Raw genomic sequence first — 54,090 nt, forward strand, 5'->3', positions numbered from 1 at the left:
GCTTCACGCTGGCGCAGGCCAAGGAGCGCGTCCCCGAGTTCCGTCAGGCCTCCGCCGTCTTCGGCGACTTCATGGCCTGGGCGCTGTCCAGCTGCGCCCAGTGGCCGGTGCCCGGCGCCTGGGACCACCCGAACGTCGCCGCCGCCGGTTCCGCCCCGATCCTGGTCATCGGCAACACCGGCGACCCGGCCACCCCGTACGAGGGCGCCCGCTCCATGGTCGACGCCCTCGGCCCGGGCGTCGGCGTGGAGCTGACGTACAAGGGGCAGGGCCACGGCGCCTACAGCAGCGGCAACACCTGTGTGAAGGGCGCCACCGACGCGTACCTCCTGGACGGCAAGGTGCCGGCCGCCGGGACCGTCTGCCAGTAGGCGCGGGCCCGCCGCCTACGATGGCGGTCCGGTACGGATCACGGGGGGTCGCTCATGTCGGGTGCGGGCATACGCAGGCAGGCCGGGGGCGCCGTCCTCGCCCTCGTGGGGATCCTCGCCGCCGGGTGCGCGAGCCCCGGCGGCCCGGACGGCGCGCCCACGCCGGCGCCCGCCTCCTCCTCCGCTCCCCCGGCCACCGGCGGCGCCAAGCCGTCCGGCGGGCTGCCGGCCTCGCTCACCGGGCAGCGCCTCGCCTGGAAGCGCTGCCCGGCCCCCGAGGGCGGCGAGAAGCCCGGTTCGGCCTGGCGGTGCGCGGACGTCCGGGTGCCCCTCGACTACGCGCGGCCGGACGGCGAGACGATCCCGGTCGCGCTGATCCGCAAGGAGGCCGGGGACAAGGGCGCGCGGCTCGGGTCGCTGCTGTTCAACTTCGGCGGGCCCGGCGCCTCCGGCGTCGACATCCTGCCCCGCGCGGCGAGCGAGTACGGCAGCCTCGGGCGCCGCTTCGACCTGGTCGGCTTCGACCCGCGCGGGGTCCAGCGCAGCGCCGGCGTGGTCTGCCGGGACGACGCCGAACAGGACGCCGCCGAGCGGACGGTCGACTCGACGCCCGACACGGCCGCCGAGGAGAAGCGCTTCCTCGACGACGCCACGGCCTTCGGCGCCGGCTGCGCCCGCCGCTCCGGCAAGCTGCTGCCGCACACCACGACCGCCGACACGGCCCGCGACCTCGATCTCGTCCGCCAGGTCCTCGGCGACGACAGGCTGCACTACTTCGGCATGTCCTACGGGACGCAGCTCGGCGCCGCGTACGCGCATCTCTTCCCGAAGAACGTGGGGCGGTTCGTCCTCGACGCCGTCGTCGACCCGACCGCCGACAGCGTCGGGCACGCCCGCAACCAGACGATCGGCTTCCAGCGGGCCCTCGACAACTACCTGCGGTCCACCGGGCAGGACCCGAAGGCCGGTTCGCAGCGGATCACGCGGCTGCTCGCGCGGCTCGACCGGGCGCCGCTCGCCGTCGGCGACCGGAAGCTGACCCAGTCGCTCGCCCTGACCGGCGTGGTGATGCCGCTCTACTCGCAGCAGAGCTGGCCGCTGCTCACCAGCGCGCTGTCCCGGGCGGAGGACGGCGACGGCAAGGAGCTGCTGCGGCTCGCCGACTGGTACGACGACCGGGACGAGTCCGGCCACTACTCCACCCAGTCCCACTCCCAGCGGGCGATCTCCTGCGCCGACTCGGCCGAGCGTCCGACGCTCGCCGAGGCCCGTGCGCTGCTGCCCGAGTTCCGCCGTCTCTCGCCTGTCTTCGGCGAGTTCCTGGCCTGGGACACGGCCGGCTGGTGCGCGAACTGGCCGGTGAAGGGCGCGGACACGACCCTGGACGTGCGCGCGCCCGGCGCCGCCCCGGTCCTGGTCGTCGGCACCACCGGCGACCCGGCCACCCCGTACGAGGGTGCGGAGCGGATGGCGAAGGCGCTGGGCAGCGGGGTCGGCGTGCTCGTCAGCAACCGCGGCGAGGGGCACGGGGCGTACGGCTCCTCCGCGTGCGTGACGCGGACGGTCGACGCGTACTTCCTGGACGGGAAGGTGCCCGCGTACGGCACGAAGTGCTCCTGAGGATCCCGACGGCGGCACATGGGGAAGGGCCCGGACCTCGTAAGAGGTACGGCGGCACATGGGGAAGGGCCCGGACCTCGTAAGAGGTCCGGGCCCTTCCCTACAGACGGATTCAGTCGGTCCTAGTAGACCGGCTTCTCGGGCTCGATCTGGTGGACCCAGCCGATCACGCCGCCGCCGACGTGCACGGCGTCCGCGAAGCCCGCGGCCTTGAGCACGGCGAGGACTTCCGCACTGCGGACACCCGTCTTGCAGTGCAGGACGATCCGCTTGTCCTGCGGGAGGTCCTGGAGGGCGGTGCCCATCAGGAACTCGTTCTTCGGGATCAGGCGCGCGCCCGGGATCGAGACGATCTCGTACTCGTTCGGCTCGCGGACGTCGATGATGTCGATGTTCTCGCCCTCGTCGATCCACTCCTTGAGCTGCTTGGGAGTGATCGTCGAGCCGAGCGCCGCCTCCTGGGCCTCCTCGGACACGACGCCGCAGAAGGCCTCGTAGTCGATGAGCTCGGTGACGGTCGGGTTCTCGCCGCAGACCGCGCAGTCGGGGTCCTTGCGGACCTTGACCTGGCGGTACTGCATCTCCAGGGCGTCGTAGATCATCAGGCGGCCGACCAGCGGGTCGCCCACGCCGGCGAGCACCTTGATGGCCTCGGTGACCTGGATGGAGCCGATGGACGCGCAGAGCACGCCCAGGACGCCGCCCTCGGCGCAGGAGGGGACCATGCCCGGCGGCGGGGGCTCCGGGTAGAGGCAGCGGTAGCAGGGGCCGTACTCGGACCAGAAGACCGAGGCCTGGCCGTCGAAGCGGTAGATCGAGCCCCACACGTACGGCTTGTCGAGCAGCACGCAGGCGTCGTTGACCAGGTACCGGGTCGCGAAGTTGTCGGTGCCGTCGACGACCAGGTCGTACTGGCTGAAGATGTCCATCACGTTGTCGGCCTCGAGCCGCTCTTCGTGGAGGATCACGTTCACGTACGGGTTGATGCCGAGGACCGAGTCCCTCGCGGACGCCGCCTTGGAACGGCCGATGTCCGCCTGGCTGTGGATGATCTGGCGCTGCAGGTTCGACTCGTCGACCTCGTCGAACTCCACGATGCCGAGCGTGCCGACACCGGCCGCGGCCAGGTACATGAGGGCGGGCGAGCCGAGGCCGCCCGCGCCCACACAGAGCACCTTCGCGTTCTTGAGCCGCTTCTGCCCGTCCATCCCGACGTCCGGGATGATCAGGTGGCGGGAGTACCTGCGGACCTCGTCAACGGTGAGCTCGGCAGCCGGCTCGACCAGGGGTGGCAGCGACACGGAGACCTCATCAATACTCTGGTCGGTATTTCACTACGGTGGTTCTGCGCACAACACTGCCACGCCCCTTCTCATTCCGAGACACCCCGTCCGATACGCGAGACAATTTCGTCCCAGTAGCCGGGCAGCGTGTGGAATTGGTCGGTTTGTCCCGGCCGGCCCCGGCGGTCGGTGAAGAAGACCGTCGCCGCGCCCTGCCAGCGGGCGATCCGCAGGGCCTCCTCCAGATGGGTCCGGGGCACCCCGTGGACCAGGTGGACGAACTTCCCCGCCGGATGGTCGGCCGTCCACTCCGCCACCTGCGACCAGCGGTAGTCCGCCCAGGCCCCGGAGAAGGTGACCAGCTGGTCGGCCGCCTCCGCGTAGCCGGGGTACGGGTGGGTGCCGTGGCCCAGGACGAGATGGGCGCGGCCCCGGTCCCCCCGCTCCCCGTCGAGCAGCGCCTCCAGCGTCGCCGAGATCCGCCGCACCGCCGGCAGGTCGGCCCGGTCGGCCGGGGCGCGGTCCAGGTAGAAGCCGTCGGCCTTGTACCAGTCGAGGAAGCGCTGGGCGTCCGAGACGACCTCGCCGAAGGGCCGGGAGCCGTGCCGCAGGTCGATGTGGCCGAGCACCCGGACGCCCGCGTTGCGCAGCTTCCCGGCGGCCTCCAGGCAGTGCGGGTCGGGCCGGGCGCCCGGCCCCTCCGCCACGTTCAGGACGGCCCAGTGGACGGGGGTGCCGGGGCGGGTGAGTTCGGCCCACTCGACGGGGGCGAGCAGCGGGTGGGCGTAGCCGGGGACGCCCACCCCCATCGCCAGCGCCGTGCCGGTGGCGGCTAGATGCGGCATGCCGCCTCCATCCAGATGTCCGCCAGCGACTCCTCCAGGTTGATCCGCGGCCGCCAGCCGAGCCGGTCGCGCGCGGTGCGCACGTCGGCCTGCTGCCAGGGCCCGCAGCCGTCGGGGTACGGGAAGGGGGCGGCGGCCAGCTGCTCGGCGATGGTCTCGGTGCGCGGGGCGCCGATGACCGGGCGCGGCGGCGGCCCGTCCAGCTCGTGGAGCGTGCCGGCGAACCCGGCGACGCGGGCGAGGACGGCGGCCGCGTCCCGGAGCCGGACCGCGCGGCCGGTGCCGATGTTGACGACGCCCTGGGCGGCGGAGAGCGAGGCGGCGTGGACGGCGCGGGCGACGTCCCGTACGTCCACGAAGTCACGCTGCACGCCCAGACCGCTGAGCTTGAGCTCGCCGTCGCCGGCCTGCATGGCGCGGCGCATGGCCTCGGCGAGCCGGCCGAGCGGGGAGCCGGCCGGGGTGCCGGGGCCGACCGGCGAGAACACCCGCAGGACGACGGCGTCCAGTCCTGAGCCGAGGACGAGTTCGGTCGCGGCCAGCTTGGACACGCCGTACGGGCCGCCGGGGCGGGGCACGGCGTCCTCGGCGGTCGACGAGCCGGGCTGGCTGGGCCCGTACTCGGAGGCGCAGCCGACCTGGACCAGGCGGGCGCCGCAGCCGCTGCGGCGCAGGGCCTCGCAGACGGTGGCGACGGCGACGGTGTTGTGCCGGGTCAGCTCGCGGGCGCCGCCGCGGGTGGCGCCCGCGCAGTTGACGACGACTCCGGGGTGGACGGCGTCGAGGAACCGGGTCAGGGCACCGGGGCTGCCGGTCGCGAGGTCGAACCGTACGTCGGCGTCGTCGCCGCGGCCGAGGGCGGTGAGGTGCACCGCCGGATCGGCGAGCAGCCGGTCGGCGACGAAGCGGCCGATGAATCCGTTGGCTCCGAGCAGCAGCACCCTCATCGTGCGGCCCCTTCGTGCCGACCGGCCGTGGCGTGGGGTTGGCGCGTCATGTCTGTTGGGTCTCCTTGGGATGGTCCAGGTACGGGGGGAGCGCCCGCGGCGTCGGCTCCGCGGGTGCGCCGGGGATCAGCGGGCGGTGGCGTGCGCCGAGGCCCGGGCGAGGGCGGTGGTGGCGTGGGCCAGGAGGGCGAGGGCCGCGACGCCGCACGCGAGGGCGGGTACGGCGGCGGGTCCCCAGGTGTCGACGGCGGCGCGGACCGGGGCGTCGAGGAAGGCGCAGCCCGGGAGCCGGGCGGCGAGGACGAGGGCGAGGGAGAGGGCCTCGGCGGCGCAGGCGGCGGCGAGGCCGTTGGCGGCGGTCTCGGGCGGCCCGTGCACGGTGAGCAGCCGGGCGAGCAGCAGCAGGGCGCCGAGGGCGAGCGCGCCGGGGCTGAAGCCGGTGAGGGCGAGGAGCCCGGCGAGCAGGACGAGGGGGAGGGCGACGGTGGAGAGCAGCAGCGGGCGGACGCCCGCCGCGAAGTCGGCCAGGCCCCGGCTGGCGGCGAGCCGCCGGCGGGCGCGGACGGCGAAGAGCCGGGCGCACCAGGCGGCGGGGGCGACGGCCAGGGCGAGGGCGAGCAGGGGGCCGGTGTCGAGGAGCCAGGCGCCGTCGGCCTCGGCGGAGGTGGTGCCGGGGGTGACGCCGGGGGTGACGAGGAACCAGGCGCCGTCGGGGCCGCCGGTCAGGAGCTGGTCGAGGAGGCCGTCGCCGGCCACCGCGTAGGCGAGCAGCCACAGGGTCCCGAGTCGGGCGGCGGGCGCGGTGCGCCCTTCGGCGTGCAGGGGGCCGCGGCGTACGGCGACGAGGAGGGCGGCGGCGAGGCCGAGGGCCCCGAGCGCGCCGACCGCGCCGCGCGGCGCCCCTTCGGTGAGGGCGAGGCCGGCGGTGGTGAGCGCGGCGACGGCGCCGGGGGCGCAGGCGGCGAGCGCCCAGGCCGCCGTTCCGCCGGGGGCGGGCGTCTCGGGGGCGGGGCGGGCGGGCGGGGAGTCGCCGCGGGGCACCCGGGCGTACAGCTCCTCGGCGAGCGAGAAGACGTCGCGGTGCCGGAAGCGGGCGGCGGTGCGGTCGGTGACGCCGTGGGCTTCGAGTCCGGCGGCGATCTCCAGGGGGTCGACGGCCCGTTCGCACAGCTCGCGGTGGCGGTGCATCAGGGCTTTGACGGGGTCGGCGGTGGCGCGCCGGGGGGCGCGGGGGCCGAGTGCGGGGGCGGGCTGCTGAATCGCTTCGGCAGCCCTGGCCGGGGCCGGCGGGGCGAGGGCCGGGGCGGCGAGCCGGAGCAGGGCCTCGGAGCGGGGGTCCCAGGGGCCGGGGCTGGTGGGTGCGGCGGGGCCGCGCATGGGGGTGCCTCCTTCAGACATCGGTGTCTCCCGTACCGGCCGCGGCGGTGACGGGCTGGTCGGCCCAGCTGCCCGGCACGTACGCCTCGGCCGGGTGCGCGAAGGGCACGGCCTGGGCGGTGCGGCGGCACACCGGCGCGTGAGAGAGGAGTTCGAGGTAGATGCCGCGGAACGCCGCCAGGTTCTGTTCGACCGTGAAGAGCTCCAGGGCGCGGGCGCGGGCTGCGGCGCCCAGGCGGTGGCGGCGCTCGGGGTCGCGCAGCAGCGCGAGGCAGGCGTCGGCGAGCGCCTTTGGGTTGCGCGGGGGGACGACGAGTCCGGTGCCGCCGATGACCTCGACGACCGCGCCGACGTCGGTGGAGACGGTGGCCCGGGCGCAGAACATCGCCTCGACGAGGCTCACGGGGAAGCCCTCGACGACGCTGGACAGGACGACGACGGCGCTGGAGGCGTAGGCCTCCTCCAGGGTCGGGGCCTCGGGGCCGCCCAGCTCCTCGAAGGAGACGGGGTTCTCGCCGATGGCGTGCCGGCCCGCGGCCTCGTCGGGGAAGAGCTGTTCGGCGAGGTTGCGGCAGTGCGCGAGGTACGCGGCGGCGCCGGGTTCGCGCACCGGCGCGGCGATGATCCGCAGCCGGGCGTCGGGCTGTCTGCGGCGGATGTCGGCGAAGGCGTGCAGCAGGGCGATGAGGTCCTTGGCGGGCTCGACGCGGCCGATCCAGGAGAGGGTCGCCGGGTCGCCGCTCTCCTCGTCCTCGCCGACCTCGGCGAAGCGGTCGGCGGCCATGCCCGGGTGGACGGTGCGCAGCTTGGCGCGGTCGGCGCCGCACCGCTCCTGCCAGCGGCGGGCGTGGGCGTTGCCGGGGGTGAGGAGGTCGGCCTGGCGGTAGACCTCGCCGGCGAGCCGGCCGTGGAAGGCGGCGAGCAGGGCGCGGACCGGGGTGGCGAGCGGGGCGTCGGCGGCGGCGAGGTAGTGGGCGCGCAGCTGGACGCCGTACTCGGTGACGAGCAGCGGGGTCCCGAAGAAGCGTTTGGCCAGGAGGCCGGGGAGCGCCGCCGCCCCCGCCGAGGCGGCGTGGCAGAGGTCGGCCCGGCCGAGACCCGGGCCCTCCTCGTCGTACCAGTCGAGGGAGAGCGGGCGCAGGGCGCGCTCCAGCCGGTCGAGGAAGGCGAGGTGGTCGGGGACGGTGGCGGCGGCGAGGCCGCGGCGCGCCCCGGGGGCCCGGCCCGCGGACTCCAGGACACGCACGGCGGTCTGGGACCGCAGCGCGGCGCGCAGTCCGCCGTGGGAGCGGGCGAGTTCGGCGAGGCCGTACAGGCCCGCGGCGAAACGCTCGGGGGCGTCCGCGAGGGCGACCGCGACGGCGTCCCCGGCCCGGGTCTCCCCGGCGGCGCGCCGGCCCCAGGGCTCCCCCGCGACGGGCCCGCTCCCGGGGCCCCCGGCCCGAGGTCTCCCGTCGGCGGTCCCGGCCCGGGTTCCCCCTGCCGCCACCGTCTGATCCTGATCCGCGCAGATCCCGGCCGCGAGGTCGCGGAAGGCGGTCTCGAAGCGGCGGCGTTCGCGGCGGCCGTGGGTGCGGGTGTCGTCCTCGGGGGCCCAGAGCGAGGCGGTGCGCACCTCGCGGACGTTGGGCGGGAGGGGCAGCCGGCCGGCGGCTTCGTGGCGGGCGTCGTGGCTGAGGGCGTAGACGTCGAACTCGTGCGGGGCGAGGCCGCGTACGAGCCGGTCGCACCAGAGCCCGGACTCACCCGTGGCGTACGGATACCCACCCTCCGTGAGCAGTCCGATCCGCATGTGCACACCCCCGATCTCCCGTGACGGCGGCCACCTTTCGGTCCGGTGACCCGCAGCGGGAAGAACGTAAGCGGATATGCCGGTGGCGCGATGGACGGTTGTCCGTCGCGCCACCGGAAGGGGTGAATGCACGTAACTTTCCCACCCCGGTAGCGTTCAGTGGCGCTACGGGATGCTTCGGTCACGCTCGGTCAGGCTGCGGCCAGCTCCTTGCCGAGGTTTCGGCGCTGTTCCCGGCGGTCCGCGGCGAGCACCGGGTCGAGGGAGGGGACCGCCGCCAGGAGCCGTCGGGTGTAGGGGTCCTGGGGGCTGCCGTACACCGCGTCGACGGTGCCCTGTTCGACGATCCGGCCGGCGCGCATGACGGCGACCCGGTCGCTGACCTGACGTACCACGGAGAGGTCGTGGGCGATGAAGACGAGCGCCAGGCCGAGTTCGGCCTGGAGGTCCGCGAGCAGCGCCGTGACCTGGGCCTGGGTGGTGACGTCGAGGGCCGAGACGGGCTCGTCGCAGACGATCAGGCGCGGTTCGGCGGCGAGTGCGCGGGCGATGCCGACGCGCTGGCGCTGGCCGCCGCTGAACTCGTGCGGGTAGGCGTCGTAGCGGTCGGGGTCGAGCCCCACCCGGTCGAGGAGTTCGCGCACCCGGGCCCGGATCCGCGTGTCGTCCAGGCCGCCCGCCACCCGCAGCGGATCGGCGACGGACTCGCCCACGGAGCGGCGCGGGTTGAGCGAGGAGACGGGGTCCTGGAACACCATCTGGAGTTCCCGCCGGTGCGGGCGCAGCTCCTTCTCGGACAGGCGGCCGATCTCCGTACCCCCGTAACGGAGTCCGCCGGACGTCGGGTCGAGGAGCCGCACCAGCATCCGGCCCAGGGTGGTCTTGCCGCTGCCGGACTCGCCGACGACGCCCAGGGTCTCCCCGGCCCGCACGGTCAGCGACACGCCGTCGACGGCGGTGAACCGGCCCTTGCCGCGCCCGAACTCCCGCCGCAGGTCGACGGCTTCGAGCAGCACCTCGCCCGGCGCCGCGCCGGCCGGGGCGGCGGGTGCGGGGACCGTGGCCGTCCGACGGGCCGGCCCGTCGAGGCGGGGCACGGCGGCGAGGAGTTCGCGGGTGTACGGCTGCGCGGGGGCGCCGAGCACCCGGGCCACGGGCCCGCGTTCGACCTCGCGTCCGCCGCGCATCACCAGGACCTCGTCGACGCTCTCGGCGGCCACGCCCACGTCGTGGGTGACGAGCAGCAGGCCGGTGCCGGTCTCGCGGCGCAGTTCGTGGAGCAGGTCGAGGATCTGGGCCTGGACGGTGACGTCGAGGGCGGTGGTGGGTTCGTCGGCGACGAGGAGGCGGGGCGCGCAGGCGAGGGCCATCGCGATGAGGGCGCGCTGGCGCATGCCGCCGCTGAACTCGTGCGGGCGGGAGCGGGCGCGGCGGGCGGCGTCGGGGATGCCGACCCGGTCGAGCACCTCCACCGCGCGGGCGCGGGCGGCCTTCCTGGAGCCCTGGTGGTGGATCCGGTAGACCTCGGCGATCTGGTCGCCGATCGCGTAGTACGGGTCGAGCGCGGAGAGCGGGTCCTGGAAGACCATGGCGGCCACGCCGCCGCGCAGCCGGCGCAGTTCGGCCGGTCCCGCGGCGCCGACGTCGATGCCGCCGACGGTGACGCTCCCGCCGACGCGGGCGCCGGTGCCGTGGTGCAGGCCGAGGAGGGCGCCGGCCACGGTGGACTTGCCGCTGCCGGACTCGCCGACGAGGGCGAGCGCCCGGCCGGCCTCCAGGGTGAACGACAGCTCGTCCACGGCGCGTACGCCGCCCTCGAACTCGACGGTAAGGCCGTCGACGGTGACCAGCGGGGCACCGGCGTCGGGGAGGTGCGGTGCGGGGACGCTCATGTCAGGGCCACCCTTCGGTCGGCGAGCGCGTAGAGGAGGTCGGCGACGACGTTCGCGACGACCACGGCGACTCCCATGAGGAGCACGACGCCCACGACCACCGGCAGGTCGATGTGCCGGACGGAGTCGATCAGGGTCTTGCCGAGCCCGGGGATGCCGAACAGCGACTCGGTGAGCACGGCGCCGCCGAACATCGTGCCGAGGTCGAGCGCGCTGAGCGCGATCACCGGCGGTACGGCTCCGCGCAGGGCGTGCCGGGTGACGACGGCCCGCTCCCCCACGCCGTACGCGCGGAAGGTGCGGATGTGGTCCTCGGCGAGGGTCTCCAGGGTCGAACTGCGGGTCATCCGGGCGTACTTCGCGGACTCGAAGAAGCCGAGGGTGAGCCAGGGCAGCAGCATGTTCCAGGCCCACTGCTCGGGGTCCTCGCCGAGCGGGACGTAGCTCGGGAAGGGCAGCCACTGGAGGTAGGCGCAGACCACCATGAGCATCAGCAGGCCCAGGATGAAGACGGGCGTGCCGGTGCCGGCGAGGGTGAGCACGGTCAGGGTCCGCTCGGTGAGTCCGCCGCGGCGCAGCGCGGAGAGCAGTCCGGTGCCGACGCCGATGACGAGCCAGATGACCATGGCGCCGAGCGCGAGGGAGGCGGTGGCGGGCAGCCGCTCCAGGAGGAGCTGGGTGACCTGCTGGTCGTTCTGGTACGAGAGGCCGAGGCAGGGCGCGTCGCAGTGGGTGAGCGCGGTGCCGGTGGAGTAGTCGCGGCCGGTCACGATCCCCTGGAGGAAGTGCAGGTACTGCACCAGGACGCTGTCGTTCAGGCCGAGTTGATCGCGGACCTGGGCGATCTGCTGCGGGTTGCAGCGTTCGCCGCAGGCGAGCCGGGCGGGATCGCCGGGCAGCAGGTAGAACAGCCCGTAGACGAGGGCCGACAGCACGAGCAGCACGAGGGCGGCGCCCGCGAGCCGCTTCAGGAGGTAGCGGGTCATGAGGTCTTCTTCTCCTTGCGGGCCCGCTTCTCGCGTGCGGTTCCCACGGCGAGGCGGCTGGCCTCGCGCGGGTCCAGGGCCGTCCGGACGGCGTCGCCGAGCACGGTGAAGGCGAGCACGGTCACGAAGAGCAGTCCGGCGGGCAGCAGGACGTACGCCGGGTCGGCGCGGAACCAGGTCTGCGCGGTGGACAGCATCTGCCCCCAGGACGGGGTGGGCGGGGTGACGCCCACGCCGAGGAAGGACAGCGAGGCCTCGACGACGATGTTGGTGGGGACGAGGATCGCCGCGTAGGTGATGACGGGCGCGGCCAGCGAGGGGATCAGTTCGCGCCGGGCGGTCCGCCCGCGCCCCGAGCCGGCCAGCCGGGAGGCGGCGACGAAGTCGAGGCTCTTGAGGGTGAGGGTCTGGGCGCGCACGATCCGGGAGGTGCCGGCCCAGCCGAGCAGGCCGATGACGAGGATCAGCAGCAGCGGGCGGGGGAAGTCGCGCGGTACGACCGCGGTGAGCGCGATGGCCAGGACGAGGAACGGCAGGGCGACGAACACGTCGGTGATCCGGCTCAGGACGGCGTCGACCCAGCGGCTGCCCAGTCCGGCGGCGAGGCCGATGAGCAGTCCGATGAGGATCTGCACGGCGGTGGCGCCGACGGCGACGAGCAGGGAGATCCGGGCGCCGTACAGGAGCCGGACGAACAGGTCGCGGCCGGTGCCGGGTTCGACGCCGAGCCAGTGGTCGGCGCTGATCCCGCCGAAGGAGCCGTACGGGACGCCGCCGCGGGCGGAGTCCACGAGTTCGTCGTGGTACGTGTGCGGGTCCTGGCCGGCGAGGGCCGCGAGCAGCGGGGCCGCGAGGGCCAGCAGGACGAGCAGGGCGAGCACGGAGGCGGCGGCGACGGCGGAGGGCCGGGTGCGGAGCCTCCGCCACAGCTGCCGGGCGGCGCCCGTGGCGGGGGTGACCGCCACGGGCGCCGACACGTCGGACGGTGAGGTGAGCGAGGTCACTTGACCGCGACCTGCGAGATGTCGAGGACTCCGGTCCAGTCGCTGATGACGACGTTCTTGATGTCCTTGCCGACGAGCCGCTTGTAGACGGGGTGGAAGAGCGGCACGTCGAGGGCCTGCTCGCCGATCTTCTTGTCGAGGGCGCCCCAGCGGGCGGCGGCGGCCTTGAGGTCGGTCAGCTTGTTGATCTCGTCGATCTCCTGGTTGACCGCCGGGTCGTTCAGCTGGGCGTGGTTGTAGTTGGAGCCGTTGGTGACGATCTGGCGGCCGTCGAAGATCGGCGCGAGGAACGGGCCGCCGGCCGGCCAGTCGGCACCCCAGCGGGAGAGGAAGAAGCCGGGCGCGTCCTTGACGCTCCAGCGCTTCTCGTTGAAGGAGTTGGGCTCCTGGCCGTCCAGCTTGACGGTGATGCCGGCCTTGGCGAGGGCCTCCTGGACGGCGGTGGCGACCTCGGGGCTGGTGGCGCGGTTCTGGGCGGTGGAGTGCAGCAGGGTGACGGTCAGGCCGTTCGGGTAGCCGGCCTCCTTCAGGACCTGCTTGGCCTTCTGCGGGTCGCCCGTCTTGCCGGCCGGGAAGTGGTCGTAGGGGGTGAAGCCGAAGGACTTCTGCTCGGGCAGGAAGGTGGTGGCGGCCTCGGCGAGGGCGGAGCCGCCGGCCGCGTTGACGACGCTGGTGCGGTTGATGGCGTAGGAGATCGCCTGGCGCACCTTCGGGTTGTCGAAGGGCTTCACCTTCGGGTTGAAGGCGAGGTAGTTGGTGTAGCCGAAGTGGCCGGTGCCGACGCGGGCCGCGAGCTCCTTGTCGGAGCCGACCTGGGCGAGCTCGGCCGGGCCGAGGTTGGTGTCGGTGGTGACGGCGGCGGCGTCGGCGCCCGCGGAGGTGGAGAGCCGCTGGTTGATGACGGCCTCGTCGAGGCCCGACTTGACGTCGATCGTGTCGGGGTAGGCCTTGCGCTCGGCGTCGGTCTCGGGGTCCCAGTGCGGGTTGCGGTCCAGGACGAGCCGCTGGCCGTCGTTCTCGTTCTTCACGACCTTGTACGGGCCGGAGGAGACCGGGTGCTGCTCGTACGTGGCGCCGGTGTCCTTGGCCCGGGGGACGGGGGCGAACTGGGTCTGGGTGGCGACGAAGGGGAACTCGCCCTCGGGCTTCTTCAGCTTGAAGACGATGGTCTTCGCGTCGGGGGTGACGATCGACGCGAGGCCCTTCCCCTTCTTCCCGTCGGCCGCGGCCTTGTAGGGGCCCTGGTAGGTGTCGCCGCCGACGAGCCAGTCACGCAGGTAGGGGGCGCCGCCGGAGAGCTCGGCCGCGAAGGAGCGCTCGATGCCGTACTTGATGTCGGCGCTGGTGATGGGCGTGCCGTCCTCGAACTTCAGCCCGTCCTTGAGGGTGTACGTCCACTCGGTGGCGTCCTTGTTGGGGCGGCCGGTGTCGGTGGCGAGGTCGGGGACGACCTCGGTGCCGGCGGCGCCCGCCTCGCGGTTGCGGGTGGTGAGGGTGCGGAAGACGAGCGAGGGGACGTTGCCGCCGCCGGAGGTGTAGAGGCGGGCGGGGTCGAAGTCCTCCTGCGCCTCGGCGTTCAGGACGGTGAGGGTGCCGCCCTTCTTCGGGCCGCCCTCGGCCTTGCCGGAGGTGCCCTTTCCACCGGCGTCCTGAGGTCCGGCGCAGGCGACGGCGCCCGTGGCCAGGACGAGACTGACGGCGGCCGCTGCCGCGCGGCGCGAGATGACGGACGGTTGACGCATGGGAAGGGAGCCTCTCGGAGTGAACTGCGGTGAACTGCGGGAAACGGCAAGGGACTTCCGCAGGCACGGCACAGCCGTCGAACCGAGAAGGGCTCGGGAGAGGGAGAACGCGCGCCTGCGTGCTGGGACGGCCCGGGCGCGGGAAAAGGGGACGGCGGTTCAAGAAGGCCGACGAGCGCGCGGGCTGCGTCAGCGACAGAGGATGTCGGCGACCGCGTGTCCGGTCACGCCGAAGAGCGCCAGCTCAAGGGCGGCGCGATCGGAAACGGCGTGGCGGGGCGACATGCCGAGAAATATGGACGAACGCCAGAACGATGTCAACGCGCCTGACCGTGATTATGAGACAGCTGTCTCACATGTCGGACGACCGGGGACCCGGCCGCCCCGATGCCCCATCAACTCCCGGGGTGCACCCACGGGTTGGGGCGGCACTTGATGTCGTCGATGTCCAGGGACTTCGTCTGCTGCTGCATCACCGGAGCGAGCGCACCCGGCGTGCTGCAGCTCACATGCCCGTGCCCCAGCCTGTGCCCGACCTCGTGGTTGATGAGCATCTGCCGGTAGGCGTGCATCGCCTTGGGGCCGAAGGTCACCGCCCCCTGCGCCCAGCGGAAGGCGTTGATCATCACGCGCTGGGTGGAGGCGGAGTCGCAGGACACGTTGTCGACGGTGGTGTCCAGGCCGGACTTCCCGCACCACTCGCCGGTGGTCCCCGGGCTGGCCAGGGTGATCACGAAGTCCGGCTCCCCGGTGGAGATCCGCTCGAAGGTCATCTCGCCGTCACCGGCCCAGCTGCGCCGGTCGTTGAGGGTCTTCTGCACGGCCCGCGCGAAGAGCCCCCCGTCCAGGGCGAGGCCCTTCTCGACATCGACCCGGTAGCGGATCTTGCGGCCCTTGCCGGGCGCCCGGTCGAAGCCGGGGACCGCGGCGAACTCCCCCGAGCCCTTCAGCTTCGGGTCGATCGGGAACTGCCGGGCCATCAGCTGCTCGTACGAGGGCGGCGCCGCCGGCACCGGCTTCACCGGCGTGTCGCCCGTCGCCGGCGTGTCCCGGTCGTCGGAGCGGGACGCCTGGTGCGCGGCGTCGGCCCGGTCCGTGGCGCCGTCGGCCGAACGGGACTGCGGCGTCCCGCCCTTCTCGCCCTCGGCGACCTGGCCGGCGACGACGAGGGCGAGGACGGTGGTGACGGCCGCCGCGGCGATGCCGGTGAGGGTGCGGCCGAGCCCTCCTGCCCGGACCGCCTTCCATGCGCGGGCCCGCGCGACGGGCTCGGCCTGCGGGGCCTGCTCCCGCGCGGGGGGCGTCTCCCGGCGCGGCGCGGGGATGAACGGGGCCGCGGGCGCGGCGGGCGGGTAGGGATAGCGGGCGGCCGGCGCGGCCTGCTCGTCGTGGACCGGGTGCCCGCCGCGTACGAAGGGGTCGGCGGCCGTGTCGTACGGGCCCTGGTGGCGGGGGGTGCCGTGCGTCGGCGTGTCGTACGCACCCGGCTGCCCCGCGCCCCGCCTGCGTCGCCCCGTCCCCGGCCCCGGACCCGCTGCCTCCTGCTGCCCGGTGTCGGCCACCGGCGCGGCGGGCCCCTTGCGACTATGTCGTCCCACGGTCCGGTTCAGCTCCCGCCCTCGGCCGACGCCGCTTCGCCGGCATCGGTGATCAGCTCCCGCACGGCGGCGGCGACCGTCTCCGGATACTCCATCATCGCCACGTGCCCGGCCTCCGGGAGCGTGAGCAGCCGCGAGCCGCGGAACGCCGCGGCGGCCTTGCGCGCCATCCGGTACGACACGAGCCGGTCGCGCCCGCCGTACACGAGCAGCGTCGGCGCGAGCACCCGCTCCGCCTGCCGCCACAGACCGTGCTGGCCGCCCAGCGTGTAGGCGTCGACGATGCCGCGCGAGGAGCGGGCCATCGCGTCCCAGAAGTACGGCAGCTCCAGGCGCCGCTCCATCTCCTCGACGGCGTGCCGCAGTCCCTCGTCGGTGACCTGGCCGGGGTCCCCGTAACAGAGCGACAGCACCCCGCGGACCCGCTGCTCCGCCGTCCACCCCTCGGTGAGGCGCGCGAAGAGCGGGGCGACGCCCGGCAGCGCGAGCAGCGCGGTCGGCCAGGCGGTCTTCTGGGCGCGCAGCTCGGGCAGCGCCGGGGAGATCAGCGTCAGGGTGCGCACCAGGTCCGGCCGGACCGCGGCGACCCGGGTGGCGACCGCGCCGCCCAGCGAGTTGCCGACCAGGTGCACGGGGCCCCGGCCGGCGGCGTCCAGGAGCCGGATGACGGCCCTGGCGTGTCCCGTCACGGAGTAGTTGCCGTCGTCCGGCGGCGGCGAGTCGCCGAAGCCGGGCAGATCGAGCGCCTCGCCGTCGACGAGGTCGGCGAGCAGCGGCATCAGCGCCGACCAGTTCTGCGAGGAGCCGCCGAGGCCGTGCACGTACAGCGCGGGCGGAAGGCCGGGCGTCGTGCCGGGCCGCGCGCGGACGGTCAGCGTCAGTCCGGGCAGGGCGACGGAGCGCAGCTCCTCGCCGTCGGCGACCCGGACGGCCCGCGACCGGGTCGCGGGCGATGCGGCGGTCCGGGTTTCCGGCAGCTCGGTCGAGGACATGGCAGCGATATTACGAGACGATCACGCCGGGACGCGTGTGGGTGGCGTCACAGGATCGGGTGCGGCGCGCCGGAGGACCTCCTACGCTCGGAGGGAGAGGGTCGTCAGGCAGGACCCGCCGGGCCCCGCGGACCCTCGTTCGCGCCGGAAGGAACCGCATGACCGCCGACCCGACCGAGCCGGACACATTCGCCGAGAAAGAGGACGTCGTGCTCGACGAGGAGATCCCGGAGGCCGACGCGGCCGAACAGCACGCCGAGCTCCAGCAGCGTGAGGACGAGCCGCTCCCCCATCTCGCGCACGAGTCGGCGGACGACGCCGACGCCGTGGAGCAGACCCGGGTGGTCACCCTCGACGAGGACGACTACCGCTGACGACGGCGACGGCGCGGAGAGCCGCGCGTCGCCCGTAACAGCATGTCCGGAGCCCGCCCGGAGGCGTTTTCGCGGGCAAGGTTCCGCTGTTCCGGTCGCTTCGATCGTGAATCCGCTCTCGCCCTGGGCGTCCGGTCCGTGAAATTCTGCGTTCGCACCGCGCACAGCCGGGTTACCCAAAAGTACGATGGCGACGCGACGCCAATGCGCGCATGGATCGATCTTTGGAGGCGGCGTGAGCGCCATCGAGCAGACAGAGGCAGCACGGCCTCGGGGCACGCGCCTTCCGCGCCGTGCCCGACGCAACCAGCTGCTCGGCGCGGCCCAGGAGGTGTTCGTCGCCCAGGGGTACCACTCGGCCGCCATGGACGACATCGCCGAGCGGGCCGGGGTCAGCAAGCCGGTGCTCTACCAGCACTTCCCGGGCAAGCTGGAGCTCTACCTCGCCCTCCTCGACCAGCACTGCGAGGCGCTGCTGGTGTCGGTCCGCACGGCCCTGGCGTCCACCTCGGACAACAAGCTGCGCGTGGCCGCCACCATGGACGCCTACTTCGCGTACGTGGAGGACGAGGGCGGCGCCTTCCGGCTCGTCTTCGAGTCCGACCTCACCAACGAGCCGGCCGTGCGCGAGCGCGTCGACCGGGTGAGCCTGCAGTGCGCCGAGGCGATCTCCGAGGTGATCGCCGAGGACACCGGCCTGGCGAAGGACGAGTCGATGCTGCTCGCCGTCGGCCTCGGCGGCGTCTCCCAGGTCGTCGCCCGCTACTGGCTCTCCAGCGAGTCCCCGGTCCCCCGCGACAAGGCCGTGACGCTGCTGACCTCGCTCGCCTGGCGGGGTATCGCGGGCTTCCCGCTGCACCCGGTGGACGGACAGCTGAGCGCCGAGGGGCACTGACCCGATCCGCCGACGCCGCGCCGTCTGTTCGCTCCTGGCGTGCGGCGGCTGCGCCGTACGCGTCCCCTCACCGGGCTAATGTGTGCAGCGTACGGCGCGGTATCCCGCGCACAGCCGACCGTTCGGAGGGACATAGCCGTGGAGGTCAAGATCGGCGTGCAGTACGCACCCCGGGAGATCGTTCTGGAGAGCGGGCAGTCCGCCGAGGACGTCGAGAGCGCGGTGGCCGACGCGCTGACCGGCAAGGCGCCGCTGCTCAGCCTGACGGACGAGAAGGGCCGCAAGGTCCTCGTGCCGGCCGACAAGATCGCGTACGTCGAGCTCGGTGAGCCCGAGGTCCGCCGGGTGGGCTTCGGCGCGCTCTGAGCACTGAGCGAACGACGGAAGGCCCGGTGGACCTGGTCCACCGGGCCTTCCGTATGCCCACGTCAGGGCGGAGGGGGAGGATTGTGTTCGGGGCCCGCCGGGTAGGACGGCTGTGACCGAACTGCCCGCCCCGCCCCGCACGCGAGGTGATCCGCCGTGTTCCTGGAAGCTCTCGGTTCCGCCCTGCTCGGCTTCGCCCTGGCCTGGGCCGCCGTGCTCCGGCTCCCCGACCGCCTCCCCGGACGGGCCGCCGTCCTCGTCACGGGCTCGCTCGGCGCCGTCTTCGGCGCCCTCGTGACCCACGGAGCCCTGGGCCCCGGCCACTTCCTCGCCACCCTGACCGGCGCGGTCGCGGTGGCGGCGGTGCTGCTCTCACTGCTCGTCCGCCCCGCCTCACGACGCCTGCGCCGATCAGCCGCGGCGGGCTGACCGGGACGCCCGCACGACCCGGGCCCCGGTCACGAACCGCCGCACCGGGCGCCGGGCGCCGCGAGCCCGGCACGATCCGAAGGACGGTATTAGGCCGCCAGGCCCAGTGCGGCCATCCGCTTGGTGTGCGCCTCGGTGATACGGGAGAACATCCGGCCGACCTCGGCGAGGTCGAAGCCCGCGGCCATCCCGTCCACGCCGCCGACCAGCATCGTCGACAGCGCGTCGCGCTCGGCGACCACACGCTGGGCCTGCGAGAGCGCCTCGCCCATCAGCCGGCGGGCCCACAGCGCGAGCCGGCCGCCGACGCGGGGGTCGGCGTCGATCGCGGCGCGCACCTTCTCCACGGCGAAGTTGCCGTGGCCGGTGTCGTCGAGCACGGACAGCACCAGGCCGCGGGTGTCGGAGTCGAGGCGGACCGCGACCTCGCGGTAGAAGTCGCTCGCGATCGAGTCGCCGACGTAGGCCTTGACCAGGCCCTCCAGCCAGTCCGACGGCGCGGTCAGACGGTGGAAGTCGTCGAGCGCCTTGGCGAACGGCTCCATCGCGGTGGTCGGCTCGGCGTCCACGGCGGCGAGCCGGTCGCGCAGCCGCTCGAAGTGGTGGAACTCGGCGGAGGCCATCTTCGCCAGCTCCGCCTTGTCCCCGAGGGTCGGCGCCAGCTTGGCGTCCTCGGCGAGCCGCTCGAAGGCGGCCAGCTCGCCGTAGGCGAGGGCGCCGAGCAGGTCGATCACGGCGGCGCGGTACTGCGGCACGGCGGAGGCCGTGGCCCAGTCCTGGGCGGCGATACCGGTGGGTGTGGCGTTGTCGGGCGTCTCCATGAACCGCACAATAGCCCGCTCCCGCACCCCTCCCCGGTGCTGGTCGGTGACTGTGACCGTGGCCTCGTCGGGAATTCTCCCAACACACATGCGCGATTCCGGGGTACAGTGGTAAGGCGCCTGCTGAGTATGCGGACATGCTTTCGCACGTTCGGACGTACTCCGTGGGCCGACTCATGAATGAGGATGCCCGGTCGGTGGCCCGATCGGCTCCGGCCCGACAGCCCTTCCGGCGCACCCGCCGAGGGGTTCCCTCAGCGGCACGACGCTCGAGCGACGGCAGTGGTCCCGCGCCACCCGGTCACGGCTTTCCCAGCCAGACCGGAAGTGATCCGGCGCGGTACGACCCCCAGCGTTCGCCTCGCGCCGCGTCTCACAGAAGAGGCAGTTCCCTGACTACGTTCCGAGACCTCGGGATTCTTCCCGAGACGGCCGAGGCCCTGGAAGCCGTCGGCATCGTTTCCCCCTTTCCGATCCAGGAGATGACCCTCCCGGTCGCCCTCTCGGGCACCGACGTCATCGGCCAGGCCAAGACCGGCACGGGCAAGACCCTCGGTTTCGGCCTCCCCATCCTGGAGCGCGTGACGGTCCCCGCGGACGTCGAGGCCGGCCGGGCGACGCCCGAGCAGCTGACCGAGGCCCCGCAGGCGCTCGTCGTCGTCCCCACCCGTGAGCTGTGCCAGCAGGTCACCAACGACCTGCTGACCGCCGGCAAGGTGCGCAACGTGCGCGTCCTCGCCATCTACGGCGGCCGTGCGTACGAGCCGCAGGTCGAGGCGCTGAAGAAGGGCGTCGACGTGATCGTCGGCACCCCCGGCCGCCTGCTCGACCTGGCCGGCCAGCGCAAGCTGGACCTCTCCCACGTCAAGTCCCTGGTCCTCGACGAGGCGGACGAGATGCTCGACCTGGGCTTCCTGCCCGACGTCGAGAAGATCATCAACATGCTTCCGGCGAAGCGCCAGACCATGCTGTTCTCGGCGACCATGCCGGGCGCCGTCATCAGCCTGGCCCGCCGCTACATGTCGAAGCCCACGCACATCCGCGCCACCGCGCCGGACGACACGGGCGCGACCCACAAGAACATCACGCAGCGCGTCTACCGCGCCCACTCCATGGACAAGCCGGAGATGGTCTCGCGCATCCTCCAGGCCCGTGGCCGCGGACTCGCGATGATCTTCTGCCGTACGAAGCGCACGGCGGCCGACATCGCCGAGCAGCTGGAGCGTCGCGGCTTCGCCTCCGGCGCGGTCCACGGCGACCTCGGCCAGGGCGCCCGCGAGCAGGCGCTGCGCGCCTTCCGCAACGGCAAGGTCGACGTGCTCGTCGCCACCGACGTGGCCGCCCGCGGCATCGACGTCGAGGGCGTCACGCACGTCATCAACTACCAGTCCCCCGAGGACGAGAAGACCTACCTCCACCGCATCGGCCGCACCGGCCGCGCGGGTGCGAGCGGTACGGCGATCACGCTGGTCGACTGGGACGACATCCCGCGCTGGCAGCTGATCAACAAGGCGCTCGAACTGGACTTCAACAACCCGGTCGAGACCTACTCCAGCTCCCCGCACCTCTACGCCGAGCTGGACATCCCCGAGGGCACCAAGGGCACCCTGCCGCGCGCCGAGCGGACCCGCGCCGGTCTCGACGCCGAGGTGCTCGAGGACCTGGGCGAGCCGGGCGGCCGTCGGGCCCGCGGCCCGCGCCAGGACAAGCCGGAGAAGACCGAGGAGCGCCCGGAGCGCACCCGGACCCCGCGTCAGCGCCGCCGCACCCGGGGTGGCTCCGAGGGCGGTTCCGTGGAGACGCCGGCGACGCCGGTCGAGTCCGCGGAGTCCACCGCTCCCGCCGAGGCCACCGCCTCCGCCGAGGCGACCACGCCGCGCACCCCGCGCCGCCGTCGCCGCACCCGCGCCACGGGCCAGACGGGCGTGCCGGTCGCCGGTGCGGCCCAGGCCCCGCAGGCCCAGGCCGCCGAGCCGAAGGCCGAGGCCGCCGAGGCCCCGGCCGTCGCGCCGAAGACCGAGCCGCGCGCCGCCGAGGCCCGCACGGTCGAGGCCCCGGTCGCCGAGGTCCGCACCGCCGAGGTTCCGGTCGCCAAGGCCCCGGTCGCCGAGGCCCCCGCCGCCGCCCAGGCCCCCGCCGCGTCCGCTCCGGTCGCCGCGTTCCGGTCCGCCGAGGCTCCGGCCGAGGCGAAGCCGCGTCGTCGCCGTGGCCGTGGCGGGCGTCCCGAGAGCGCCGCTCCGGTGGCCGCCGCCGCTCCGGCCGAGGCTCAGGCCACGGCGCCGCGCCGGCGTCGGGTCCGGCCGCGTCCGGCCGAGGACTCGGTGACGTTCCAGACGGTCGAGACGGCCGCCGCGGCGCTCGCCGCCGACCGGCGTACCGCCACCGTCCCGGCCCAGACGGCCCAGCCGGTCGAGGCGCCCAAGGCCCCGGTCGCCGAGGAGTCCAAGGCGCCCCGGCGCCGGGTGACCCGCAAGGCCACCGCCTCGGCGCAGACCCCGGTCCCGGCGCAGGCCGCCGAGCCCGTCGTCACGGCTCCCGTGGCCCAGGCCGCCGAGCCGGTCGCCGTCGCCCCGGTCGCCGTCGCCCCGGTGGCGGAGGCCGCCGTGCCGGCGCAGACCTCCCCGGCTCCCCGGGCGCGGCGCCGTGCCACCCGGCCGGCCACCAGCCCGGGCGCCGTGGTCGCCGAGGCCCCCGCGGCCCCGGAGGCCCCCGTGGCGCCCGCGCCGGTCGAGGAGGCGGCTCCCCGGCCGCGTCGTCGGGCGACCCGTAAGGCGTCCAGCCCGGTCATCTCCACCCCGGCGGCCGAGGCCGTCGTGGTGATCGAGGCCGCGAAGGCCCCCGTCGTCGAGGCCGCGGTCGTCGAGACCCCGGCCGTCGAGACCGCCGAGGCCCCGAAGGCCCCGCGCAAGCGGGCCGTCAAGAAGGCCGTCGCCGAGACCCCGGCCGTGGAGACCGAGGCCCCGAAGGCCCCGCGCAAGCGGGCCGCCAAGAAGGTCGCCGAGCCGGTCGCCGCCGTCGAGACCCCGGTGGCCGAGGCCGTCGAGGCGCCGAAGGCCCCGCGCAAGCGGGCCGTCAAGAAGGCCGTCGAGCCGGTCGCCGCCTTCGAGACCCCGGCCGTCGAGGCCGAGGCCCCGAAGGCCCCGCGCAAGCGGGCCGCCAAGAAGGCCGTCGCCGCCGTGGCGCCGGACGCCTCGGAACCGAAGACGCCCACCCGTCGGCGTACGACGAAGAAGGCGGCCGAGGCTCCGGCCGAGACCGCCGAGGCCCCGAAGGCGCCGCGCAAGCGGGCCGTCAAGAAGGCCGTCGCCGAGCCGGAGGCGTAAGCGCGCAGCCGTCACCGCGGCCCGGTCCCTCGTCGAGGGGCCGGGCCGCGGTGCGTTCGCGTCCGGTTACAGTCCCTGTATGAGCAAGCCCCGGTCCCTGGCGCTGCCGCCCCGTACCCGTGCCTACCGTCTGCTGACCGCGCGCGGCTCCTTCGCCGTCCTCGACACGGCCCCCGAGGGCGCCCCGCGCGGCACCGCGCTGCTGCTGCCCGGCTTCACGGGCAGCAAGGAGGACTTCCTGGCCCTCCTCGGCCCGCTGAGCGAGGCCGGGTACCGCGTGGTGGCCGTCGACGGGCGCGGGCAGCACGAGACGCCGGGTCCGCGCGGCCGGGCCGCGTACCGGCGGAAGGCCCTGGCGCTGGACGTGGTGGCGCAGGCGGCGGTGCTGGGCGACGGGCCGGTGCATCTGCTCGGGCACTCGTTCGGCGGTCTGGTGGCCCGTGCGGCCGCGCAGCTCGCGCCGGACGCGTTCCGCTCGCTGACCCTGCTGTCCTCGGGGCCGGGCCGGGTCGCGCGCTCCCAGCGGGTGCGGGTCCGGGCGCTGCGCACGGCGCTCGCGCTGCTGTCGAAGGAGCGGGTGTGGCAGGCGACGCGCTGGCTGGACAGCCGGGGCGAGGAGCCGGGCGCGTCGGATCCGCCGGAGATCGTGGGCTTCCTGCGCCGGCGCTGGATGCGCACCCGGATCGCCCAGCTGGCGGGCGCCGGGCGGCTGCTGCTCGGCGATCCGGACGGCACGGCCGGGCTCGCGGCACTGCCGTTGCCGCTGCACCTCGCGTACGGCGACGAGGAGACGGTCTGGCCGGTGCCGGAGCTGGCCGCGGCGGCGGCCCGCACCGGCGCGCACCACACGGTGGTGGCGGGCGCGGGCCACTCCCCCAACGTGTCGCACCCGCAGGAGCTCGCGGACCGGCTCACCGCGTTCTGGGACCGGGCCGCGCAGCTCAGTACTGGGTCTGCAGGTGCTGCCAGAAGCCGTCGCGGAGCGCGCGGCGCAGTGCGGCGTGGCCCCGCAGCGAACGGCTGAGCAACCGTTCCGCCTCGACCAGGAGCTCCTGGTCGACGGGGCCCGGCAGATAGGGGCGCCCGGGCAGGAGTTCGGCGAGGTGGTCGCGGCCGCGTTCGGCGAGCCAGGTGGCGGCGATCTGGGCGCCGATGAAGCGCACCTCGTCGCGTGAGGGCGGCGGCTCGCCCTCGTTCTCGTACATGGTGACGGGCTTGCGGGTGACGTAGGGGCGGCAGAAGTCCAGCTCGAAGGTGCGCTGGCTGTCGACCTCCCAGAGCAGTGCCTCGGCCTGGTTGCGGCCCTCGGCGGCCTCGATGCCCCACAGGTGGACGCGGGCGCCGTAGCCCTGGGCGGCCTCGACGGCGGAGACCAGGTCCTCGTCGCCGCCGACGAGGGCGGCGTCGCTGATGGCGCGGTGGCGGGCGAGGGACTCCAGGTCGGAGCGGATGAGGGAGTCGACGCCCTTCTGCTGGTTGTTCGCGTTGAGGTTGCCGAGGCGGACCTTGACGTCGGGGAGCTCGGCGATGGACTGCTGCTCGGGGGTGTGGATACGGCGCCGGGCACCGTCGTACCAGTAGACGCGCAGCAGCCGGCTGTCCGCGAAGATCGTGCGGGCGGTGTCGATGAAGGCGTCGATCAGGCCCTCGGCGTCGAGGTCGAAGGAGCGCCGGTCCTCGGTGCCCGCGACCAGCAATCCGGCCGAAGCATAGACGTAACCCGCGTCGACGAAGATGGCATGGGTCGAGGGCGTCTTCGCCACCTCGACCAGCATCCGCCGCAGGAGTTCGTTGGTGCGCTCCAGACGGGCTTCGAGCGCGTCCGTCCGGTCCGTCCCGGCCTTCCCCACCGGCACGTAGTTAGTCATCCGAAAAATTTCCTTAGCGTAGGGAATGTTTGCAGGATGCACGTCGTTGTACAGGTACGTAAGACAGTTCTCCTCCAGGAGGAACACCTCAGACGAAGGGAGAAGCCCGTGCGCTTCGAAATCCTGCGACTCGACGACATCGACGGTACGCCCGTCGACCGGACCGTCGTGGACGCCGCCTCCGTCAACCGGATCGTGCAGCAGGCCGCCGCAATCGGTCAGCGCATCTGGATCCGCCCGGCCGAGACCTCGGCCTCGTAACCCGTAGAGCGCACCGCGCCCCCGCATGGACTCCGCAGAGCGGAATCCATACGGGGGCGCAGTGGTGTCCGGGGGGTGTCAGGCGCCCTGGATGACCTGGGTGACGCCGTTGATGATCTGCTGCACGGCGATGGCCGAGAGCATCATGCCGGCGAGCCGGGTGACGAGGACCACACCGCCGTCCTTGATGACCCGGATGATCAGCAGCGAGTAGCGCATGGTCAGCCAGAGCACGACGTGCATCGCGGCGATGGCGGTCCAGACGGAGACCTGGGAGGCCACGCTGTCGGCGTGCTGCACCGCGAGGATGACCGACACGATGGCGCCGGGCCCGGCGAGCAGCGGCATGCCCAGCGGTACGAGCGCGACGTTGACGTCCTTGGTCTGCTTGGGCTCGTCGGTCTTGCCGGTGAGCAGGTCGAGCGCGATCAGCAGCAGGAGCAGACCGCCCGCGATCATCAGCGCGGGGACCGAGACGTGCAGGTAGGCCAGGATCTGCTGGCCGAGGATGCCGAAGACGGTGATGACACCGAAGGCGACGGCCACGGCCTGCCAGGCCATGCGGCGCTGGACCTTGGCTGCGCGGCCGGAGGTGAGGGCGAGGAAGATCGGGGTGATCCCGGGGGGATCCATGATCACAAAAAGGGTGAGGAAGAGCGAGCCGAAGACGGCGACGTCGAACACGGTGATGGGCCTTGCGGGAAAGGGGCGTACAAGAACATCCGGAACCGGCGGTTCCGGAGAGAGGGCAGGGTGCTGCCCCACGGGGGCCGGGGCCCCGGGAAGGAAAGGCCGGACCCGGACACGGGCCGGACCGGGGACGGCCGGACCCGGGAGGGCCGGAAGGAGCCGGGCCCGGGAGGATCCGGGGCCGGGAAGGGGCTAGGAGACGCCCAGGGCGGGTCCGCCCGCGCCCGGGACCGGGAACGCGCCCGTGGCCCGGCGGGTGATCTCGCCGTAGATCTCGGGGTCCGTCGTACAGTCCCCGAGGCCGCAGGTCTTGCGGCTGCCGTGGTAGTCGCTGGAGCCGGTGGTCAGCAGACCGAGCTCGCCCGCCAGACCGCGCAGCCGGGCCCGGGTGGGCAGGTCGTGGTCCATGTGGTCGACCTCGATGCCGTCGAGACCCGCCTCGGCGAGCATGGCGATCGCGGACTCGGGCACGCACTCGCCGCGCTTGACCGCCAGCGGGTGGGCGAAGACCGTGACACCGCCGGCCGCCTTGACCAGACGGATCGCCTCGACCGGGTCCAGCTCGTGCTTCTCGACGTGGGCCCGGCCGCCGTCGGCCAGCCAGTCGAGCGTGAAGGCGCCGGAGACGTCCGGCACGACCCCGAGCTCGACCAGCGCCTCGGCGACGTGCGGGCGGCCCACGGAACCGTCGCCCGCGATCCGGGCGACCTGCTCCCAGGTGACGGGGACGCCGAGCTCGCGCAGCTTGCCGACCATCGCCCGCGCCCGCGGCACCCGGTCGTCGCGCACCAGCTCGCGCTCGGCGGCGAAGGCGGGCTCCTCGGGGTCGAAGAGGTAGGCCAGCATGTGCAGGCTCACGCCGTCGAGCCGGCAGGACAGCTCGGCTCCGGTGACCAGGGTCAGCCCCTCGGGCGCCGCGGCGATCGCCTCGGCGTGGCCGCGGGTGGTGTCGTGGTCGGTCAGCGCGACCACGTCGAGCCCCGCGGCGGCGGCGTTGCGCACCAGCTCGGCCGGGGCATCCGTACCGTCCGAAGCCGTGGAGTGGGTGTGCAGATCGATGCGCACGACGCGTGACTCCAGGGGCTCGGGGCGGACTGAGGCAACGCTCAAGGATAACGGGCGAATCGAACACTTCCGTACGGAGTCGGAAAAGCGCTCGCCCCTTACGTGAGCAGCCTCGGTGTGAGCGCCCCGCACGGCAGCAGGTCGACCTCCGAGCCCGCGTCCCGCAGGTCGGTCAGGACCAGCTCGTCGTACATGAGGAGCCCGGACTGCTCGGGCCACACGATGGCCCACAGCCACAGTCCGCGCGCCTCGCCCGCGAAGACCGCGCGGTCGTGCGGGGCGCCGGTGACGTGCCAGAGCGGGGTCGGGCGGCCGGCGGCGAGCACCTTGACCTGGGGCGGCTTGTCGATCGCCATCCCGGGTCCGGGATCGGGCCCGTCGATGCCCGCGTACCGGGCGCCGAGTCCGACGCCGAGCTCCTCGGCGACGAGGAGCAGCTCCCCGATGCCGCCGAGCGGACCGGGGCCGGAACAGGCGACGGCGGTCGCGCGTCCGCCGCTGCGGTCGTCACCGGCGTACGCGACCCCGGTGAACAGCCATCCGACGGGCAGGGGCCACGGCATCCAGACCGGCACGTGGGCCCGGTGCACCACGACACCGAGGGCCTCGACGCTGGGCGGGATCACGGGCTGCAGCGGGTGCACCGAGCCATGCACGTCGCACTGCCAGGAGTCGGCAAAGAGACCGGGCGCCCTGACCCGGCCACCGCACTTCGGGCAACTGGGTTCGCCCCTCATAGGGCTCAACGGTCCTACCACCGGAGCCCCGCGTCAAGGACGATCACCGACGATCACCCGTCCGGCCCGGGGGCTTCACCCGGGATCGTCGATACGGGGACGACCGGATCACCGGAACGGGGGCTGGACCGGATCGCCGGTACGCGGTCCGGGTCCGGTCCGGGCCCCCTCCCCCGGTCAGTCCAGCGTCACCGACCTGCGCAGCGGATCGCGCAGGTCCGTGCCGTTCGCCAGCCAGCGTTCCTCCAGGGCCTGTGCCCCGTGCACCCGCTTCCACGCCGCCTCGTTGGAGGTCATCGGCAGCAACGGCAGGAAACGCACCGGGTCCAGGGGCTCGTCGAGGTCCAGGTCCTCGACGAGGCCGCCCGACTCGGCGACCAGCACCGAGCTGAACGGGGCGCCCGGCCACAGCGGCTCCCCCACGTCGAGCGAGGCGCCGGGGGCCACGACCACGCCCTCGACCTGCGGGGTGGCGGCCAGCACCGCGAGCGGGCGCAGCACCTTGTCGGTGTCGGCGAGCCCGTTGCGCACCGAGAGGACCAGCTCGGCGCGCGGCCCCTTCACCGGGTCGGCGAGCACGGCCGTCGGGTCGGCCATCGGCCGGTCGGACATGCCGAGCGTGGCGTAGCGCACCAGGCCCGCGTCGGCGTCGACGAAGCGCAGGACCTCGATGCGGTCGGTGCCGAGAAAGGTGACCGCGGCCCGCGCGTCCGGCTCGCCGAGAGCCGTGCGGAGCCGGGCCTCGACCAGCGCAAGAATTTCTCCCATGCGGCGAGCATAAAGCGCGTATGGAACGGGCAAAGTAAGGGATTGACCCTCTGTCGGCTGATAGTCTTGGCCACTGGTCGGGACTCCCGACTGCTCGTCACACGTCATCCCTCACGAGGGACCGGCAGGAGGAGGTGGGACTGCGGTGGATCGAAGTCGATCGGGCAGTACCAAGCGCTCTTCCGCCCCGCACCCCAGCCCGGTGCGTATCTCCCTCCGGTGACGCGGGCCCCGTTCGGGCCCCTCCTCTCCGGCATCTCGCACGACGGAAGAGCACGTCTCTCTTTGCCTGTCTGTAGCGAACGCCGTCATCGCGATCCTTCGGTGCCGCCCGCTTTGTGGACGACGTACCACCACGTCCCCATTCCGGGCTGCGCCACGCTCGCCGACGGCCTCTCCGTGAAGGAGCATGCCCATGTCGATGATCCGTGACCTGCGCGCGGCCGTCCGGCCCTCCCTGCGCCACCCCCTGCGCAAGACCGACACCGCCTCCCCGTACGCCAACTACGACGCCACCCGCGACCCCACGGCCGCCACCGCCGTCGTCGACTGCGCCGTCTACCGGGACGGGCGCCGGGTCGACGACCGGGACTGCCTCACGCCGCGCGGCGCGATGCGCCAGGTACGGGACGCCGGCGGCTTCGCCTGGATCGGCCTGCACGAGCCCACCGAGGCCGAATTCGCCGGTATCGCCGCCGAGTTCGGGCTGCACCCGCTCGCCGTCGAGGACGCCGTCCACGCCCACCAGCGGCCCAAGCTGGAGCGGTACGACGACACCCTCTTCACCGTCTTCAAGACGATCCACTACGTCGAGCACGCCGAGCTCACCGCGACCAGCGAGGTCGTCGAGACCGGCGAGGTCATGTGCTTCACCGGCCCCGACTTCGTCATCACCGTCCGGCACGGCGGCCAGGGCTCGCTGCGCAACCTCCGGCACCGCCTCCAGGGCGAGCCGGAGCTGCTCGCCAAGGGCCCCTCGGCCGTGCTGCACGCCATCGCGGACCACGTCGTCGACGGCTACATCGCGGTCGCCGACGCCGTCGAACTCGACATCGACCAGATCGAGATCGACGTCTTCTCGCCGCCCGCCAAGGGCTCCACGCGCGGCGCCGACACCGGCCGGATCTACCAGCTCAAGCGCGAGGTCCTGGAGTTCAAGCGGGCCGTCACGCCGCTGCTGCGCCCGATGCAGCTGCTGAGCGAGCGTCCGATGCGGCTGGTCGACCCCGACATCCAGAAGTACTTCCGTGACGTCGCCGACCACCTCGCGCGGGTCCAGGAGCAGGTCGTCGGCTTCGACGAACTGCTCAACTCGATCCTCCAGGCCAACCTGGCGCAGGCGACCGTCGCGCAGAACGAGGACATGCGCAAGATCACCTCGTGGGCGGCGATCGTCGCCGTCCCGACGGCCGTCTGCGGCGTGTACGGCATGAACTTCACGTACATGCCCGAACTGGAGTGGAAGTTCGGCTACCCGATGGTGCTGGCCGGCATCGCCGCCATCTGTTTCACCATCCACCGCACCCTCAAGCGCAACGGCTGGCTGTAGCGCGGGCCGCGCACGCCGCTCGATAGGCTGCGGGGCATGACAGACGCGCTGCTCGGGTCCGCCCTCGTCGAGGAGGCCACCAAGAAGTCCGGCCTCATCTGGGTACGGGGCGAGGCCCCCGCCGCCCGTGCGCTCTGGCACGTCTGGGCCGACGGCGCCGCGCTCGTCGTCGGCGACGGCCCCGGCGAGCAGCCGCTGCCCGGCCTGGTCGACGGCGGCACCGCCGAGGTCACCGTCCGCAGCAAGGACAAGGGCGGCCGGATCGTCGCCTGGACCGCCGCGGTGAGCGAGCTCGCCCCGCGCGGCGAGGCCTGGGAGGCGGCGGTCGCCGAGCTGAAGGGCAAGCGGCTCAACGCGCACGACGGCGAGGCGATGCCCGAGCGCTGGGCGCGCGAGTGCCGGGTGGTGCGCCTGGAACCCCGCGCCTCGACCACCGACCTGCCGGACGGCTCCCTGGCCGCCGTACCGCTGCCCTCGCCGGTGCTCACCCGCCGACCGATCCCGGCGGGCCTGCCGAAGCTCCTCTTCAAGAAGCGCCGCAAGAGCTGACCCCTCAAGGTCACGCGCGCGGCAGCTGCTTGCCGTAGTCCAGGGTCTGGCTCTTCGACGGGGCGGCCAGCGGGAAGTCCTTGTCCCACTCGGAGAGCATCACCACGCCCGCGCCGCCGCCGCGCGCGAAGCGCAACGGGAACGGGACGCCGTCCAGGGCCACGTCGAGCGAGCCGCCCTCGGCGTCCTCGCCGCCCTTGACGTTGACCGTGCGGATGCCGCCGATCTTGTCGCGGCCGCCCTTCACGACGTCCCCGTGCAGCCCGATGAGACCGTCCAGCAGCAGGTCCATGTCGGTGAAGCCGCGCAGCTGCTTGTACGAGGGGTCGTCCTGCGGCACCTTCACGTACATGTCGTCCAGCTTGTCGGCCGCCTCGGAACCGGCGTCCGACGGCGCCTCGGTGGAGGCGTCCCCGTGCGCCCAGAAGCCGGCGTCGGCCTTCATGTAGAGCGCCTCGCCGACCCGCAGCAGCTCGAAGGTGCTGTTCTTCGTGATCACCGAGCCGCTCGCGCCGTCCTGCTTGAGCCGCATGTTCAGCTTGTACGTGCCGCCCTTGCTGACCAGCGTGCCCGCGAGACGTACCGCCTTCGCGCCGTCCGCGGCCGCCTGCGCCTTCTGCTCGATGGCCGTCGGGGAGAGTCTGCCGACTCCGTTGGTCCCCTCGTCCGGGTCGGCGGCGCAGGCGGACAGGGAGGCCGCCAGGCCCGCGCAGAGCGCCAGGGGCAGGGCGGCCCTGCGGATGCGCGAGGACGCAAGGCGAACGGTCACCAGGGCTGCCTCTCGTGTCGGTGGGGGACGGGACAGTGGGAGCCGGATGCCGGTGGGGACGGCAGACCGCAGCGTACCCGTGCCGGGTGACGTACCCGCAGGCAGCCGGACGGGCGCTCTGCCGGAGCGGCCTCCGGCGGCACGGGCTAGCCTGAACCAGGCACAGCTGGAAATGACCCGAATCGTGCGGCACCGAGGAGGCGCGTGGCATGGCGGCAGGCGCCCCCCGGATCTTCGTCTCGCACCTCGCCGGCGTCCCCGTCTTCGACCCGGTGGGCGACCAGGTCGGCCGGGTGAGCGACCTGGTCGCCATGCTGCGGGTGGGCCGGCGCCCGCCGCGGCTGCTCGGCATGGTCGTGGAGGTGCTCTCCCGGCGCCGGGTGTTCGTGCCCATGACCCGGATCACCGGCGTCGAGTCCGGGCAGGTCATCACCACCGGCGTCGTCAACATGCGCCGCTTCGAACAGCGCCCGACCGAACGGCTCGTGCTCGGCGAACTCCTCGACCGGCGGGTCCGCCTGGTCGGACCGCAGGGCCAGGAGGGCGAGGAGGTCACCGTCCTCGACGTGGCCATCCAGCAGCTGCCGGCCCGCCGCGACTGGGAGATCGACAAGGTCTTCGTCCGGCGCGGCAAGGGCGGGGCGCTGCGCCGCAAGGGCGAGACGCTGACCGTCGAGTGGTCCGCCGTCACCGGCTTCTCCCTGGAGGAGCACGGCCAGGGCGCCGAGAACCTGGTGGCCACCTTCGAGAAGCTGCGCCCCGCCGACCTCGCCAACGTGCTGCACCACCTCACCCCCAAGCGCCGGGCCGAGGTCGCCGCGGCCCTCGACGACGACCGGCTCGCCGACGTCCTGGAGGAGCTGCCGGACGACGACCAGATCGAGATCCTGGGCAAGCTGAAGGAGGAGCGGGCCGCGGACGTCCTGGAGGCGATGGACCCCGACGACGCCGCCGACCTGCTGTCCGAGCTGCCGGAGGAGGACAAGGAACGGCTCCTGACGCTCATGCGGCCGGACGACGCGGCGGACGTGCGCCGGCTCATGGCGTACGAGGAGCGGACCGCGGGCGGTCTGATGACCACCGAGCCGATCGTGCTGCGCCCGGACGCGACGGTCGCCGACGCGCTGGCCCGGGTGCGCCAGCAGGACCTGTCCCCCGCGCTCGCCGCGCAGGTGTACGTGTGCCGGCCGCCGGACGAGACGCCGACGGGCAAGTACCTGGGCACCGTGCACTTCCAGCGGCTGCTGCGGGACCCGCCGTTCACGCTGGTCAGCTCGCTCGTCGACAGCGATCTGCCGCCGCTCGGCCCGGACACCCCGCTGCCGGCCGTCACCAGCTACTTCGCCGCGTACAACCTGGTGGCGGCGCCGGTGGTGGACGAGAGCGGTTCGCTGCTCGGGGCGGTGACCGTCGACGACGTGCTCGACCACCTGCTGCCGGACGACTGGCGGGAGACCGAGTTCCACGAGGAGGGGGTGCACGGTGGCTGAGCGCACACAGGAGCGGGACCGCGAGCGGGAGCGGCAGCTGCCCCGGATCCGGCTGGACCAGCCGCGCGTACGGCGGCCCCGGTTCCTGCCCGAGTACGACCCGGAGGCCTTCGGGCGTCTCTCCGAGCGGATCGCGCGCTTCCTGGGGACGGGGCGGTTCATCGTCTGGATGACGGTGATCATCATCGCCTGGGTGGTGTGGAACGTCTCCGTCCCGGAGCCGCTGCGCTTCGACACGTACCCGTTCATCTTCCTGACCCTGATGCTGTCGCTGCAGGCCTCGTACGCGGCGCCGCTGATCCTGCTCGCGCAGAACCGGCAGGACGACCGGGACCGGGTCAACCTCGAACAGGACCGCAAGCAGAACGAGCGCTCGATCGCGGACACCGAGTACCTGACCCGGGAGATCGCGGCGCTGCGGATGGGCCTGGGCGAGGTGGCCACCCGCGACTGGATGCGGTCGGAGCTCCAGGACCTGCTGAAGGAGCTGGAGGAGCGCCAGCCCCGGGGCAATGGGGAGCGCCGGGATCTATTCCCGGGGGACGGCGCGCGCGGGAGTGACGTACCCGACCGTTGACAGGGCTTTCATGGGGCGGTGGTCGTCGCCGTACCATCTGTTCTATGGCTACGGAAGACGCGGTGCTTGAGGCACTGGCGACGGTGAACGACCCCGAGATCAACAAACCGATCACCGAGCTCGGCATGGTGAAGTCGGTGGAGATCGGATCCGACGGCAGGGTCGCCGTCACGGTCTATCTCACGGTCTCCGGCTGCCCGATGCGCGACACCATCACCCAGCGCGTGACGGACGCCGTCTCCCGCGTCGAGGGCGTCACGGGCGTCGACGTCACGCTGGACGTGATGAGCGACGAGCAGCGCAAGGAGCTCGCCTCCGCGCTGCGCGGCACCACCGCCGAGCGCGAGGTCCCCTTCGCGAAGCCCGGCTCGCTGACCCGGGTGTACGCGGTGGCCTCCGGCAAGGGCGGCGTCGGCAAGTCCTCGGTGACGGTCAACCTGGCGGCGGCGATGGCGGCCGACGGGCTGAAGGTCGGTGTCGTCGACGCCGACATCTACGGCCACAGCGTGCCGCGCATGCTGGGCGCGGACGGGCGTCCGACCCAGGTCGAGAACATGATCATGCCGCCGTCGGCGAACGGCGTGAAGGTCATCTCCATCGGCATGTTCACCCCGGGCAACGCCCCGGTGGTGTGGCGCGGCCCGATGCTCCACCGAGCACTCCAGCAGTTCCTCGCCGACGTGTACTGGGGCGACCTGGACGTCCTGCTGCTCGACCTGCCGCCGGGCACCGGCGACATCGCCATCTCCGTCGCCCAGCTGGTGCCGAACGCGGAGATCCTGGTCGTCACCACCCCGCAGCAGGCGGCGGCGGAGGTCGCCGAGCGGGCCGGTTCGATCGCCGTGCAGACCCACCAGAAGATCGTCGGCGTCGTCGAGAACATGGCCGGCCTGCCGTGTCCGCACTGCGACGAGATGGTCGACGTGTTCGGCACGGGCGGTGGCCAGCGGGTCGCCGACGGGCTGACGAAGACCACCGGCGCGAACGTCCCGGTGCTCGGCTCGATCCCGATCGACGTACGGCTGCGCGAGGGCGGCGACGAGGGCAAGCCGGTCGTCCTGTCCGACCCGGACTCCCCGGCCGGCGCGGCCCTGCGCGCCATCGCCGGCAAGCTGGGCGGCCGCCAGCGCGGCCTGTCGGGCATGAGCCTGGGCATCACGCCGCGCAACAAGTTCTGAGACGGGGAAAGGGCGCCCTTCGGGGCGCCCTTTCGCGTGCCTGCGTGCCGTGCCGTCAGGCGTACAGGCCCAGGTCCTTGACCGTCGCGAAGCCCAGGCCGTACGCGCTCATCCCGCGCCCGTACGCCCCGATGTGCACGCCGGTCGCCGAACCGGCCAGCACCCAGCCGAACTCGGACTCGCGGTAGTGGAACGGCACCGGGACGCCGTCCACGGGCAGCGAGAGCGTCGACCAGGCCGGCCCGTCGAGGTCGTCGGCGAGCTCGAAGGCCGTCTCCGTCTGCTGGTCCAGCCAGTCGTTCCGCCGCGTGTGGTCGAGGTTGGCGGGCCAGGTCTGGGCGAGCAGCCCCGAGCCGGCCAGCCAGGCCGCGGAGGAGACCGTGGTGGCCTCCAGGACGCCCGTGCCGTCGCCGGTGCGGCGCACGGGGTTCGCGGCGACGGTCACGACGACGGCGAAGCGCTCCTTCTCGGCGCCGACGGCCTCGGACTTTATCGACGGCTCGTCACCGTGGCCCATCGAGCCGTACTGGACGGTGCCGTCCGCGGCCGTGCCGATCTGCATCAGCCGGCGCGGGCCGGTGAACGCCTCGTCGAGCCCGTACCAGGCGAAGGGCGCGCGCAGAAACCCCTCGGTCTCCACCCGACTCGTCGTCTTCATCTCGGCCGCCTCCTCGTCGCTCCCCCGGACCTCGTCCGGGGGTACCCCAAGGGGGAGGATAGCCACCGAGCCGCGCTCGTTCGGTGACAGGCCGTCGTCAGGTGGCGTCGGAGTCGTACGGCGGGCGCTCGACGGTGTCCGGCTTGTCCTGCTTCTTCAGGAGGTCCGGCGGGGCGGAGCCGTTCACCGCGGCGGGCGCGGCGGGCGCCGTGGACGCGGTGGGCGCCGTCTCGCGGCCGTGGACGGCGTCGGCGACCTCGTTCATCTCCTTCTTCAGGTCGAAGCTGGAGCGGAGCTCGTTGAGCTCCTTGAAGTCCTGGTTCTCCGCGAGCTGCTTGCGGATGAAGTTCTTCGGGTTGAGGTCCTCGAACTCGAAGTCCTTGAACTCCGGGCCGAGCTCGCTGCGGATGTCCGCCTTGGCGCTGTCCGAGAACTCCCGGATCTTGCGGATGAAGCGGGAAACGTCCTGGATCATCTTCGGCAGCTTCTCGGGGCCGAAGATGAGCACGGCGAGCACCACGAGCGTCACCAGCTCGAGTGCGCCTATGTCGCTGAACACCCTGTAGCTCCTTCACGCCGGTCCCGGGCCCGGTCCACCGTACCCGCCGAAACTGCCTGGCGGGTACCTCGTGGTGACCTCCGCATGGCGCCTAGGCGCCCGAGGAGGAACCGAGCGTCAACGTCTTTGTCTGCTCTTTGCCGTCGCGGGTCAGCGTCAGCTTCAGGCGGTCGCCGGGGCGGTGGGCGCGGATCTTCACTATCAGCTCCTCGCCGCTGTGCACGCGCTGCCCGTCGACCTTGGTGATGACGTCGCCCGGCCTGATCCCGGCGCGGGCCGCGGGGCCGTCGGGGGTGACGGACGAGGTGCCGTCCTTGCCCTTCGCGCCGACCTTGGCCCCGTCGCCGGTGTACTGCATGTCGAGGCTGACGCCGATGACCGGGTGAGCTGCCTTGCCGGTGTTGATGAGCTCCTCGGCGACCCGCTTGCCCTGGTTGACGGGGATGGCGAAGCCGAGACCGATCGAGCCGGACTGGCCGCCGCTCTCGGAGCTGTTGCTCGCGGCGCGAATCGCGCTGTTGATGCCGATGACCCGGCCCCGGGAGTCGAGCAGCGGGCCGCCCGAGTTGCCGGGGTTGATCGGGGCGTCGGTCTGGAGGGCGTCGACGTAGCTGATGTCGGTGCCGTCGCCCTTCTCGCCGCCGGCCGTGATCGGGCGCTCCTTGGCGCTGATGATGCCGGAGGTGACCGTGTTCGACAGGTCGAAGGGGGCGCCGATCGCGACGACCGGGTCGCCGACGCGGACGGTGTCGGAGTTGCCCAGCGGCAGCGGCCTGAGGCCCGAGACGCCGGAGACCCGGATGACGGCGAGGTCGTAGCCGGTGTCACGGCCGATCAGCTTGGCGCGGGCCGACTCGCCGTTGCTGAAGGTGACGGAGATCTCGCCGGAGGCGGCCGCCGCGTCCACGACGTGGTTGTTGGTCAGGATGTTGCCGCGGGTGTCGAGCACGAAACCGGTGCCGGTGCCGGAGGAACCGCTCCCGCTCACATGGATGGTGACGACGCCCGGCAGGGCCCCGGCGGCGATCCCCGCGACGCTGCCGGGCGCGCGGCCCTCCGCCTCGGGGCCGGCCTGGGGCAGCTCGACGGTGGTGATCCCGCCGTTGCGCTCGATGTACGCGCCGACGCCGCCGCCGACGACTCCGGTGACCAGCGCGAAGGCCAGGGCACCGACGAGCGCGAGACCGCGCCGCGACTTCCGGGCCTTCACCGTGACCGGCGGGACGACCGGCCCCCCGGCGAGCGGCACGGAGGCCGCCCACGGGTCGTACGCGGGCGCCACGGCCATGGGCCGCTGCACAGGCGGCGCGGGCGCCCACGGCCCCGGCTCGCCGTAGGGCGGGGTGCGGTAGGGGTCGGGGGCGTGCAGGGGCTGGGCCTCCGGGTGCGGCTGCGCCGGTACGGGGGCGGGGACGGGCGGCTGGTCCCCGGCGGGCGCGACGGGCGCGACGGGCGCGACGAGAGACGGCTCGGCGGAGACGGGCTCGGCCGACAGAGGCTCGGCGGAGAGCGGGCCGGGAGCGATCGGCTCGGCGTGGGCCGACTCGGCGTAGGCCGACTCGGCGTGGCGCGGGTCGGTGGACCCGGGCGCGGGTGCGGGCGCGGGTTCGGCCGCGGGCGCGGGCGCGGGCGCGGCGGGCGGCGGTATCACGGCCGCCGGCGCCGAGGTCTCCGAGCGCGCGGGCGCCTCGGGCGCGGCCGCCGCCTCGGGACGTACGGTCCCGGGCGCCTCGGGCTCGGCCGGGGCCGACTCCGCGGCGGGTGCCGGGACGGGCTCCGTCACCGGGGCCGGAACCGGCTCCGCGGCCGGTGCCGGGGCGGGCGCCGGGACCGGCTCCACCGCAGGTGCCGGCGTCGGGGCCGGTGCCGCCAGGGTGAAGTCCGTGTCCCCGGCCTGGGCCCCCGCCGCGTCCGGGGACGGGGCCGGGGGCTGGTCAGGTGGCGGGATGGGTGTGGTCGACGGACGGCTCCACCAGGTCGGCTTCCCGTTCTTCATGCTCTCCCCGCAACAGATGACCTGTCCGCGCCCACCGGTTCGTCGGGCGCGCCCCTGCCCCTGGATTCAACCAGGTCACCGGTCAGCGGTGGGAGGGGCTGGGGGCGGGGGTGGCGGTCGGGGCGGTTCCGGGCGCGTAGGAGAGCCTGAGCGCGGGAGCCGCCGGGCGTATGAACGGGGACAGTTCCAGGCGGGCCGGCACCACGGTGGGGGCCGTCACCGGGGGCTGCTCGCGGCGGGAGCCCGAGGCGAAGGTCGCCGGGGCCCGCAGCGGGGTCACGTTGTTGCCGGTGCCCTGGCCGCGCGCCCCGTCGAGCGGCAGCGTGCCGCCCAGCGCGATCGCGGCGAAGGAGACCGCGCTGGCCGCCGCGAAGGCGAACCGGCGGCCCCGCCCCGAGGAGCGGTCGCCGACCTCGTGGATCCGGAAGCCGGAGTGCGGGGTGACGGGCGCGGCCGTGGCGAAGCCGTCGGACCGCAGCCCTCCGCCGCGCAGGAGGTCGTCGAAAGGACCCCCCTGGTCATTCGGTCCCCCCGGCAGCCCCTGGAGCCGCGCCAACAGCCCCTCCGAGGGTGGAGGGGGCGCACTGGAGGCGAAGACGCTCTTCAGGGTGCGCTGGGCGTCCGCCTCGGCCTTGCACTTGGGGCAGGTGGCGAGGTGGGCGAGGACCCGTTCGCGGGCGTCATGGCCGAGTTCGCCGTCGACGAGCGCGGCGAGCCGGTCGCCGAGGTGCTGATCCGCGAGGTTCTGCCCGGCGAGGTGCTGTTCCGCCGGGGTCGCTGACGGACGGGTGCCGCTCACGCCGATCCGCCCTCCCAGCCGACTGCGGCGAGCGCCCGCTCCGCGCGCGCCTCGGGCGAGCGGTGCTTGAGCGCCTTGCGCAGGTGGGAGCGGCCGCGGTGGATGCGGCTGCGGACGGTGCCCAGCTTCACGCCGAGGGTCGCGGCGATCTCCTCGTAGGAGAGGCCTTCGATGTCGCAGAGGACGACCGCGGCACGGAACTCGGGCGCGAGGGTGTCCAGGGCCTGCTGCACGTCGGCGTCGAAGTGGGTGTCGTTGAACGCCTGCTGCGGGGACGGCTCACGGCTGGGCAGCCGCTCGGCGGCGTCGTCGGCGAGCGCGTCGAAGCGGATGCGCTGCTTGCGGCGGACCATGTCCAGGAACAGGTTGGTCGTGATGCGGTGCAGCCAGCCCTCGAAGGTGCCGGGCGTGTAGGACGACAGCGAGCGGAAGACCCGGACGAAGACCTCCTGGGTCAGGTCCTCGGCGTCGTGCTGGTTGCCCGTCAGACGGTACGCGAGTCGGTAGACCCGGCCGCTGTGCGTGCTGACGATCTCCTCCCAGCTGGGCGGAGTCCACGCCTGCGATTCCGCATCCGATGCGAAGGTCGCGGTGGTGGGTGCGGAGTCGGCGGTGCGGGAACGGTCAGCGGTGTCGGTCACGGATTTCGGCTCACCCGCCGATCCGAGAAGGCGCCGAAGCCTCCCTCTCCGATCCACAGGCGCAGCCGCACCTCCCCTATCGGCTCTGGTGGTGTCCAGTGGAGCCCCTACCATAGCCACCTCGCCCGTTAGCTCCGGATAAGAATCTTTACGCGAATTTGGGGCCGGCTCAGGCCGCCGTCCCGTCTCGCTTCCTGTCTCTAGGAACGCGCGGTCCCATCTGCGGGTTCCCGCGCGCAGCGGATACAGTCGACGCCTGCGTCAACTACGGGGACAGGCACGGGGACAGGAGAGGGCCATTACCGCCAACCGGCAGACGAGCTGGGCGTTCGCCGACGCCTTTGTCGCCGAGGACGAAGCGCTGCGCTGGGCCCGTGACCGGGCCCGGGAGGCAGGGGTGCCCTCGGTGTCGCCGGGAACGGGCGCCGCTCTGCGGCTGCTGGCCGCCACGGCGGACGCCAAGGCGGTGGCGGAGATCGGTACGGGCACGGGCGTGTCGGGGATCTATCTGCTGCTCGGGATGCGCCCGGACGGGGTGCTGACCACCGTGGACATGGACCCGGAGCGGCAGGCGCACGCGAAGGCGGCGTTCCGCGCGGCGGGCTTCGCGGGCAACCGGGCGCGGTTCATCCCCGGCCGTGCCCTGGAGGTCCTGCCCCGGCTGGCGGACGGCGGGTACGACCTCGTGTTCTGCGACGGCGACCGCACGGAGTCCCTGGACTATCTCGCTGAATCGTTGCGCCTGCTGCGACCGGGCGGTCTGGTCTGCTTCGAGGGCGTCTTCGCGGACGGCCGCACGGTGGACTCGGCGGCCCAGCCGGCCGAGGTGCTGCGGATACGCGAGCTGCTGCGCACGGTGCGGGAGAGCCCGGCGCTGCTGCCGACCCTGCTGCCGGTCGGCGACGGCCTGCTGTGCGCGGTCCGCAGGGGCGTCTAGGGCCTGTCCGGCGGATCAGGGTCGGGTAGGTCGCGGCGTCTGGTGCGGTGCATCGCAAGGCGCCGGAGCCCGGTACACCTCTGCCCCGGCACGGTGGGTACCGTACCGGGGCAGAAGTGGAAATCCGTGACAGGGGGTGCGTCAGCCGACGACGCTCTTCAGTGCGTCACCGAGCGCCTTCGCCTCGTCCGGGGTCAGCTCGACGACGAGCCGGCCGCCGCCTTCGAGCGGAACGCGCATGACAATGCCCCGCCCCTCCTTTGTCACCTCGAGCGGGCCGTCACCCGTCCGCGGCTTCATGGCCGCCATGCTCGTTCCCCTTCCTGAAACCAGCTCATCCAAAGCATCGAACACGATTGCTTCCCGGTCATTATCCCGCATCAGAGGACCCGATGACCAACATCAGGCGGCATCGCTTCCGCAACGCGCTTTCACAAAACCGCATATTTCGCCGATCCACCTGCGATACTGCGCCGCTGCCGCTCCCCGTTCGGGCCCGGATTCTTTGACGCAGGTCACATGCTGCGGGCCGGTGATCTCCGCCATGCTGAGGGGGTCAATCGACGCAATGAGGCGAAGGGACCCCCGCGATGGCCGACACGGTGCTGTACGAGGTGAGCGACGGGCTCGCCACCATCACCATCAACCGCCCCGAGGCCATGAACGCCATGAACGTGGCGGCGAAGGTGGCCCTGCGCGAGGCGGTCGAGACGGCCGCCGCCGACCCGGACGTACGGGCGGTGCTGCTGACCGCCGCGGGCGACCGCGCGTTCTGTGTGGGCCAGGACCTGAAGGAGCACGTCGGGCTCCTGCTCCAGGACCAGGAGTCCGGCACGCGGGCCACGATGAACACGGTCCGCGACCACTACAACCCGATCGTGCGGGCGCTCACCGGGATGACGAAGCCGGTCGTCGCGGCGGTCAACGGCGTGGCGGCCGGAGCCGGTTTCGGCTTCGCGCTGGCGGCGGACTACCGGGTGGTGGCGGACACGGCCGCCTTCAACACCTCGTTCGCCGGGGTCGCCCTCACCGCCGACTCGGGCATGTCCTGGACGCTGCCCCGGCTGATCGGCCACAGCCGCGCCGCCGACCTGCTGCTCTTCCCGCGCTCGATCGGCGCCCAGGAGGCGTACGAGCTGGGCATCGTGAACCGGCTCGTCCCGGCCGGGTCGCTCGCCGAGGAGGCCGCGAAGGTGGCCCGGAAGCTGGCCGAGGGGCCGACCGTCGCCTACGCGGCGCTGAAGGAGTCCCTCGCGTACGGGGCGGACCACTCGCTCGCCGAGGCGCTGGAGAAGGAGGACGAGCTCCAGACGAAGGCGGGCGCGTCGGAGGACCACACGATCGCCGTGCAGGCCTTCGTCGCCAAGGAGAAGCCGAAGTACCTGGGCCGCTGAGCGGCCCGCGGGGGCGCCGGCTCAGCGGCCGGCGCCGCGCGCCACGCAGCCGGCGACGTGGTCGTCGACCAGACCGCAGGCCTGCATCAGCGCGTACGCCGTGGTCGGGCCGATGAACCGCAGTCCGCGCTTCTTCAGCGCCTTGGACAGGGCCGTCGACTCGTCCGTCACGGCCGGCACCTCGCCCGTGCCGGCCGGGACCGGGCGGGTCGCCGGGTCCGGCGCGTACGACCAGATCAGCTCGTCCAGCTCGCCGGGGGCCCAGCCGACGAGCACCTGCGCGTTGGCGATGGTGGCGTCGATCTTGGCGCGGTTGCGGATGATCCCCTCGTCGCCCAGGAGCCGTTCGCGGTCGGTGTCGGTGAACCGGGCCACCTCGGTGATCCGGAAGCCGGAGAAGGCCGTACGGAAGCCCTCACGGCGCCGCAGGATCGTGATCCACGAGAGCCCGGACTGGAAGGCCTCCAGGCACAGGCGCTCGAACAGGGCGTCGTCGCCGTGGACCGGGCGGCCCCACTCCTCGTCGTGGTACGCCACGTAGTCCTCGGCCGACAGGCCCCACGGGCAGCGCAGCAGTCCGTCGGGCCCCGCGATCGCACGGCCCTCGCTCACGCGCCGTCCTCCCCGTCCCGAGGGGCGTCGCCCGGGGCGGCGTCCCTCGGCCCCGGGCCGGTCAGGGCCGTCTCCAGCTCCGCGATCCGGGCGTCGCGCTCGGCGAGCTCGGCGCCGAGCCGCCCGAGGACGTCGTCGACGTCCGCCATCCGGTAGCCCCGGACGGCGACGGGCAGCCGCAGCGCCTCGACATCGGCCTGGCCGACCGGGCGGGTCGCGGGGAGCGGATCGATCAGTTGCTCGGGCGCCGCCTCGGGCAGCACCTCGCCGTCGCCGCCGCCGACCACCGCCAGGGTGACCGCCGCGACGACCACGACCATCGTGATCAGCAGAAACCAGAACACCAGCGCGCGCCTCTCCCCGTCCGTGGAAAACGTCCGGTGCCGATCGTGCCATGCGGCACCGACAGTTAGGGTCGCAGACGATGCGGCGACCGGTCGCAAGGGAGGACATAAGGGATGCTGCGCTTGGGACCGCGTGAATTCGGGCCGCACGAGCCGGTGATCATGGCGATCGTGAACCGGACCCCGGACTCCTTCTACGACCAGGGGGCGACCTTCACGGACGAACCGGCCCTCGCCCGGGTGGAGCAGGCCGTGGCCGAGGGTGCCGCGATCATCGACATCGGCGGCGTCAAGGCGGGCCCCGGCGAGGAGGTCACGGCCGAGGAGGAGGCGCGGCGCACGGTCGGCTTCGTGGCCGAGGTGCGGCGGCGCCACCCGTCCGTCGTGATCAGCGTGGACACCTGGCGGGCGGATGTCGGCGAGGCGGTGTGCGAGGCCGGCGCGGACGTCCTGAACGACGCGTGGGGCGGGGTCGACCCGCGGCTCGCGGAGGTCGCCGCGAAGTACGGCGCGGGGCTCGTCTGCACCCACGCGGGCGGTGCGGAGCCGCGGACCCGGCCGCACCGGACCGCGTACGAGGACGTGATGGACGACATCCTGCGGGTCACGGTCGGGCTCGCCGAGCGGGCGGTGGCGCTGGGGGTGCGGCGCGACGGGATCATGATCGACCCGGGTCACGACTTCGGGAAGAACACGCGGCACAGCCTGGAGGCGACGCGGCGGCTCGGGGAGATGGCGGCGACCGGGTGGCCGGTGCTCGTGTCCCTGTCCAACAAGGACTTCGTCGGGGAGACCCTGGACCGGCCGGTCAAGGAGCGGGTGCTCGGGACGCTGGCGACGACGGCGGTTTCGGCGTGGCTGGGGGCGCGGGTTTACCGGGTGCACGAGGTGGCCGAGACGCGGCAGGTGCTGGACATGGTGGCGTCCATCGCGGGGCATCGGCCCCCGGCGGTGGCTCGGCGCGGGCTGGCGTAGCCGGGAGGGCCCCCCGGCGGGTGGGGTCGTGCCCACCCGTTCCGCCCCGGCGGAACGGGTGCCCACAACCCCGGCCGGACGGTCCTAGCGCCCGACCTCCTTCGTCACCAGCGCGACCGCCTCGTCCACGTCGTCCGTGAGGTGGAAGAGGAGGAGGTCGTGTTCGGAGGCCTTGCCGCCGGCCACGACGGAGTCGCGGAGCCAGTCGACGAGGCCCTTCCAGTACGCGGTGCCGAAGAGGACGATCGGGAACCGGGTGACCTTGCTGGTCTGGACCAGGGTCAGGGCCTCGAAGAGCTCGTCGAGGGTGCCGAGGCCGCCGGGCAGGACGACGAAGCCCTGCGCGTACTTCACGAACATCGTCTTGCGGACGAAGAAGTAGCGGAAGTTCACGCCGATGTCGACGTGCGGGTTGAGGCCCTGCTCGAAGGGGAGCTCGATGCCGAGGCCCACGGAGACGCCCTTGGCCTCCCGGGCGCCCTTGTTGGCCGCCTCCATGGCGCCCGGGCCGCCGCCGGTGATGACGGCGAAGCCCGCTTCGACGAGGGCGCGGCCGATGCGTACACCGGCCTCGTACTCGGGCGAGTCGGGCTTGGTGCGGGCCGAGCCGAAGACGCTGATCGCGCTGGGCAGTTCGGCCAGGGCGCCGAAGCCCTCGACGAACTCGGACTGGATGCGCATGACCCGCCAGGGGTCGGTGTGCACCCACTCCGAGTCGCCCTCGGTGTCGAGCAGGCGCTGGTCCGTGGTGCCGGGCTGGACCTGGTCACGGCGCCTGAGCACCGGTCCCAGCCTCTGCTCCTCCGGCTTCTTCGGGTCCTCGGGGACACCCATGGCCTGCTCCTTTCACCGTTCCACTGATCTTCCGGTCCGGTCAGGGTAGGTCCACAGAGGTGACGAAAAGCGAAATTCCGGGAATCAGTCGGTCAGCCAGTCACGGAGCCTTGCCTCGCAGTGGTGGATCCGCTCGACGTGCACGTGCTCGTCGCGCTTGTGGGCGTAGATGGGGTCGCCGGGCCCGTAGTTGACCGCGGGGACGCCCAGCGCGCTGAAGCGGGCGACGTCGGTCCAGCCGAACTTGGGGCGGGCGCTGCCGCCGACCGCCTTCATGAAGGCCGCGGCGGCGGGGTGCGAGAGGCCGGGCAGGGCGCCGCCGCTCTCGTCGTCGATCTCGAACTCGGCGACGCCGCAGTCCGCGAAGACCTCGCGGACGTGGGCCACGGCCTGCTCCGGGGAGAGGTCGGGGGCGTAGCGGTAGTTGACGGTGACCACGCAGGCGTCGGGGATGACGTTGGTGGCGACACCGCCCTCGATGCCGACGGCGTTGAGGCCCTCGTGGAACTCCAGGCCGTCGATGACCGGCTTGCGCGGCTCGTACGCGGCCAGGCGGGCCAGGATGGGCGCGGCGGCGTGGATGGCGTTGGATCCCATCCAGGAGCGCGCGGAGTGGGCCCGCTCGCCCGTGGTGTGCAGCTTGACGCGCAGGGTCCCCTGGCAGCCGCCCTCGACCTCGCCGAAGGAGGGCTCCAGGAGGACGGCGAAGTCGCCCGCGAGCCAGTCCGGGTGGGCGTCGGCGATCTTGCCGAGGCCGTTGAGGTGGGCGGCGACCTCCTCGTTGTCGTAGAAGACGAACGTGAGGTCGCGGTTGGGCGCGGGGACGGTGGCGGCGATCCGCAGCTGGACGGCGACGCCCGACTTCATGTCGGAGGTGCCGCAGCCCCACAGGATGCCGTCCTCGTCGAGCCGGGACGGCACGTTGTCCGCGATGGGCACGGTGTCGATGTGTCCGGCGAGGACGACCCGCTCGCCGTGACCGAGGCGGGTGCGCGCGACGACGTTGTTGCCGTACCGGTCGACGGTGAGGTGCGGCAGTCCGCGCAGGGCCTGCTCGATCGCGTCGGCGAGCGGCTTCTCGGTGCCGCTGACGGACGGGAAGTCGACCAGGGCGGCGGTCAGCGCGGCGCCGTCGAGCGTGAGGTCCAGCGGAGTCTCTCCAGGAGCGGTGTCAGCCATGTGCCGACCCTAACGCGGCCTCCAGTACGGTGGGGCGCGTGTCCGAGCCCACCCGTCCCCCCAGCCCCGCACGTCGCGGACGTCTCGCCCGGCTCACGGCCGCGTTCGCCGTGCTCCTCGGGCTGGTCGCCTATGTCGCCGTGCATTACGTCACGGGGAGCAAGGGCGCGCCGCGGTGCAGTGTCGGGAGCGGGGCGAACCGGTACGAGTTCACCCCGGAGCAGGCGTCCAACGCGGCGACGATCGCGGCCGTGGGCACCACCCGGGGGATGCCGGAGCGCGCGGTGACCATCGCGCTGGCGACGGCGCTCCAGGAGTCGGCGCTGTACAACATCGAGCACGGCGACCGTGACTCGCTCGGCCTGTTCCAGCAACGCCCCTCGCAGGGCTGGGGGACGCCCGAGCAGATCATCGACCCGGTGTACGCGTCGGGGAAGTTCTACGAGGGACTGGAGAAGGTCCCGGGGTATTCGCGGCTGCCGCTGACGGTGGCGGCGCAGAAGGTGCAGCGCAGCGGTTTCCCGCAGGCGTACGCGAAGCACGAGCCGGACGCGGCGCTGCTGTCGGCGGCGCTGACCGGCCGGGCGCCGGCCTCGCTGGCGTGCACGGCGGACGTGGCGGAGGGCCGGCCGGGCGATCCGGCGCGGGTGCGGGACGAGGTGGTCCGCGCCTTCGGCGAGCGGGCGAAGCCCCGGGTGACGCCCCCGGACGCGAAGGGCGCGCCTTCGGGCGGGCCGGGCGCGGGGGCCGCGGCCGTCGAGCTCTCCGTACCGGTGCGGGCGGCCACGGGGTCGCGGGAGCAGCGCGGCTGGGAGCTGGCGCAGTGGGCGGTGGCGCGGGCGGACGAGCTGCGGGTCGCCGAGGTGGCGTACGGGGACCGGGTCTGGCGGGCGGACGACTCGTCGGGCGAGTGGGAGCCGGTGAAGCGCGACGGCGGCGCCAAGGGCGCCGGAAACACCGGCGGGACCGACGGCGCCCAGGGGGCCGAGGGCACGGGCGGCACCGGCGGCACGGACGGCTCCTGGGTCCGGCTCAGACTCACCGCCAGATAGCGCCGCTACCCAAAATTCCGCACGCCCGGCCGCCTCCCGGCCGCACTCCCGGCCGCACGCCCGGCCGCACGACCGCATGCCGGGCCCGTGCGGGCAGCCGTACGGACTGTCCCCCGGACGTGTCATCCGGCGCGCGCGCCGCAGAGCTCTCCGGGCAGCTTTCCCGTCGCATGTCATGTCACGGCAATCCCCGTGCGGCGCAAGGGAAGTGACGGTTCCGCAGGCGGCGGCGCATGGGCGTGTTCGTCCGCTTTCCTCCCCACCCGACAATACGACGCATTACCCAGTCTTTACCTTCGGCGTCCGCAACCTCCCCCTCCCCACGGCCGGTTGTCACTGCGTCCAACCGCAAACGCCCCCTCCGCTGAAGGAGCACCATGTCCCTCCCCCTGACCCGTCGGATCGCCCGCGCCGCCCTGCTCATCGCGGCCGGAGCAGCGCCGGTGGTCGGTGCGGCCGGCTCCGCGAGCGCCGTGGACCAGTCCCTCGCCCCGACCGGCGCCCTGTCGGGTCTGACCCAGCTCGACGGTGCCGCCACCGGTTCCACCCTCGACACCGCCTCGCAGACCGCGACCGGCGTCGTCGGCGAGACCGGCAGCAAGGCCGTCGGCACGGCCGTCCCGGCGGCCGGCAAGACCCTGGGCACGGCGGGCAAGACCGCCACCCCGGCCGCCCAGCAGGTCGCGGGCGACGCCGCCGGCAGCGCGGGCGAGGTCGTCGGCCAGACCGCGGGCGCGGCCGCCGAGAGCGCCGAGGGGCCGACCGGTGGCACCCTGGGCGGCCTGCCCACCAAGGGCGTGCCCGCGCCGACCCTCCCGCTCGGGGGTGGCCTGCCGCTCGGCGGCTGACCTCCGCCGCACACGGGTGAGGGCCCGGGGAGCGATGCTCCCCGGGCCCTCACCCGTGATCCGGGCCGTCAGCCCAGGCGCTTGACCGCGGCCTCGACCCGCTCGTCGGTCGCCGTGAACGCGACCCGCACGAAACGCTCGCCCGCCTCGCCGTAGAAGTCGCCGGGCGCCACCAGGACGCCCTTCTCCGCGAGGTAGGCCACCGTGTCCCAGCAGGGCTCGTCGCGGGTCGCCCACAGGTAGAGGCTGGCCTCGCTGTGCTCGATGCGGAAGCCGTGCGCCTCCAGGGCCGCGCGCAGGGCGGCGCGCCGGGCCGCGTACCGCTCGCGCTGCTCGGCCACGTGCGCGTCGTCGCCGAGCGCGGCGACCGTGGCCGCCTGGACCGGGGCGGCGGTCATCATGCCGCCGTGCTTGCGGATCTGGAGCAGCTCGCCCAGGACGGCCGCGTCGCCCGCGATGAACGCGGCCCGGTAGCCGGCCAGGTTGGAGCGCTTGGAGAGCGAGTGGACGGCGACGACGCCCTCGTACGAGCCGCCGCAGACGTCCGGGTGCAGCACCGAGACCGGGTCGGCCTCCCAGCCCAGTTCCAGGTAGCACTCGTCGGAGAAGACGAGGACGCCGTGCTCGCGCGCCCAGGCGACGATCCGGGTCAGCTCGTCCTTGCCGAGGACCCTGCCGGTCGGGTTGGACGGCGAGTTGAGCCACAGCAGCTTCAGGCCGGCCGGGTCGAGCTCGGTCGGGTCGTCGTAGACGACGGCCTCCGCGCCGCACAGCCGGGCGCCCACCTCGTACGTCGGGTAGGCGAGCCGCGGGTAGGCGACCCGGTCGCCGGCGCCGAGGCCGAGCTGGGTCGGCAGCCAGGCCACCAGCTCCTTGGAGCCGACCACCGGCAGCACGTTCTCGTGGGCGAGGCCGGTGGCGCCGAGGCGCCGCTCGCACCAGCCGGTGAGCGCGTCCCGCAGGTCCTTCGTGCCCCACACCGTGGGATAGCCCGGCGAGTCCGCCGCCGCGACCAGGGCGTCCTGGATCAGTGCGGGGACCGGGTCGACCGGGGTGCCCACGGACAGGTCCACGATCCCGTCCGGGTGGGCCGTCGCCGTCTTCTTGTACGGCTCCAGCTTGTCCCAGGGGAAGACGGGCAGGCGCGAAGAGACTGCGCTCACGGGTTGGCTCACTTCCTCGTTCGTACGCGGGAGATGCGTCGGCGTCTGCGGCGGCAAACGCGTCGGTCCCGTACGGCGGACGACGCCGTACGGGACCGAGGGCGGATGATCAGCCGTTCTGCGGCGGCAGGGCGGCGATGAAGGGGTGGTCCCGCTCGATCAGGCCCAGCTTGGAAGCACCACCGGGCGAACCGAGCTCGTCGAAGAACTCGACGTTCGCCTTGTAGTAGTCCTTCCACTCGTCCGGGGTGTCGTCCTCGTAGAAGATCGCCTCGACCGGGCAGACCGGCTCACAGGCCCCGCAGTCGACGCATTCGTCCGGGTGGATGTACAAGGACCGCTGGCCCTCGTAGATGCAGTCGACGGGGCACTCCTCGATGCACGCCTTGTCCTTCACGTCGACACAAGGCTGCGCGATGACGTAGGTCACGCTGTCGTTCCTCCTCGATAGGGCTGGTCTGCGCGGGAGCGCGGCGTCGTCGATGCCCGCCCCTAGTATCTCCGTTCTCGGGGGCGATCCGAACAGGAGGGGCCAAGAAGCTGTGGAATTCGCTGGTGGAGGACGTCTCGAAGTCCGTATAAGCAGCTCTGACGTGGGAAAACGTGTCTCCGTTCGGTACGTGACGGACTCGGGTGCGCCGGGTGAGAGGTTCACGGACGCGGTCGGTGTTCTCACATCGTGGGAAGACGGTGTGCTGCTGATCACACGCAGGACCGGTGAGGCCGTCCGGATCGCGGAATCCGCCCTCGTCGCGGGCAAGCCCGTCCCCGCCGCCCCGGCCCGCCGCCGCGGCCCCGCCGCGACCTTCCCCGAGCTCGCCCGCGCCACCGCCCGCGCCTGGCAGCCGCTGGAGAGCGAGCCGCTCGGCGAGTGGACGCTGCGGGCGGCCGGCGGATTCACCCGCCGGGCCAACTCGGCGCTGCCGCTGGGCGACCCGGGGCTGCCGCTGGACGCCGCCCTCGACCGCGTACGGGAGTGGTACGCGGCCCGGGAGCTGCCCGCCTACGTGCAGGCCGCCACCGGCGCCGCGGGCACCCAGGAGCTGCTCTGCGCCGAACTGGAGCGGCGGGACTGGCGGCGGGAGGTCTCCGCCGAGGTGCGGATCGCGGCGCTCGCCCCGATCGGCGACACCGACGCCGGCGTCGACGCCGTCCGGCTCGACCGCTCCTTCGGCGCGGACTGGCTGCGCCGCTACCAGCGCTTCGGCGAGCCCGGCCCGCAGGTCCTGAAGGTGCTCGGCAGCGGCCCGAGTGTGTGGTTCGCCTCCGTACCGGGCACGGGAGACATACCGGCGGCGATCGGACGCTGTGTGGTGGACGGGCGCTGGGCCGGGTTCATGGCGGTGGAGGTCGACCCCGCCCAGCGGCGCCGCGGCCTGGCCACGTCCGTCATGACGGCGCTCGCCCGCCGGGCGCTCGACGAGGGCGCGTCGGCCGCCTGGCTCCAGGTGGAGGCGGACAACGACGCCGCCGGGGCGCTGTACGAGGGGATGGGCTTCGCGGTCCACCACCACTACCACCACTACCGATGGACGGGCGCATGACCGACTGGCGGCGGGAGTTCGCGGAGGAGGCCCGGGCGGAACAGCCCGACCTCGCCCGCCTCTGCCTGCTGGTCGGCGCGGTGGCCGACGCGTCGGTGACCCAGGCCGACCTGGACGCGGCGGAGATCGAGCTGGACCGGCTCGCCGGGCTCGTGCCGTACGGGACGCGCGGCGCCGACGCGTGGGTCGCGGCGCTCTCGGAGCTGCTCGGCCGCCGCGAGGGCTTCCAGGGCGTGCCCGCCGACTACCAGCGGCTGGAGTCCTCCCTGCTCCACGAGGTGCTGCGGCGCCGCCGGGGGCTGCCGATCCTGCTGTCGGTGGTGTGGATGGAGGTCGCCCGCCGGGCCGGGGCGCACGTCTACGGCCTCGGCCTGCCCGGCCACTTCGTCGTCGGCTTCGGCGACCCGGGCGAGCTCCGCCTGGCCGACCCGTTCGCCGGCGGGCGGGCGATGACCGGCGCCGACGCGGAACTCCTCGTCGCGGGCGCCACCGGCGAGGCGCTCGACCCCTCGATGCTGCGGCCCGCCTCGCCCACGTCGATCGTGCTGCGGGTCCTGAACAACATCCGCGCCTGGGCCGGCGCCCGCCCCGAGTGCTCGGACGTCGCCCTGTGGGCGGTCGACCTGTCCCTGATGCTGCCCTCGCACCCGGCCAGGCTGCGCTACGACCGCGCGGAGCTGCTCGTCCAGCGCGGCGACTTCCTCACCGGGGCGGTCGAGATGGAGGCGTACGCGACGGTCATGGACGCGGTGGAGCCGAGCGCCGCCGAGGCGATCCGGCAGCGGGCGAAGGCGGCCCGCGCGCTGCTCAACTGAGGCCCGCGGCCGGGCGCCCGGTCACCCTCCCGCCGGACGACAGGACGCCCCCGGGGCGTGTGGCGCCGCGGGGGCGGGGCGATCCGCGCCAGGGTGGGGCCAGGACGTCGCAGAGGGACGTCACGAACGGAAGGCGCGCGATGGAAACCCCCCACGGTCCCGGCAGCTTCGTCGCCCACACGGGCACCGACGTGTACGGCCCCGGCAAGGTCATCGGCGTGGACGGACGGCACCGGCGGGTCCGGTTCGTGCGGTACGTGGCGACGGTGCGGGCCGAGGACCTGCGGGCGGCGTCCGCGGGCGAGACCCGGGAGATCCAGGCCTGGCTGCGGGCCAGGAAGGCGCGGTACGGGGGCGAGTGGTAGGTCCTCGTCCCCGTACCGCGGTCTCCGTGTGCGGGGGTCAGCCCTCGCCGTTCAGGTCGATCGTCTTGGTGCGCTCGGCCAGGCCCTTGCCGCGCAGGGCGTCGCGCATCACGAAGGCGACGTCGTCGGCGGAGACCTCGTGCTTGCTGCCGTCGCCCTTGGTGATCATGACCCCGGCGAAGACGCCGTCGAGGAGCTCGGTGATCGCTTCCTTGTTGTAGACCTCGACCAGCTTCCCGTCGACGGCCCGCATGGAAAGGATCTTCGGGAGCGACCGGGCCGGGCCGAAGTCGATCTTCTTCGTGCCGGCCTTGATCCGGATCAGGCCGGACATCGCCGGCTCGGCGAAGTCCTTCATCGCCCGGTCCAGCTCGGCCTTGGTGACGGTGGGCTGCCGGGTGACGACGGGCAGCGCGACGGACTTCGCCGTGCCCGTCTCGACCTGGGCGCGGTAGGCGTCCTTGACGGCGATCATCGAGCGCTGGACGTCCAGGCTCTTGCCCGGCTTGCCCTCGACGGCGGTGACCTTGCCGGGGGTGAAGAGGATCGTGCCCTCGGTGGCCGAGCCGGAGCTGCCGGCCAGGTCGGTGAGGGCGACGCCCAGCTTCTCCTCGTCGACCGGGAAGACCGGCTGGGCGACCCGCTGACCGCCGAAGAGCGAGCCGATGACCGACACCGGGTTGTAGTCGCTGCCGGCGGCGGCGCGCACGGTCTCCTGCGCGTCCAGGGCGAGGCCCGCCTTGTCGGGGGCCAGCTCGGTCTTCTTGCCGCCGACGTCGAGCTGGAGCGGGGCGTGGGCGCGCTTGCCCAGGGCCGTCTCCAGCTTGGTGACCGCCTCCTCCTTGGTGCCGCCGCCGATGTCCACGCCGAGCACGGTGGTGCCCTTGGGGACGTCGGAGTGGTTGAGGAGGAGTCCGGCGCCGTAGGCGACACCGGCGAGGACGACCACGCCGACACCGGCGAGGACCAGCTTGGAGCGGCCCTTCTTGGCGGGCGCCGGGGCGGGCTTGCGGGCCGGGGCGGGCGCGGGCTCGTCGTAGGCGTCCGGCTCGTCGTAGGAGTCGTAGCCGCCGTCGAAGGGCGCGGCCTGCCGCTCGGGGATCCGCGGGGCCGTGTCCGGGCCCGGCGTCGCGGTCGGCGGGACGGCCTGGATGCCGCTGGTGAGCGTGGCGCCCGAGACGTGGGCGCCGTCGTGCGGCGCGGGGCTCTGCGGCGTCAGGATCGCGGTGTCGTCCGACATGCGCAGCGCGTCTGTCATGCCCGGCATGCCGGGCACGCCGGGCATCCCGTGCGCCGGGGCGCCGCCCTGCCGGTGGCCGGGGCCGACGACCGGGCTGCGGCCGGTGACGGGGCCGGTGGTCGGGCCGGAGGGCGGGGTGACGACGGGCGTGCCGGCGGCGGGCGTGTGGCCCGGGCCGCTGTCGTAGAGCGGGTTCCCGGCGCCGGGGTCGAACACCGGCGTGCCGCCCGCGGGCGTGTGGCCGGGGCCGCCGGTCAGCGGCGTGACGATCGGCATGCTCTGGGTGGTGCTCGCGGCCGACGGGACGCCGTCGGAGGCGGAGCCGCCGGCGAAGCCGGGCGCGGCGGCGGCCGGCGCGGGCGCCGGGGTGACCGGGCCCGGCCCGGGGGGCAGGGCGGCGGCGGGCTTCGGCGCCGGGGCGGCGGCGGCCGGCTTGCGCGGGGCGAACCAGTCGCTGGTCGGCTTCTCCTCCGCCCGGGGCGGTTCGGCCGGGGTGACCGGCTCGGGCTCGGGCACCGGCTCCGGGCGCGGCGGCTCGGGCTCGGCCACCGGGGCCGGGGCCTGCGCCTGTGCCTTGGCCTGCGCCTGGGCCTGCGCCTGGACGTCGGGGGCCGCGTCGGCGACCGGCTTGCGGACGACCACGGGCGGGATCGGACGCGAACCCGGGATGTTGATCCGGATACGGGTCGTCAGCGTGGTCTCGGTCTTGGGCTCCTCAGGCGGCGCGGAGGCCGCGGGGGTCTCCTCCCTCGCCTCCTGGCCCGGGCGGATCCCGTACGGAGGGGTGCCCGAGGGGTACGCGGCCCCGCCGCGCGCCTGGGCGCCGGAGGACGAACTGTCAGTCTCTCGACCAGTTTCACGACTCAAAGCAGGATCTCCCGGTTGGCTCCGCCGCCCGCTCTTGCTGACGCTCTGGGTGATCGGGGCGGTCGACGGCGCGCACCACCATACTGGCCGCCGCCGTTCTGTACCCGACCCGGCGTGGATCGGCCATGGGCAATCCGGCCGAAGTCAGGCCGGACCGGGGGTTGTCCGGCCCGGCCGTCGGGTCACGCCCTGGTCAAGTGGGCCTGCTCACGGGGCAGGTCGGGACAGGCGGTTCATCGTGGCGCACATCACAGCGACGGCCATGCCGCCGAGCAGGAAGACCATCTCCCCGAGTCCGCCGCCGAACAGGCCGTCGCCCTCGGGGCGCCCGAAGCTGAGCACCACGATGGCGATCAGCCAGCCGCCGCCGGAGGCCGCGACGCCCAGCTGGGTGCCGGTGGCGATCCGGCCGCCGTAGAACACGGCGGCGGAGGCGAGCAGGGCGAGCAGCAACCCGGCCGGGAACCAGGCGGCTTGGACCAGGGAGCCGGCCGCCCCGACGAGGGCGCCGAGGACGACGAGGACCGCGTACCAGACGTAACGCCCCTTCACGAGGCGACTCCGGCGAACAGATCGGTCTCGCGTTCGCCCACGGGCGCGCCGGACACGCCGTGGACCAGCTCGTAGTACTCGGTGGTGAAGATCGGCTGGCCCAGGTTGTTCGAGAGGGCGAAGAAGGGCCCGTCGACGGCGATCTGGGTGACGTGGGCGCGCATGGCGGCGGTCTTGCGGGCCGCGTGGGCGCTGCCGCCGTCGATCTCGGCGGTGATCCGGTCGGTGTCGACGACGCCGGGCAGGTCGCCGATCCGCGCGTCGGCCGGGAAGACCGAGCCCTCGGCGCGCAGCCGTGCGAAGCCGGCCTCGACGACCGGGCGCGGGAGCCGGTTCCAGTAGATCTTGGCGATGGCGTGGGCGGGGCCGAGCTCGGGCCGGTAGGCGGGGTCGGCGGCCAGTTCGGCGGCGCGGGTGGCGACCCGGTGGGCCTGGATGTGGTCGGGGTGGCCGTAGCCGCCGTCGGGGTCGTAGGTGACGAGGACCTGCGGGCGGGTCTCGCGGATCACCTCGACGAGGTACGGCGCGGCGGTGTCGACGTCGGTGTTCCAGAAGGCG

General features: G+C 73.6%; 56 protein-coding genes (2 of these 56 running past the window's edge). 22 read left to right on the forward strand and 34 right to left on the reverse strand.

Annotated elements, in window-relative coordinates:
* Together ACZ3ZE_RS24140 and ACZ3ZE_RS24145 are read left to right on the forward strand one after the other, a co-directional pair.
* Positions 1 to 371: the 3' end of an alpha/beta hydrolase gene (locus ACZ3ZE_RS24140; RefSeq protein WP_361625330.1), read on the forward strand. Its footprint begins 1,204 nt before the window's first position; 371 of the gene's 1,575 nt are visible here — the last part of the coding sequence; its start codon lies beyond the left edge, outside the window; it ends in the stop codon at positions 369 to 371.
* A 54-nt stretch (positions 372 to 425) separates the two neighbouring features.
* On the forward strand, positions 426 to 1,991 hold the full coding sequence (locus tag ACZ3ZE_RS24145; RefSeq protein ID WP_467260632.1) for an alpha/beta hydrolase: 1,566 nt from the start codon (positions 426 to 428) through the stop codon (positions 1,989 to 1,991).
* Between the two features lie 122 nt (positions 1,992 to 2,113).
* Here the strand turns inward: ACZ3ZE_RS24145 and moeZ are convergent, their stop codons facing one another.
* The 12 genes from moeZ to ACZ3ZE_RS24205 all read right to left on the reverse strand — a co-directional run bounded on the left by moeZ (position 2,114) and on the right by ACZ3ZE_RS24205 (position 16,449).
* A complete protein-coding gene (moeZ, locus tag ACZ3ZE_RS24150; protein WP_467260636.1) occupies positions 2,114 to 3,292 on the reverse strand; it encodes an adenylyltransferase/sulfurtransferase MoeZ in 1,179 nt (392 codons plus the stop codon).
* A gap of 71 nt (positions 3,293 to 3,363) precedes the next feature.
* Positions 3,364 to 4,119, reverse strand: a complete 756-nt coding sequence (locus ACZ3ZE_RS24155; protein WP_361166716.1) for a spherulation-specific family 4 protein — start codon at positions 4,117 to 4,119, stop codon at positions 3,364 to 3,366.
* Positions 4,107 to 5,066, reverse strand: a complete 960-nt coding sequence (locus tag ACZ3ZE_RS24160) for an NAD-dependent epimerase/dehydratase family protein (protein WP_046910969.1) — start codon at positions 5,064 to 5,066, stop codon at positions 4,107 to 4,109. Before ACZ3ZE_RS24160 ends, ACZ3ZE_RS24155 begins: the two co-directional genes overlap by 13 nt.
* A gap of 126 nt (positions 5,067 to 5,192) precedes the next feature.
* On the reverse strand, positions 5,193 to 6,443 hold the full coding sequence (locus ACZ3ZE_RS24165) for a hypothetical protein (protein ID WP_467260639.1): 1,251 nt from the start codon (positions 6,441 to 6,443) through the stop codon (positions 5,193 to 5,195).
* A gap of 13 nt (positions 6,444 to 6,456) precedes the next feature.
* Positions 6,457 to 8,235, reverse strand: coding sequence for a DUF3492 domain-containing protein (locus ACZ3ZE_RS24170; RefSeq protein ID WP_467260642.1), 1,779 nt, complete (start codon positions 8,233 to 8,235; stop codon positions 6,457 to 6,459).
* Positions 8,236 to 8,426: 191 nt separating this feature from the next.
* A complete protein-coding gene (locus ACZ3ZE_RS24175) occupies positions 8,427 to 10,127 on the reverse strand; it encodes an ABC transporter ATP-binding protein (protein WP_361625321.1) in 1,701 nt (566 codons plus the stop codon).
* Complete coding sequence (locus ACZ3ZE_RS24180) at positions 10,124 to 11,113, reverse strand: ABC transporter permease (RefSeq protein WP_363291776.1); 990 nt, start codon at positions 11,111 to 11,113, stop codon at positions 10,124 to 10,126. The genes ACZ3ZE_RS24175 and ACZ3ZE_RS24180 overlap by 4 nt, the downstream gene beginning before the upstream one ends.
* Positions 11,110 to 12,090 (reverse strand): ABC transporter permease, encoded by a 981-nt coding sequence (locus ACZ3ZE_RS24185; RefSeq protein ID WP_442305608.1) that lies wholly within the window; start codon positions 12,088 to 12,090, stop codon positions 11,110 to 11,112. Before ACZ3ZE_RS24185 ends, ACZ3ZE_RS24180 begins: the two co-directional genes overlap by 4 nt.
* A 23-nt stretch (positions 12,091 to 12,113) precedes the next feature.
* Positions 12,114 to 13,859 carry an ABC transporter substrate-binding protein gene (locus ACZ3ZE_RS24190; protein ID WP_361166701.1) on the reverse strand — a complete coding sequence of 582 codons (1,746 nt, stop codon included), beginning with the start codon at positions 13,857 to 13,859 and terminating at the stop codon, positions 12,114 to 12,116.
* A 189-nt stretch (positions 13,860 to 14,048) separates the two neighbouring features.
* Positions 14,049 to 14,144: an Ms4533A family Cys-rich leader peptide gene (locus ACZ3ZE_RS24195; protein ID WP_329423803.1), complete on the reverse strand. Its 96-nt coding sequence runs from the start codon at positions 14,142 to 14,144 to the stop codon at positions 14,049 to 14,051.
* A 110-nt stretch (positions 14,145 to 14,254) separates the two neighbouring features.
* The gene (locus ACZ3ZE_RS24200; protein ID WP_467260645.1) at positions 14,255 to 15,457 is read right to left on the reverse strand and encodes a DUF3152 domain-containing protein; all 1,203 of its coding nucleotides are present in this window, start codon (positions 15,455 to 15,457) and stop codon (positions 14,255 to 14,257) included.
* 8 nt (positions 15,458 to 15,465) lie between these two features.
* Positions 15,466 to 16,449: an alpha/beta fold hydrolase gene (locus ACZ3ZE_RS24205; protein ID WP_361166695.1), complete on the reverse strand. Its 984-nt coding sequence runs from the start codon at positions 16,447 to 16,449 to the stop codon at positions 15,466 to 15,468.
* 158 nt (positions 16,450 to 16,607) lie between these two features.
* Between ACZ3ZE_RS24205 and ACZ3ZE_RS24210 the strand changes: the two genes are divergently transcribed.
* The 4 genes from ACZ3ZE_RS24210 (at position 16,608) to ACZ3ZE_RS24225 (ending at position 18,513) form a co-directional block, all read left to right on the forward strand.
* Positions 16,608 to 16,823, forward strand: a complete 216-nt coding sequence (locus ACZ3ZE_RS24210; RefSeq protein ID WP_361166692.1) for a hypothetical protein — start codon at positions 16,608 to 16,610, stop codon at positions 16,821 to 16,823.
* Between the two features lie 235 nt (positions 16,824 to 17,058).
* Positions 17,059 to 17,718: a TetR/AcrR family transcriptional regulator gene (locus tag ACZ3ZE_RS24215; protein WP_361166689.1), complete on the forward strand. Its 660-nt coding sequence runs from the start codon at positions 17,059 to 17,061 to the stop codon at positions 17,716 to 17,718.
* 138 nt (positions 17,719 to 17,856) lie between these two features.
* Positions 17,857 to 18,084, forward strand: a complete 228-nt coding sequence (locus ACZ3ZE_RS24220; RefSeq protein ID WP_361166686.1) for a DUF3107 domain-containing protein — start codon at positions 17,857 to 17,859, stop codon at positions 18,082 to 18,084.
* Positions 18,085 to 18,240: 156 nt separating this feature from the next.
* The gene (locus ACZ3ZE_RS24225) at positions 18,241 to 18,513 is read left to right on the forward strand and encodes a hypothetical protein (RefSeq protein WP_361166683.1); all 273 of its coding nucleotides are present in this window, start codon (positions 18,241 to 18,243) and stop codon (positions 18,511 to 18,513) included.
* An 89-nt stretch (positions 18,514 to 18,602) separates the two neighbouring features.
* Here ACZ3ZE_RS24225 and ACZ3ZE_RS24230 read toward each other — a convergent pair whose 3' ends face one another.
* Positions 18,603 to 19,334 (reverse strand): ferritin-like fold-containing protein, encoded by a 732-nt coding sequence (locus tag ACZ3ZE_RS24230; protein WP_361166681.1) that lies wholly within the window; start codon positions 19,332 to 19,334, stop codon positions 18,603 to 18,605.
* A 482-nt stretch (positions 19,335 to 19,816) separates the two neighbouring features.
* Here ACZ3ZE_RS24230 and ACZ3ZE_RS24235 point away from each other — a divergent pair, with 482 nt between their 5' ends.
* Together ACZ3ZE_RS24235 and ACZ3ZE_RS24240 are read left to right on the forward strand one after the other, a co-directional pair.
* Positions 19,817 to 22,657 carry a DEAD/DEAH box helicase gene (locus tag ACZ3ZE_RS24235; RefSeq protein ID WP_467260648.1) on the forward strand — a complete coding sequence of 947 codons (2,841 nt, stop codon included), beginning with the start codon at positions 19,817 to 19,819 and terminating at the stop codon, positions 22,655 to 22,657.
* A gap of 79 nt (positions 22,658 to 22,736) precedes the next feature.
* Positions 22,737 to 23,681, forward strand: coding sequence for an alpha/beta fold hydrolase (locus ACZ3ZE_RS24240; protein WP_361166675.1), 945 nt, complete (start codon positions 22,737 to 22,739; stop codon positions 23,679 to 23,681).
* Here ACZ3ZE_RS24240 and ACZ3ZE_RS24245 read toward each other — a convergent pair.
* Positions 23,599 to 24,525 carry an NYN domain-containing protein gene (locus tag ACZ3ZE_RS24245; RefSeq protein ID WP_361166672.1) on the reverse strand — a complete coding sequence of 309 codons (927 nt, stop codon included), beginning with the start codon at positions 24,523 to 24,525 and terminating at the stop codon, positions 23,599 to 23,601. The genes ACZ3ZE_RS24240 and ACZ3ZE_RS24245 overlap by 83 nt on opposite strands.
* Positions 24,526 to 24,633: 108 nt before the next feature.
* On the opposite strand from ACZ3ZE_RS24245, the gene ACZ3ZE_RS24250 reads away from it, so the two are divergent.
* On the forward strand, positions 24,634 to 24,786 hold the full coding sequence (locus tag ACZ3ZE_RS24250) for a hypothetical protein (RefSeq protein WP_086823662.1): 153 nt from the start codon (positions 24,634 to 24,636) through the stop codon (positions 24,784 to 24,786).
* A 78-nt stretch (positions 24,787 to 24,864) separates the two neighbouring features.
* On the opposite strand, the gene ACZ3ZE_RS24255 is transcribed toward ACZ3ZE_RS24250, so the two are convergent.
* The 4 genes from ACZ3ZE_RS24255 to ACZ3ZE_RS24270 form a co-directional block, all read right to left on the reverse strand.
* Positions 24,865 to 25,470, reverse strand: a complete 606-nt coding sequence (locus ACZ3ZE_RS24255; protein WP_132913750.1) for a MarC family protein — start codon at positions 25,468 to 25,470, stop codon at positions 24,865 to 24,867.
* A 198-nt stretch (positions 25,471 to 25,668) separates the two neighbouring features.
* Positions 25,669 to 26,541: a PHP domain-containing protein gene (locus tag ACZ3ZE_RS24260; RefSeq protein WP_467260651.1), complete on the reverse strand. Its 873-nt coding sequence runs from the start codon at positions 26,539 to 26,541 to the stop codon at positions 25,669 to 25,671.
* 98 nt (positions 26,542 to 26,639) lie between these two features.
* On the reverse strand, positions 26,640 to 27,278 hold the full coding sequence (locus tag ACZ3ZE_RS24265; protein ID WP_361166665.1) for a DUF6758 family protein: 639 nt from the start codon (positions 27,276 to 27,278) through the stop codon (positions 26,640 to 26,642).
* A 177-nt stretch (positions 27,279 to 27,455) separates the two neighbouring features.
* Positions 27,456 to 28,046, reverse strand: coding sequence for a suppressor of fused domain protein (locus ACZ3ZE_RS24270; RefSeq protein WP_361166662.1), 591 nt, complete (start codon positions 28,044 to 28,046; stop codon positions 27,456 to 27,458).
* Positions 28,047 to 28,461: 415 nt separating this feature from the next.
* Here ACZ3ZE_RS24270 and ACZ3ZE_RS24275 point away from each other — a divergent pair, with 415 nt between their 5' ends.
* Together ACZ3ZE_RS24275 and ACZ3ZE_RS24280 are read left to right on the forward strand one after the other, a co-directional pair.
* Positions 28,462 to 29,595, forward strand: a complete 1,134-nt coding sequence (locus ACZ3ZE_RS24275) for a magnesium and cobalt transport protein CorA (protein ID WP_361166659.1) — start codon at positions 28,462 to 28,464, stop codon at positions 29,593 to 29,595.
* 36 nt (positions 29,596 to 29,631) lie between these two features.
* Positions 29,632 to 30,144, forward strand: a complete 513-nt coding sequence (locus ACZ3ZE_RS24280; RefSeq protein WP_363291779.1) for a hypothetical protein — start codon at positions 29,632 to 29,634, stop codon at positions 30,142 to 30,144.
* A 10-nt stretch (positions 30,145 to 30,154) separates the two neighbouring features.
* Here the strand turns inward: ACZ3ZE_RS24280 and ACZ3ZE_RS24285 are convergent, their stop codons facing one another.
* Entirely contained in the window at positions 30,155 to 30,913 is a 759-nt protein-coding gene (locus ACZ3ZE_RS24285; protein WP_361166654.1) for a hypothetical protein, read from the reverse strand.
* A gap of 209 nt (positions 30,914 to 31,122) precedes the next feature.
* Here ACZ3ZE_RS24285 and ACZ3ZE_RS24290 point away from each other — a divergent pair, with 209 nt between their 5' ends.
* From ACZ3ZE_RS24290 to ACZ3ZE_RS24300, 3 genes are read left to right on the forward strand one after another with little or no spacing between them, the layout of a single operon-like run.
* Entirely contained in the window at positions 31,123 to 32,403 is a 1,281-nt protein-coding gene (locus tag ACZ3ZE_RS24290; protein WP_361166651.1) for a magnesium transporter MgtE N-terminal domain-containing protein, read from the forward strand.
* Entirely contained in the window at positions 32,396 to 32,980 is a 585-nt protein-coding gene (locus tag ACZ3ZE_RS24295; RefSeq protein ID WP_361166648.1) for a DUF1003 domain-containing protein, read from the forward strand. Before ACZ3ZE_RS24290 ends, ACZ3ZE_RS24295 begins: the two co-directional genes overlap by 8 nt.
* A 44-nt stretch (positions 32,981 to 33,024) precedes the next feature.
* The gene (locus ACZ3ZE_RS24300) at positions 33,025 to 34,158 is read left to right on the forward strand and encodes an Mrp/NBP35 family ATP-binding protein (protein ID WP_361166645.1); all 1,134 of its coding nucleotides are present in this window, start codon (positions 33,025 to 33,027) and stop codon (positions 34,156 to 34,158) included.
* A 55-nt stretch (positions 34,159 to 34,213) separates the two neighbouring features.
* Here the strand turns inward: ACZ3ZE_RS24300 and ACZ3ZE_RS24305 are convergent, their stop codons facing one another.
* The 5 genes from ACZ3ZE_RS24305 to sigE form a co-directional block, all read right to left on the reverse strand.
* The gene (locus ACZ3ZE_RS24305) at positions 34,214 to 34,816 is read right to left on the reverse strand and encodes a hypothetical protein (protein WP_361166642.1); all 603 of its coding nucleotides are present in this window, start codon (positions 34,814 to 34,816) and stop codon (positions 34,214 to 34,216) included.
* Between the two features lie 97 nt (positions 34,817 to 34,913).
* A complete protein-coding gene (locus tag ACZ3ZE_RS24310) occupies positions 34,914 to 35,375 on the reverse strand; it encodes a sec-independent translocase (RefSeq protein ID WP_467260653.1) in 462 nt (153 codons plus the stop codon).
* 91 nt (positions 35,376 to 35,466) lie between these two features.
* Positions 35,467 to 37,371 carry a S1C family serine protease gene (locus ACZ3ZE_RS24315; RefSeq protein ID WP_467260656.1) on the reverse strand — a complete coding sequence of 635 codons (1,905 nt, stop codon included), beginning with the start codon at positions 37,369 to 37,371 and terminating at the stop codon, positions 35,467 to 35,469.
* Positions 37,372 to 37,453: 82 nt separating this feature from the next.
* Complete coding sequence (locus ACZ3ZE_RS24320; RefSeq protein ID WP_361166633.1) at positions 37,454 to 38,170, reverse strand: anti-sigma factor family protein; 717 nt, start codon at positions 38,168 to 38,170, stop codon at positions 37,454 to 37,456.
* A complete protein-coding gene (gene sigE / locus ACZ3ZE_RS24325; RefSeq protein WP_361166630.1) occupies positions 38,167 to 38,925 on the reverse strand; it encodes an RNA polymerase sigma factor SigE in 759 nt (252 codons plus the stop codon). Before sigE ends, ACZ3ZE_RS24320 begins: the two co-directional genes overlap by 4 nt.
* Before the next feature lie 142 nt (positions 38,926 to 39,067).
* On the opposite strand from sigE, the gene ACZ3ZE_RS24330 reads away from it, so the two are divergent.
* The gene (locus tag ACZ3ZE_RS24330; protein WP_361167689.1) at positions 39,068 to 39,748 is read left to right on the forward strand and encodes an O-methyltransferase; all 681 of its coding nucleotides are present in this window, start codon (positions 39,068 to 39,070) and stop codon (positions 39,746 to 39,748) included.
* Between the two features lie 141 nt (positions 39,749 to 39,889).
* On the opposite strand, the gene ACZ3ZE_RS24335 is transcribed toward ACZ3ZE_RS24330, so the two are convergent.
* Positions 39,890 to 40,057 carry a DUF3117 domain-containing protein gene (locus tag ACZ3ZE_RS24335; RefSeq protein WP_361166627.1) on the reverse strand — a complete coding sequence of 56 codons (168 nt, stop codon included), beginning with the start codon at positions 40,055 to 40,057 and terminating at the stop codon, positions 39,890 to 39,892.
* A 281-nt stretch (positions 40,058 to 40,338) separates the two neighbouring features.
* Here ACZ3ZE_RS24335 and chcB point away from each other — a divergent pair, with 281 nt between their 5' ends.
* Positions 40,339 to 41,142 (forward strand): 2-cyclohexenylcarbonyl CoA isomerase, encoded by an 804-nt coding sequence (gene chcB / locus ACZ3ZE_RS24340; RefSeq protein ID WP_361625291.1) that lies wholly within the window; start codon positions 40,339 to 40,341, stop codon positions 41,140 to 41,142.
* Positions 41,143 to 41,163: 21 nt separating this feature from the next.
* Here the strand turns inward: chcB and ACZ3ZE_RS24345 are convergent, their stop codons facing one another.
* A complete protein-coding gene (locus tag ACZ3ZE_RS24345) occupies positions 41,164 to 41,754 on the reverse strand; it encodes a DNA-3-methyladenine glycosylase I (protein ID WP_361166621.1) in 591 nt (196 codons plus the stop codon).
* The gene (locus ACZ3ZE_RS24350) at positions 41,751 to 42,098 is read right to left on the reverse strand and encodes a DivIVA domain-containing protein (RefSeq protein ID WP_361166618.1); all 348 of its coding nucleotides are present in this window, start codon (positions 42,096 to 42,098) and stop codon (positions 41,751 to 41,753) included. The genes ACZ3ZE_RS24345 and ACZ3ZE_RS24350 overlap by 4 nt, the downstream gene beginning before the upstream one ends.
* Before the next feature lie 114 nt (positions 42,099 to 42,212).
* Between ACZ3ZE_RS24350 and folP the strand changes: the two genes are divergently transcribed.
* The gene (gene folP, locus ACZ3ZE_RS24355) at positions 42,213 to 43,073 is read left to right on the forward strand and encodes a dihydropteroate synthase (protein ID WP_361166615.1); all 861 of its coding nucleotides are present in this window, start codon (positions 42,213 to 42,215) and stop codon (positions 43,071 to 43,073) included.
* Between the two features lie 84 nt (positions 43,074 to 43,157).
* Here folP and ACZ3ZE_RS24360 read toward each other — a convergent pair whose 3' ends face one another.
* Together ACZ3ZE_RS24360 and dapE are read right to left on the reverse strand one after the other, a co-directional pair.
* Positions 43,158 to 43,907 carry an LOG family protein gene (locus ACZ3ZE_RS24360; RefSeq protein ID WP_361166612.1) on the reverse strand — a complete coding sequence of 250 codons (750 nt, stop codon included), beginning with the start codon at positions 43,905 to 43,907 and terminating at the stop codon, positions 43,158 to 43,160.
* Positions 43,908 to 43,991: 84 nt separating this feature from the next.
* On the reverse strand, positions 43,992 to 45,086 hold the full coding sequence (gene dapE / locus ACZ3ZE_RS24365; RefSeq protein WP_361166609.1) for a succinyl-diaminopimelate desuccinylase: 1,095 nt from the start codon (positions 45,084 to 45,086) through the stop codon (positions 43,992 to 43,994).
* Between the two features lie 29 nt (positions 45,087 to 45,115).
* Between dapE and ACZ3ZE_RS24370 the strand changes: the two genes are divergently transcribed.
* Together ACZ3ZE_RS24370 and ACZ3ZE_RS24375 are read left to right on the forward strand one after the other, a co-directional pair.
* A complete protein-coding gene (locus ACZ3ZE_RS24370) occupies positions 45,116 to 46,138 on the forward strand; it encodes a VldE C-terminal domain-containing protein (protein WP_467260659.1) in 1,023 nt (340 codons plus the stop codon).
* 377 nt (positions 46,139 to 46,515) lie between these two features.
* The gene (locus tag ACZ3ZE_RS24375; protein ID WP_361166603.1) at positions 46,516 to 46,986 is read left to right on the forward strand and encodes an ATP-binding protein; all 471 of its coding nucleotides are present in this window, start codon (positions 46,516 to 46,518) and stop codon (positions 46,984 to 46,986) included.
* Between the two features lie 68 nt (positions 46,987 to 47,054).
* On the opposite strand, the gene ACZ3ZE_RS24380 is transcribed toward ACZ3ZE_RS24375, so the two are convergent.
* Complete coding sequence (locus ACZ3ZE_RS24380) at positions 47,055 to 48,149, reverse strand: bifunctional succinyldiaminopimelate transaminase/glutamate-prephenate aminotransferase (protein ID WP_361625282.1); 1,095 nt, start codon at positions 48,147 to 48,149, stop codon at positions 47,055 to 47,057.
* A gap of 109 nt (positions 48,150 to 48,258) precedes the next feature.
* On the reverse strand, positions 48,259 to 48,579 hold the full coding sequence (fdxA, locus tag ACZ3ZE_RS24385; protein ID WP_046911647.1) for a ferredoxin: 321 nt from the start codon (positions 48,577 to 48,579) through the stop codon (positions 48,259 to 48,261).
* A 112-nt stretch (positions 48,580 to 48,691) separates the two neighbouring features.
* Between fdxA and ACZ3ZE_RS24390 the strand changes: the two genes are divergently transcribed.
* The 3 genes from ACZ3ZE_RS24390 to ACZ3ZE_RS24400 all read left to right on the forward strand — a co-directional run bounded on the left by ACZ3ZE_RS24390 (position 48,692) and on the right by ACZ3ZE_RS24400 (position 50,873).
* Positions 48,692 to 49,693: a GNAT family N-acetyltransferase gene (locus ACZ3ZE_RS24390; protein ID WP_361166595.1), complete on the forward strand. Its 1,002-nt coding sequence runs from the start codon at positions 48,692 to 48,694 to the stop codon at positions 49,691 to 49,693.
* Positions 49,690 to 50,508 carry a transglutaminase-like domain-containing protein gene (locus ACZ3ZE_RS24395; protein ID WP_361166592.1) on the forward strand — a complete coding sequence of 273 codons (819 nt, stop codon included), beginning with the start codon at positions 49,690 to 49,692 and terminating at the stop codon, positions 50,506 to 50,508. Before ACZ3ZE_RS24390 ends, ACZ3ZE_RS24395 begins: the two co-directional genes overlap by 4 nt.
* 140 nt (positions 50,509 to 50,648) lie before the next feature.
* Positions 50,649 to 50,873, forward strand: coding sequence for a hypothetical protein (locus tag ACZ3ZE_RS24400; RefSeq protein ID WP_361166589.1), 225 nt, complete (start codon positions 50,649 to 50,651; stop codon positions 50,871 to 50,873).
* Positions 50,874 to 50,910: 37 nt separating this feature from the next.
* Here ACZ3ZE_RS24400 and ACZ3ZE_RS24405 read toward each other — a convergent pair whose 3' ends face one another.
* From ACZ3ZE_RS24405 to mshB, 3 genes are all read right to left on the reverse strand, one after another.
* Positions 50,911 to 52,980, reverse strand: coding sequence for a peptidoglycan binding domain-containing protein (locus ACZ3ZE_RS24405; protein ID WP_363291786.1), 2,070 nt, complete (start codon positions 52,978 to 52,980; stop codon positions 50,911 to 50,913).
* Positions 52,981 to 53,187: 207 nt separating this feature from the next.
* Positions 53,188 to 53,532, reverse strand: a complete 345-nt coding sequence (locus ACZ3ZE_RS24410; protein ID WP_361166583.1) for a DUF6113 family protein — start codon at positions 53,530 to 53,532, stop codon at positions 53,188 to 53,190.
* Positions 53,529 to 54,090 carry the 3' portion of an N-acetyl-1-D-myo-inositol-2-amino-2-deoxy-alpha-D-glucopyranoside deacetylase gene (mshB, locus tag ACZ3ZE_RS24415; RefSeq protein WP_361625273.1) on the reverse strand. The gene runs 329 nt beyond the window's last position, so only the last 562 of its 891 coding nucleotides appear in the window; its start codon lies beyond the right edge, outside the window; the stop codon is at positions 53,529 to 53,531. Before mshB ends, ACZ3ZE_RS24410 begins: the two co-directional genes overlap by 4 nt.

The sequence above is a fragment of the Streptomyces sp. NPDC023157 genome (assembly GCF_055560575.1).

Excerpts from the sequence above, each read along its gene's own strand:
- ACZ3ZE_RS24145 (WP_467260632.1), top strand. The coding sequence starts at position 426 with ATGTCGGGTGCGGGCATACGCAGGCAGGCCGGGGGCGCCGTCCTCGCC.
- ACZ3ZE_RS24155 (WP_361166716.1), bottom strand. The coding sequence starts at position 4,119 with ATGCCGCATCTAGCCGCCACCGGCACGGCGCTGGCGATGGGGGTGGGC.
- ACZ3ZE_RS24160 (WP_046910969.1), bottom strand. The coding sequence starts at position 5,066 with ATGAGGGTGCTGCTGCTCGGAGCCAACGGATTCATCGGCCGCTTCGTC.
- ACZ3ZE_RS24165 (WP_467260639.1), bottom strand. The coding sequence starts at position 6,443 with ATGCGCGGCCCCGCCGCACCCACCAGCCCCGGCCCCTGGGACCCCCGC.
- ACZ3ZE_RS24170 (WP_467260642.1), bottom strand. The coding sequence starts at position 8,235 with ATGCGGATCGGACTGCTCACGGAGGGTGGGTATCCGTACGCCACGGGT.
- ACZ3ZE_RS24175 (WP_361625321.1), bottom strand. The coding sequence starts at position 10,127 with ATGAGCGTCCCCGCACCGCACCTCCCCGACGCCGGTGCCCCGCTGGTC.
- ACZ3ZE_RS24180 (WP_363291776.1), bottom strand. The coding sequence starts at position 11,113 with ATGACCCGCTACCTCCTGAAGCGGCTCGCGGGCGCCGCCCTCGTGCTG.
- ACZ3ZE_RS24190 (WP_361166701.1), bottom strand. The coding sequence starts at position 13,859 with ATGCGTCAACCGTCCGTCATCTCGCGCCGCGCGGCAGCGGCCGCCGTC.
- ACZ3ZE_RS24195 (WP_329423803.1), bottom strand. The coding sequence starts at position 14,144 with ATGTCGCCCCGCCACGCCGTTTCCGATCGCGCCGCCCTTGAGCTGGCG.
- ACZ3ZE_RS24205 (WP_361166695.1), bottom strand. The coding sequence starts at position 16,449 with ATGTCCTCGACCGAGCTGCCGGAAACCCGGACCGCCGCATCGCCCGCG.
- ACZ3ZE_RS24210 (WP_361166692.1), top strand. The coding sequence starts at position 16,608 with ATGACCGCCGACCCGACCGAGCCGGACACATTCGCCGAGAAAGAGGAC.
- ACZ3ZE_RS24230 (WP_361166681.1), bottom strand. The coding sequence starts at position 19,334 with ATGGAGACGCCCGACAACGCCACACCCACCGGTATCGCCGCCCAGGAC.
- ACZ3ZE_RS24235 (WP_467260648.1), top strand. The coding sequence starts at position 19,817 with ATGACCCTCCCGGTCGCCCTCTCGGGCACCGACGTCATCGGCCAGGCC.
- ACZ3ZE_RS24240 (WP_361166675.1), top strand. The coding sequence starts at position 22,737 with ATGAGCAAGCCCCGGTCCCTGGCGCTGCCGCCCCGTACCCGTGCCTAC.
- ACZ3ZE_RS24245 (WP_361166672.1), bottom strand. The coding sequence starts at position 24,525 with ATGACTAACTACGTGCCGGTGGGGAAGGCCGGGACGGACCGGACGGAC.
- ACZ3ZE_RS24265 (WP_361166665.1), bottom strand. The coding sequence starts at position 27,278 with ATGAGGGGCGAACCCAGTTGCCCGAAGTGCGGTGGCCGGGTCAGGGCG.
- ACZ3ZE_RS24270 (WP_361166662.1), bottom strand. The coding sequence starts at position 28,046 with ATGGGAGAAATTCTTGCGCTGGTCGAGGCCCGGCTCCGCACGGCTCTC.
- ACZ3ZE_RS24275 (WP_361166659.1), top strand. The coding sequence starts at position 28,462 with ATGTCGATGATCCGTGACCTGCGCGCGGCCGTCCGGCCCTCCCTGCGC.
- ACZ3ZE_RS24280 (WP_363291779.1), top strand. The coding sequence starts at position 29,632 with ATGACAGACGCGCTGCTCGGGTCCGCCCTCGTCGAGGAGGCCACCAAG.
- ACZ3ZE_RS24290 (WP_361166651.1), top strand. The coding sequence starts at position 31,123 with ATGGCGGCAGGCGCCCCCCGGATCTTCGTCTCGCACCTCGCCGGCGTC.
- ACZ3ZE_RS24300 (WP_361166645.1), top strand. The coding sequence starts at position 33,025 with ATGGCTACGGAAGACGCGGTGCTTGAGGCACTGGCGACGGTGAACGAC.
- ACZ3ZE_RS24305 (WP_361166642.1), bottom strand. The coding sequence starts at position 34,816 with ATGAAGACGACGAGTCGGGTGGAGACCGAGGGGTTTCTGCGCGCGCCC.
- ACZ3ZE_RS24315 (WP_467260656.1), bottom strand. The coding sequence starts at position 37,371 with ATGAAGAACGGGAAGCCGACCTGGTGGAGCCGTCCGTCGACCACACCC.
- sigE (WP_361166630.1), bottom strand. The coding sequence starts at position 38,925 with ATGGTAGGGGCTCCACTGGACACCACCAGAGCCGATAGGGGAGGTGCG.
- ACZ3ZE_RS24335 (WP_361166627.1), bottom strand. The coding sequence starts at position 40,057 with ATGGCGGCCATGAAGCCGCGGACGGGTGACGGCCCGCTCGAGGTGACA.
- chcB (WP_361625291.1), top strand. The coding sequence starts at position 40,339 with ATGGCCGACACGGTGCTGTACGAGGTGAGCGACGGGCTCGCCACCATC.
- folP (WP_361166615.1), top strand. The coding sequence starts at position 42,213 with ATGCTGCGCTTGGGACCGCGTGAATTCGGGCCGCACGAGCCGGTGATC.
- ACZ3ZE_RS24360 (WP_361166612.1), bottom strand. The coding sequence starts at position 43,907 with ATGGGTGTCCCCGAGGACCCGAAGAAGCCGGAGGAGCAGAGGCTGGGA.
- dapE (WP_361166609.1), bottom strand. The coding sequence starts at position 45,086 with ATGGCTGACACCGCTCCTGGAGAGACTCCGCTGGACCTCACGCTCGAC.
- ACZ3ZE_RS24375 (WP_361166603.1), top strand. The coding sequence starts at position 46,516 with ATGTCCCTCCCCCTGACCCGTCGGATCGCCCGCGCCGCCCTGCTCATC.
- ACZ3ZE_RS24395 (WP_361166592.1), top strand. The coding sequence starts at position 49,690 with ATGACCGACTGGCGGCGGGAGTTCGCGGAGGAGGCCCGGGCGGAACAG.
- ACZ3ZE_RS24400 (WP_361166589.1), top strand. The coding sequence starts at position 50,649 with ATGGAAACCCCCCACGGTCCCGGCAGCTTCGTCGCCCACACGGGCACC.